Annotated in this window: 50 protein-coding genes (1 of these 50 running past the window's edge); 30 read left to right on the top strand and 20 right to left on the bottom strand. The window is 43.8% G+C overall.

Annotation, left to right across the window (positions count from 1 at the left end; genetic code table 11):
- Positions 1 to 305 carry the 5' end (the start) of a bifunctional [glutamate--ammonia ligase]-adenylyl-L-tyrosine phosphorylase/[glutamate--ammonia-ligase] adenylyltransferase gene (gene glnE / locus CXF62_RS02995; RefSeq protein WP_102092849.1) on the bottom strand. It extends 2,560 nt beyond the left edge of the window, so only the first 305 of its 2,865 coding nucleotides appear in the window; its start codon is at positions 303 to 305; its stop codon lies beyond the left edge, outside the window.
- A 399-nt stretch (positions 306 to 704) separates the two neighbouring features.
- Here glnE and tusD point away from each other — a divergent pair, with 399 nt between their 5' ends.
- The 4 genes from tusD to CXF62_RS02975 are packed head-to-tail and all read left to right on the top strand — an operon-like array spanning position 705 to position 2,284.
- Positions 705 to 1,169 (top strand): sulfurtransferase complex subunit TusD, encoded by a 465-nt coding sequence (gene tusD, locus CXF62_RS02990; protein WP_102092848.1) that lies wholly within the window; start codon positions 705 to 707, stop codon positions 1,167 to 1,169.
- 52 nt (positions 1,170 to 1,221) lie between these two features.
- On the top strand, positions 1,222 to 1,545 hold the full coding sequence (locus tag CXF62_RS02985) for a hypothetical protein (protein ID WP_075106164.1): 324 nt from the start codon (positions 1,222 to 1,224) through the stop codon (positions 1,543 to 1,545).
- Positions 1,546 to 1,598: 53 nt separating this feature from the next.
- A complete protein-coding gene (locus CXF62_RS02980; protein WP_102092847.1) occupies positions 1,599 to 1,928 on the top strand; it encodes a hypothetical protein in 330 nt (109 codons plus the stop codon).
- Positions 1,925 to 2,284, top strand: coding sequence for a TusE/DsrC/DsvC family sulfur relay protein (locus tag CXF62_RS02975; RefSeq protein WP_102092846.1), 360 nt, complete (start codon positions 1,925 to 1,927; stop codon positions 2,282 to 2,284). The genes CXF62_RS02980 and CXF62_RS02975 overlap by 4 nt, the downstream gene beginning before the upstream one ends.
- Positions 2,285 to 2,376: 92 nt before the next feature.
- Here the strand turns inward: CXF62_RS02975 and CXF62_RS02970 are convergent, their stop codons facing one another.
- On the bottom strand, positions 2,377 to 2,937 hold the full coding sequence (locus CXF62_RS02970) for a tRNA (cytidine(34)-2'-O)-methyltransferase (protein ID WP_102092845.1): 561 nt from the start codon (positions 2,935 to 2,937) through the stop codon (positions 2,377 to 2,379).
- A 257-nt stretch (positions 2,938 to 3,194) separates the two neighbouring features.
- Between CXF62_RS02970 and CXF62_RS02965 the strand changes: the two genes are divergently transcribed.
- Positions 3,195 to 3,335, top strand: a complete 141-nt coding sequence (locus CXF62_RS02965) for an entericidin A/B family lipoprotein (RefSeq protein ID WP_101204419.1) — start codon at positions 3,195 to 3,197, stop codon at positions 3,333 to 3,335.
- A gap of 101 nt (positions 3,336 to 3,436) precedes the next feature.
- Here CXF62_RS02965 and hemW read toward each other — a convergent pair whose 3' ends face one another.
- Positions 3,437 to 4,699 (bottom strand): radical SAM family heme chaperone HemW, encoded by a 1,263-nt coding sequence (gene hemW, locus CXF62_RS02960; protein ID WP_102092878.1) that lies wholly within the window; start codon positions 4,697 to 4,699, stop codon positions 3,437 to 3,439.
- Positions 4,700 to 5,218: 519 nt separating this feature from the next.
- Here hemW and CXF62_RS02955 point away from each other — a divergent pair.
- The 5 genes from CXF62_RS02955 to accC all read left to right on the top strand — a co-directional run bounded on the left by CXF62_RS02955 (position 5,219) and on the right by accC (position 9,638).
- Positions 5,219 to 5,707, top strand: a complete 489-nt coding sequence (locus CXF62_RS02955; RefSeq protein ID WP_102092844.1) for an EVE domain-containing protein — start codon at positions 5,219 to 5,221, stop codon at positions 5,705 to 5,707.
- On the top strand, positions 5,704 to 5,829 hold the full coding sequence (locus tag CXF62_RS14900) for a hypothetical protein (protein WP_265734907.1): 126 nt from the start codon (positions 5,704 to 5,706) through the stop codon (positions 5,827 to 5,829). The genes CXF62_RS02955 and CXF62_RS14900 overlap by 4 nt, the downstream gene beginning before the upstream one ends.
- Positions 5,830 to 6,111: 282 nt before the next feature.
- The gene (locus CXF62_RS02950) at positions 6,112 to 7,479 is read left to right on the top strand and encodes an MATE family efflux transporter (RefSeq protein WP_102092843.1); all 1,368 of its coding nucleotides are present in this window, start codon (positions 6,112 to 6,114) and stop codon (positions 7,477 to 7,479) included.
- 240 nt (positions 7,480 to 7,719) lie between these two features.
- Positions 7,720 to 8,151, top strand: a complete 432-nt coding sequence (gene accB, locus CXF62_RS02945; protein ID WP_102092842.1) for an acetyl-CoA carboxylase biotin carboxyl carrier protein — start codon at positions 7,720 to 7,722, stop codon at positions 8,149 to 8,151.
- A gap of 125 nt (positions 8,152 to 8,276) precedes the next feature.
- Positions 8,277 to 9,638: an acetyl-CoA carboxylase biotin carboxylase subunit gene (accC, locus tag CXF62_RS02940; protein ID WP_057759692.1), complete on the top strand. Its 1,362-nt coding sequence runs from the start codon at positions 8,277 to 8,279 to the stop codon at positions 9,636 to 9,638.
- A 129-nt stretch (positions 9,639 to 9,767) separates the two neighbouring features.
- On the opposite strand, the gene CXF62_RS02935 is transcribed toward accC, so the two are convergent.
- Together CXF62_RS02935 and leuA are read right to left on the bottom strand one after the other, a co-directional pair.
- Positions 9,768 to 10,403 (bottom strand): hypothetical protein, encoded by a 636-nt coding sequence (locus CXF62_RS02935; protein WP_102092841.1) that lies wholly within the window; start codon positions 10,401 to 10,403, stop codon positions 9,768 to 9,770.
- 217 nt (positions 10,404 to 10,620) lie between these two features.
- Positions 10,621 to 12,405, bottom strand: a complete 1,785-nt coding sequence (gene leuA, locus CXF62_RS02930; RefSeq protein WP_102092840.1) for a 2-isopropylmalate synthase — start codon at positions 12,403 to 12,405, stop codon at positions 10,621 to 10,623.
- 221 nt (positions 12,406 to 12,626) lie between these two features.
- Here leuA and CXF62_RS02925 point away from each other — a divergent pair, with 221 nt between their 5' ends.
- Entirely contained in the window at positions 12,627 to 13,115 is a 489-nt protein-coding gene (locus CXF62_RS02925; RefSeq protein WP_102092839.1) for an Lrp/AsnC family transcriptional regulator, read from the top strand.
- A gap of 5 nt (positions 13,116 to 13,120) precedes the next feature.
- On the opposite strand, the gene CXF62_RS02920 is transcribed toward CXF62_RS02925, so the two are convergent.
- The 5 genes from CXF62_RS02920 to CXF62_RS02900 form a co-directional block, all read right to left on the bottom strand.
- Positions 13,121 to 14,377 carry a YbfB/YjiJ family MFS transporter gene (locus CXF62_RS02920; protein WP_102092838.1) on the bottom strand — a complete coding sequence of 419 codons (1,257 nt, stop codon included), beginning with the start codon at positions 14,375 to 14,377 and terminating at the stop codon, positions 13,121 to 13,123.
- A 127-nt stretch (positions 14,378 to 14,504) separates the two neighbouring features.
- Positions 14,505 to 15,848 (bottom strand): ABC1 kinase family protein, encoded by a 1,344-nt coding sequence (locus tag CXF62_RS02915; protein WP_102092837.1) that lies wholly within the window; start codon positions 15,846 to 15,848, stop codon positions 14,505 to 14,507.
- A 170-nt stretch (positions 15,849 to 16,018) separates the two neighbouring features.
- On the bottom strand, positions 16,019 to 16,822 hold the full coding sequence (locus CXF62_RS02910; protein WP_416220483.1) for a HesA/MoeB/ThiF family protein: 804 nt from the start codon (positions 16,820 to 16,822) through the stop codon (positions 16,019 to 16,021).
- A 47-nt stretch (positions 16,823 to 16,869) separates the two neighbouring features.
- Entirely contained in the window at positions 16,870 to 17,742 is an 873-nt protein-coding gene (prmC, locus tag CXF62_RS02905; RefSeq protein WP_102092835.1) for a peptide chain release factor N(5)-glutamine methyltransferase, read from the bottom strand.
- A gap of 50 nt (positions 17,743 to 17,792) precedes the next feature.
- Entirely contained in the window at positions 17,793 to 19,709 is a 1,917-nt protein-coding gene (locus CXF62_RS02900) for an AmpG family muropeptide MFS transporter (protein ID WP_102092834.1), read from the bottom strand.
- Between the two features lie 783 nt (positions 19,710 to 20,492).
- Here CXF62_RS02900 and katG point away from each other — a divergent pair.
- From katG to CXF62_RS14670, 5 genes are all read left to right on the top strand, one after another.
- Positions 20,493 to 22,676, top strand: coding sequence for a catalase/peroxidase HPI (gene katG / locus CXF62_RS02895; protein WP_102092877.1), 2,184 nt, complete (start codon positions 20,493 to 20,495; stop codon positions 22,674 to 22,676).
- 379 nt (positions 22,677 to 23,055) lie between these two features.
- Positions 23,056 to 23,985, top strand: coding sequence for a LysR substrate-binding domain-containing protein (locus tag CXF62_RS02890; RefSeq protein ID WP_057759664.1), 930 nt, complete (start codon positions 23,056 to 23,058; stop codon positions 23,983 to 23,985).
- A 204-nt stretch (positions 23,986 to 24,189) separates the two neighbouring features.
- The gene (locus CXF62_RS02885) at positions 24,190 to 26,724 is read left to right on the top strand and encodes a membrane-bound PQQ-dependent dehydrogenase, glucose/quinate/shikimate family (RefSeq protein ID WP_102092833.1); all 2,535 of its coding nucleotides are present in this window, start codon (positions 24,190 to 24,192) and stop codon (positions 26,722 to 26,724) included.
- Between the two features lie 347 nt (positions 26,725 to 27,071).
- On the top strand, positions 27,072 to 28,073 hold the full coding sequence (locus CXF62_RS02880; protein ID WP_102092171.1) for an LLM class flavin-dependent oxidoreductase: 1,002 nt from the start codon (positions 27,072 to 27,074) through the stop codon (positions 28,071 to 28,073).
- A 48-nt stretch (positions 28,074 to 28,121) separates the two neighbouring features.
- Positions 28,122 to 28,286, top strand: a complete 165-nt coding sequence (locus CXF62_RS14670; protein WP_156410686.1) for a hypothetical protein — start codon at positions 28,122 to 28,124, stop codon at positions 28,284 to 28,286.
- 110 nt (positions 28,287 to 28,396) lie between these two features.
- Here CXF62_RS14670 and CXF62_RS02875 read toward each other — a convergent pair whose 3' ends face one another.
- The 5 genes from CXF62_RS02875 to ispF all read right to left on the bottom strand — a co-directional run bounded on the left by CXF62_RS02875 (position 28,397) and on the right by ispF (position 33,713).
- On the bottom strand, positions 28,397 to 29,356 hold the full coding sequence (locus tag CXF62_RS02875; protein ID WP_101204815.1) for an AEC family transporter: 960 nt from the start codon (positions 29,354 to 29,356) through the stop codon (positions 28,397 to 28,399).
- Positions 29,357 to 29,596: 240 nt separating this feature from the next.
- Positions 29,597 to 31,492 carry a tRNA uridine-5-carboxymethylaminomethyl(34) synthesis enzyme MnmG gene (gene mnmG, locus CXF62_RS02870; RefSeq protein ID WP_102092832.1) on the bottom strand — a complete coding sequence of 632 codons (1,896 nt, stop codon included), beginning with the start codon at positions 31,490 to 31,492 and terminating at the stop codon, positions 29,597 to 29,599.
- A 422-nt stretch (positions 31,493 to 31,914) separates the two neighbouring features.
- The gene (locus CXF62_RS02865; protein ID WP_102092831.1) at positions 31,915 to 32,475 is read right to left on the bottom strand and encodes a hypothetical protein; all 561 of its coding nucleotides are present in this window, start codon (positions 32,473 to 32,475) and stop codon (positions 31,915 to 31,917) included.
- Between the two features lie 266 nt (positions 32,476 to 32,741).
- Positions 32,742 to 33,092 (bottom strand): Grx4 family monothiol glutaredoxin, encoded by a 351-nt coding sequence (grxD, locus tag CXF62_RS02860; protein ID WP_057759647.1) that lies wholly within the window; start codon positions 33,090 to 33,092, stop codon positions 32,742 to 32,744.
- Between the two features lie 117 nt (positions 33,093 to 33,209).
- Positions 33,210 to 33,713 (bottom strand): 2-C-methyl-D-erythritol 2,4-cyclodiphosphate synthase, encoded by a 504-nt coding sequence (gene ispF, locus CXF62_RS02855; RefSeq protein WP_102092830.1) that lies wholly within the window; start codon positions 33,711 to 33,713, stop codon positions 33,210 to 33,212.
- A 260-nt stretch (positions 33,714 to 33,973) separates the two neighbouring features.
- Here ispF and mnmA point away from each other — a divergent pair, with 260 nt between their 5' ends.
- Positions 33,974 to 35,200 carry a tRNA 2-thiouridine(34) synthase MnmA gene (mnmA, locus tag CXF62_RS02850; RefSeq protein WP_102092829.1) on the top strand — a complete coding sequence of 409 codons (1,227 nt, stop codon included), beginning with the start codon at positions 33,974 to 33,976 and terminating at the stop codon, positions 35,198 to 35,200.
- A 212-nt stretch (positions 35,201 to 35,412) separates the two neighbouring features.
- Positions 35,413 to 36,804, top strand: a complete 1,392-nt coding sequence (purB, locus tag CXF62_RS02845; protein ID WP_102092828.1) for an adenylosuccinate lyase — start codon at positions 35,413 to 35,415, stop codon at positions 36,802 to 36,804.
- Between the two features lie 213 nt (positions 36,805 to 37,017).
- On the opposite strand, the gene CXF62_RS02840 is transcribed toward purB, so the two are convergent.
- Entirely contained in the window at positions 37,018 to 37,203 is a 186-nt protein-coding gene (locus CXF62_RS02840; RefSeq protein ID WP_057759633.1) for an NF038104 family lipoprotein, read from the bottom strand.
- Between the two features lie 190 nt (positions 37,204 to 37,393).
- Here CXF62_RS02840 and CXF62_RS02835 point away from each other — a divergent pair, with 190 nt between their 5' ends.
- Positions 37,394 to 38,566, top strand: coding sequence for a cupin domain-containing protein (locus CXF62_RS02835; RefSeq protein WP_102092827.1), 1,173 nt, complete (start codon positions 37,394 to 37,396; stop codon positions 38,564 to 38,566).
- Between the two features lie 193 nt (positions 38,567 to 38,759).
- On the opposite strand, the gene CXF62_RS02830 is transcribed toward CXF62_RS02835, so the two are convergent.
- The 3 genes from CXF62_RS02830 to CXF62_RS02820 all read right to left on the bottom strand — a co-directional run bounded on the left by CXF62_RS02830 (position 38,760) and on the right by CXF62_RS02820 (position 44,761).
- Positions 38,760 to 39,452 (bottom strand): 1-pyrroline-5-carboxylate dehydrogenase, encoded by a 693-nt coding sequence (locus tag CXF62_RS02830; RefSeq protein ID WP_102092826.1) that lies wholly within the window; start codon positions 39,450 to 39,452, stop codon positions 38,760 to 38,762.
- An 11-nt stretch (positions 39,453 to 39,463) separates the two neighbouring features.
- Positions 39,464 to 42,727 carry a bifunctional proline dehydrogenase/L-glutamate gamma-semialdehyde dehydrogenase PutA gene (putA, locus tag CXF62_RS02825; RefSeq protein WP_102092825.1) on the bottom strand — a complete coding sequence of 1,088 codons (3,264 nt, stop codon included), beginning with the start codon at positions 42,725 to 42,727 and terminating at the stop codon, positions 39,464 to 39,466.
- A gap of 738 nt (positions 42,728 to 43,465) precedes the next feature.
- Positions 43,466 to 44,761, bottom strand: coding sequence for an NCS2 family permease (locus CXF62_RS02820; protein ID WP_101204806.1), 1,296 nt, complete (start codon positions 44,759 to 44,761; stop codon positions 43,466 to 43,468).
- Between the two features lie 628 nt (positions 44,762 to 45,389).
- Here CXF62_RS02820 and tolQ point away from each other — a divergent pair.
- The 5 genes from tolQ (at position 45,390) to CXF62_RS02795 (ending at position 50,977) form a co-directional block, all read left to right on the top strand.
- A complete protein-coding gene (gene tolQ, locus CXF62_RS02815; RefSeq protein ID WP_102092824.1) occupies positions 45,390 to 46,112 on the top strand; it encodes a protein TolQ in 723 nt (240 codons plus the stop codon).
- The gene (gene tolR / locus CXF62_RS02810; RefSeq protein ID WP_101204804.1) at positions 46,109 to 46,567 is read left to right on the top strand and encodes a protein TolR; all 459 of its coding nucleotides are present in this window, start codon (positions 46,109 to 46,111) and stop codon (positions 46,565 to 46,567) included. The genes tolQ and tolR overlap by 4 nt, the downstream gene beginning before the upstream one ends.
- 73 nt (positions 46,568 to 46,640) lie before the next feature.
- Positions 46,641 to 47,663 carry a cell envelope integrity TolA family protein gene (locus tag CXF62_RS02805; protein WP_228153141.1) on the top strand — a complete coding sequence of 341 codons (1,023 nt, stop codon included), beginning with the start codon at positions 46,641 to 46,643 and terminating at the stop codon, positions 47,661 to 47,663.
- Positions 47,664 to 47,796: 133 nt separating this feature from the next.
- Entirely contained in the window at positions 47,797 to 49,089 is a 1,293-nt protein-coding gene (locus CXF62_RS02800) for a PD40 domain-containing protein (RefSeq protein WP_102092822.1), read from the top strand.
- A gap of 481 nt (positions 49,090 to 49,570) precedes the next feature.
- On the top strand, positions 49,571 to 50,977 hold the full coding sequence (locus CXF62_RS02795; protein WP_102092821.1) for a nucleobase:cation symporter-2 family protein: 1,407 nt from the start codon (positions 49,571 to 49,573) through the stop codon (positions 50,975 to 50,977).
- Between the two features lie 158 nt (positions 50,978 to 51,135).
- Here the strand turns inward: CXF62_RS02795 and CXF62_RS02790 are convergent, their stop codons facing one another.
- Positions 51,136 to 51,801, bottom strand: coding sequence for a TetR family transcriptional regulator C-terminal domain-containing protein (locus CXF62_RS02790; protein ID WP_102092158.1), 666 nt, complete (start codon positions 51,799 to 51,801; stop codon positions 51,136 to 51,138).
- Between the two features lie 523 nt (positions 51,802 to 52,324).
- Between CXF62_RS02790 and uraD the strand changes: the two genes are divergently transcribed.
- The 6 genes from uraD to CXF62_RS02760 all read left to right on the top strand — a co-directional run bounded on the left by uraD (position 52,325) and on the right by CXF62_RS02760 (position 57,599).
- Entirely contained in the window at positions 52,325 to 52,858 is a 534-nt protein-coding gene (gene uraD, locus CXF62_RS02785) for a 2-oxo-4-hydroxy-4-carboxy-5-ureidoimidazoline decarboxylase (RefSeq protein WP_102092820.1), read from the top strand.
- 65 nt (positions 52,859 to 52,923) lie between these two features.
- The gene (gene uraH / locus CXF62_RS02780) at positions 52,924 to 53,292 is read left to right on the top strand and encodes a hydroxyisourate hydrolase (protein WP_057759601.1); all 369 of its coding nucleotides are present in this window, start codon (positions 52,924 to 52,926) and stop codon (positions 53,290 to 53,292) included.
- A 111-nt stretch (positions 53,293 to 53,403) separates the two neighbouring features.
- Complete coding sequence (locus CXF62_RS02775) at positions 53,404 to 54,759, top strand: urate hydroxylase PuuD (RefSeq protein WP_102092819.1); 1,356 nt, start codon at positions 53,404 to 53,406, stop codon at positions 54,757 to 54,759.
- A gap of 81 nt (positions 54,760 to 54,840) precedes the next feature.
- The gene (gene puuE, locus CXF62_RS02770; RefSeq protein WP_102092818.1) at positions 54,841 to 55,821 is read left to right on the top strand and encodes an allantoinase PuuE; all 981 of its coding nucleotides are present in this window, start codon (positions 54,841 to 54,843) and stop codon (positions 55,819 to 55,821) included.
- A gap of 120 nt (positions 55,822 to 55,941) precedes the next feature.
- Positions 55,942 to 57,072, top strand: a complete 1,131-nt coding sequence (alc, locus tag CXF62_RS02765) for an allantoicase (RefSeq protein WP_416220482.1) — start codon at positions 55,942 to 55,944, stop codon at positions 57,070 to 57,072.
- The gene (locus CXF62_RS02760) at positions 57,072 to 57,599 is read left to right on the top strand and encodes an ureidoglycolate lyase (protein WP_102092817.1); all 528 of its coding nucleotides are present in this window, start codon (positions 57,072 to 57,074) and stop codon (positions 57,597 to 57,599) included. The genes alc and CXF62_RS02760 overlap by 1 nt, the downstream gene beginning before the upstream one ends.
- The last annotated feature ends 72 nt before the right edge of the window (positions 57,600 to 57,671 follow it).

Raw genomic sequence — 57,671 nt, 5'->3', positions numbered from 1 at the left:
GCATCTTGCCAAATCCAGCGCATCATTAGTAGCGTGCGCAAGTGACGCAGGCCACTCATGACTTTCGTTTCATCGGCGAGTTGATAGTTTTCATCTAGCGTATAATCTTGTATCAGATCATCGATTTGCTGACGAGTCAGCGTACTATTCAGTGGGTAGCTACGCAAAAACGTTTGGCAGGAAACCGTTCGGCTCTCCCAAATTTGATAAGCAAACTCACTGGCTGTTTGCAGTACTTGCAGTTGCTCTGCTGTCGGCTGATAATCTGTACCACTGTTCATACGTGAGGGCATAGCAGGTAACATAGTGACAAAAACTCCTTACATAGAATGGTAAGACTACGTGAACCCAGCTCATAAGTTTATTGTTTTTTCTTACGAGACAGTCACAGCATCAGATGAACATACTCAATATATCATTACAAAACATAAAGCCCTGTTTAGTAACAGTGACTCTATTTGCTTTGAGTCGCTTTATGGTAGCATAAACGTCTTTAATCAAAATGCTTTGAGATAGCTTCATTGCAGCGCACCTTTATACTCAATAAAAATAGCGTTTTGACTCAATGGTATTAAGAAATATTAAAGTTCGACTATAAATAGATTAGATTACTTTACAAAAAACATTTATAGCCTTTCAATAATATTGTCTCACCCTTATAACACTCTCTAAACGCTTATTTATAATATGTGATACTGTCCCCTATGACTACTACCCCGCTACTACTCATTACCGCTGATCCTAGTCACCCATTAGCGCATTTAGCATTACGTTATGCGCGCGCGTATCTTAAGAGCGCATCAGCTGATCATAATATCGATAGTAATGCAGACGATATCGTCAATAAAGAAGACATCGACAATCCTATCACCAAACGGCCATTGCTCAATGTCTTTTTTTATGGGGACTCGGCGCATCTGGCGAATCGGCTACGCTGGCAGTCCGCTGATCAAATGAATTTGACCAAAGAATGGCAAATGTTGGCTGAACAATATCAGTTGCCACTGCCTGTTTGTGTTAGCACAGCTCTTAGCCGCGGTGTGAGTGACACAGATAACAGTACCCGCCATCAGCTTGATGGTGACAATCTAGCGACAGGATTTACGTTGGTGGGACTCAGTGAGCTCGCTCTGATGATGCAGGATGGCTGCCGCTTAATACAGTTTTGATAGCGTATCCATTACGACATTAGCCTGCGATAAACATATTTAGGAATACATGATGAGATTATTAATCCAGCTGCATACACCCACCGAAGCAGCAAGCTATGAAGGTTGTGCGCTGGCACTGACATTAGCGACATTCGGTCATGAAGTGCAGCTGTACTTGGATGCACCTGTTTTTGGCTTATTGATGCAGCCTGAATCACGTTTGCACGGTATGATTCAGTCGCTTGATCTTTACGACATGCCAGCGGCTTGGCTACCTGATGATGTCTTTAGTGGTTGGGTGATTGGGATGATGCCAGTAGATCTGACTTCACAGCTCATGCTGGTGCCAGAAATGATCCGCTCGCAAGATTTTGAGCAGATTTTAACTTTTTAATTGGCAATATAATCAGACTTATAAAATAATAAAATACACACTTGGACACTGTTATGGCAACTTTATATCAATTACACAGCACGATGAATACCCTCAGGCGCAGTGCGGAAGAGATGTCTCGCACTTGGCGCACTGGCGACAGTATTATCTTACTTGGTACCACAGCCGCTTTTATCGACTGGCTCAATGCTTATTTGAATGATAGTGAAATAGATAGTATTGCAGGTATTTATGCATTAGCGGATGATATATCGCAGCTGACAGTTAACCCTGCTGGCAAGCTAAATTTAGAGAGCAAATTGACTGATATTTTAACGGATGAAGAATGGATTAGCCTATCTCAGGATAGCCAGTTTGATAAAGTGGTGACGATTGCCTTATGACGACTCATACCTCTACGACAACTCATACTGCCACAGCATCGACCGATATTGCATTAGATCAAGATGGGCATTTGTGTGACCATACGATTTGGACACCTGATATCGCACAACAACTAGCAGACACGCTAGATGTCAGCCTAACGAGTGAGCATTTGCAGATTTTGCAGCAAGTGCGCGCGTTTTTTGTCAAATTCAACCACGCGCCAGCGACACGCCCATTGATTAAATGGCTACAAAAAACTTTGCCTGAGCACGATATTAGCAATCAAAAACTACAACAGCTATTTAATACAGGATTGGTTGCGCGCCATGTCAACCGTCTAGCTGGACTACCCAAGCCGCCCAACTGCCTATAAAAATGTCTTTTTTAACTGTAGCTGCTTACCAAGTGAGCACTGATGAATGAGTCATATCATCGACTCATTTGGTACATCGCTACTTTGGATCGCTATTTCGGGTCATAGACTGTCAATGTCTCATAACCAACGCTACGACCTTCATCGCCTGTAAACCCTTGCTGTCGCCATATTTCGTACAAACAAATGGCTACGCTATTTGATAAGTTTAAACTACGCGAGTCAGCTAGCATAGGCAGTCTTAGCCAGTTATCAGCACCGATATCTTCGCGTATATCATCTGCTAGACCTGCTGTCTCAGAACCAAAGACTAGCGCAATATTGGGCATAGCTGCCTTATCAGATGCTTCAGAGTCCGAGTTTTTACCAAAGTCATAATCGTAAAACGGTTTGCTAAGCTTGGTTGTCAATGCGGTAACGACATTGCAATCAGCAGTTTTTAGAGCTTGTCTCGCAGCCGTCCAATCATCATGCACTTGCAAATGAGCATATTCATGATAATCAAGGCCTGCGCGGCGTAGCTTTTTATCATCAAGCTCAAACCCTAACGGTCTTACTAAATGCAGCTGTGCCCCGCTATTGGCACACAGTCGAATAATATTGCCAGTGTTACTTGGCATTTTTGGTGCTACTAGCACGATATGGATGGTCATTCTTACTCCAAAAATATTCAACGCTCTATTATTTAAATTTATGAGCGGTAGGTAATCGGAAGTTACAGTTTACTGCCAATAATTACATTTTGATACTGTGCAGCGTTTTTAACTTTCATTATGATGTCTGTAATGGATAGCGCGATAGCATTTATGTATGACTGTCTCATCCAATACCCCTTCAGTGAAACTTGAGCAAGATACTTAGCGTCACTGTTGTTATTTATAACCATTCATTTATCTTTGAGGATACTATTATGAAAAAAGTAATCATCGCATCTTTAACTGCTATGTTCGTTCTAACTGGTTGCAACACGTTTAAAGGCCTTGGCCAAGACGTATCAAGCGCCGGAAACGCTGTAACTGGCGGCGCACAAGACGTACAAGATAAAATCTAAGGTCTGCTTTTTTTAGATTTTTAAAAAGGCTTATCATTTATTTGATAAGCCTTTTTTGTGTTCTTACTTCGCTGCTGTTAAACAATCACTCAAGTACAATTTTATAAAAACGCGCGTAATATCTGATTGAGATAACGCTGACCTAATATAGTCGGTTGCAACTGCGTATCACTATTTACCAACAATCCTTGTTTAACCAGACTGTTCACTTGTTCAGCAATACTATCAAGCGTTAATCCAGTTCTCTCTTCAAACAGTGACCAAGCGACGCCGCCATGTAAGCGTAGTGCGTTTAGCATAAATTCGCTTACTAACTCCTCTTGATCAATCGCTTGCCAGCCAACCATTTTTGGTGTGATTTGGCGTATATCAGACTTCTCTGTGGTATCTGGATTTATTACTACATAATCTTTTGGCAAACGTGATTTACTAAAACGATAAATACCTGACGCTACTAATAAGCCCTCTTCCATTTTATCTTTTACGTCTGATGAATTGCTATCATCACGACCAATCGTCACCTTACCATGAGCTCCAGCGCCAATGGCTAAATAGTCGCCAAACTGCCAATAGTTGATATTATGACGACATGGTTTGTCTAACGCACCTGCCCATGCTGATACCTCATAATTGCTATAACCTAATTGCTGCAATAGCGACTGACCTGCTTGTTCAATATCTGCCAAATTGTCTTCATCGGGTAAAATAGGCTGGCTACGGTAAAACACGGTATTTGGCTCAATAGTCAGTTGATACCAAGAGATATGCGTTGCACCAGCATCATGCGCCATTTGGATATCTTCTAGCGCTTCATTCATGGTTTGCTGCGGTAGACCGTGCATCAGGTCGACGTTGACCCGTGCAAATCCAGCCGCTTTGGCAGCGCGAATTGCTGATAACGCTTGTACAGGATCATGGATACGCCCCAGTACCTTTAGCTTATCAGCGGCAAAGCTCTGTACGCCGATAGACAAACGATTGATACCAACCTCTAAATACTGAGCAAATGGTGCATGCTCAAGCGTGCCGGGATTGGCCTCCATCGTGACTTCGATGTCTTCTGCAAATTCAAAACATGTACGTAACCCAGTAAACAATCGCTGATACTGAGCAATGGGTAATAGAGACGGCGTACCACCACCGATAAATATCGAACCAATTTTTCGGTTCTGAGCTAAAGGTTGCTGCATCGCGGCATCTAACAGTAACGCATCGACGTATTCCTCATACATGGATAGCTCACTGTCCATCGGTAGCTCATGCGAATTAAAATCGCAATAAGGACACTTCTTCACACACCACGGAATGTGGATGTAAAGAGACAATGGAATGTCGTTCACGTCTACAACGCTAGTCTCTGTCATCTTTTCTGTGAGTTGTAACGTATCAAGGTTATTTGGCGAGCTATCAGCATTCATTTTGGACATAAATAAACTTATTGTGTAATGGGCAATAATGATCAGTATCAAAAGTATCGCTAGGATAACGGCTAGATGATATAAAGAAAAGCCTAACTAACGTAAAACTATTAACAAAGCCACGCATAAAGCCACGCACAAATTCCCTATTCACCATGGTAACTTGCAGGCAGTATATAAAGAGATATTACCAGTACAGCATCCAAAGCGCAGCGCTGTATTCAGAATATAGTCAATCCTAAATAAAACAGATACATTATATATCAAGGTGGAACTGGTCTAAATTTTCCTTGCGTGCTGTGCCTACGCAGACAGAGGCTGCGAAAAATTTATCCCAGTCCCACTGTATCGTTTTTATACTGAATTCACTATATAACCGTTACATTTGCGGCGCGCTTGAAAGCTGGTTAATAAAAAACCACCCTGATAATATTAAATTTAAACATGAAGCAAAGGATAAGACATATGGCTTATTGGCTAATGAAATCAAACCCAAAGTTTTTTGGTATTCACGATTTACAACGGCTCGGTACAGATAGCTGGGATGGTGTCCGTAACTACCGCGCTCGCAACTTTATGCGTGATGATATGAAAGTCGGTGATCAGGTATTCTTTTATCATTCTAGCGCCAAACCCTCTGGTGTGGCTGGTATTATGACGGTCAGTCAAGCAGGTTACCCTGACCCCACTCAATTCCACCCCGAGCATCGTCACTATGATCCTATTGCAACCGAAGAAGAACCACGCTGGTATATGGTGGATCTCACTTTTGAGCAAGCTTTTACAGAGGTGTTGCCGTTATCAGCGCTTAAATTTTTGCCAACTTTGGAAGACTCGTTATTATTGAGGAAAGGCTGTCAGCAATTAACAGTGATTCCATTAGAGCCCAAACATTGGCGATCGATTATGGATATGGCGGAGACACTTGAGTTGCTGCCGGAGCAGACTCATTGAATTGGCTATTGGCTATTGGCTATTGGCTATTGGCTATTGGCTATTGGCTATTGGCTATTGGCTATGAAATAGAGTACAAAAAACCTAAGATTAATGCCTGCATAGCGGCGCTAAAGCGTTGACATCATAGTGTGGCTTCTTTACCATCTTACTATGTATATGACCTGTCAATCCACTACTTGGATCGACGGGTTATTTTTATTTTAGTGTCTTTACTTTTATTTTCATACTCTGCCTATCTACTTATGCAACATTATAAGCTTGCTCATATTATTTATCGGAGTATTATCGTCGGCACTACTCTCTCCTTGCTGCGTCAATCTTAATCGATTGATAGCAGTGTTTGTTTATTAATAATAACTACCTTAATAACAATTACCGCAAAGAATAAAAAGTTGCTTACCATGGTTTTTCCATTGTCTTTCAAAGATTTTAAAAGCTACAGCTTACGTTTAGGCATACTTGCCCTCCCTATCTTAATTACTCAGTTTTGCCAAGCCGCACTTGGCGTGGTTGATGCCATCATGGCAGGTCAAGTTTCGGCGCTTGATTTGGCGGCGGTAGCCGTTGGCTCTGGTATTTGGCTACCATTGTTTTTATTGGCCACAGGTGTGCTTATCGCAACCACACCTCTAATTGGTGAAGCGATTGGTCAAGACCAGCACGGCCAAGTACCCCATATCACGCAGCAGTCCTTATGGACCGCAGGTGTCATTGGCATTATCGGTTTTATCATTGTTAATTTGGCTCCCCATGTTCTTGGCATTATGGGTGTCCCAGAAAACATTCAGCCGATAGCAACGCAATATTTACATGGTGTCTCATTTGGTTTCCCAGCGCTCGCTGTATATGCCGTCCTGCGCAGTTATTGTGAGGCATTGGGTCGTCCTGAGCCTGTGACTGTCATTAGTATCATTGGCCTACTCGCAGATATTCCTTTGAACTATATTTTTATTCATGGGTTATTTGGCATGCCAGAAATGGGCGGTGCAGGTTGCGGGGTGGCAACAGCATTGGTGTTATGGATAAATGTCCTATTGCTTGCGGCCTATACTAGCTTCACGAAACGTCGCGAATTTGTGAGCACGCGATTTTTTTATGGCTTCTCTAGCCCTAATCGTACACAGATAAAAAAGCTGTTAAAACTTGGCATCCCTATTGGCATCTCTATTTTCTTTGAAGCCAGTTTATTTAGCTTAGGCGCACTCGTTATCAGTCCATTGGGTGAGTTGGCAACAGCATCGCATCAAGTAGCACTGTCAGTGACCTCACAGCTATTTATGATACCGATATCTGTTGCCATGGCGCTCACTATCATGGTCTCCAATCGATTTGGTCAAAAAAACCTATTGGCACTGCGCCAAGTGCAAGCTACTGGACTGGTATGGACCGTATTGATCGCTTTGACCTGCATGCTTGGGATATGGCTATTCAGACCAGAACTGGCAGCAGCATTCACGGATAACCCAGAAGTTAGAGCACAGTCTATGCATTTGCTTATCTTTGCACTTGCTTATCAGTTGTTTGATGGCTGGCAAGTTAACGTCGCTGGTATATTGCGCGGTATGCAAGATACCACCATACCGATGTGGGTAACGCTCTTCTGCTATTGGTTAGTGGCCCTACCACTTGGCGTCTATCTGGTGCGTTTCACTGACGTTGGCGCACAAGGATTTTGGATGGCGTTGATTACAGGTTTGTTCTTATCATCTATTTTACTTACTTTGCGTCTACGCTATCAGCAAAAACGCTTAACTATACTATGGGGTTGAGCCAATTGCTTATGGATTGCATTTTATAATCATTGTTAGCGTTATTTGATCATACAGACTATGAAAAATCGTAGATATTTTCTTGCTAAAAAGATGGCTTACGTCAAAATATGTAAAAATTCTCAGTTAACAACTGTACATTGATTGCTCATTGCCCTGAATCTAGGTATCATTAGCAATTAATTAGACAATATTTAGTTACACTATTTCTCGAATTTAGTACAAGGCCAGATAAAAACTATGGATATTGAAAAAATACGCACCCTCATCGCCCTTATGGAAGAAAGTGAACTGGTTAATTTAGAAATCAGTTCTGACGACGAGCATATTAGCTTAACTCGTCACTATGACGCGCCTGCGCCAACTATGATGGCTGCCCCAGCTGCGAGCGCTGCTCCTGCTGCCGCTGTCGAAGGCAAACCTGCAGAAAAAGCGGGTAGCGTTGAGTCTTCACCAATGGTTGGTGTTTTCTATTCAGCACCAAGCCCTAATGACCCACCATTTGTGAAAGTCGGTCAAAAGGTTCAGGCAGGTGATACCTTAGGTATTATCGAAGCTATGAAAATCATGAACCCGCTTGAAGCGACTCAAAGTGGTATTGTTGACGAAATCTTGGTAGATAACTCTGAAGTCGTACAGTTCGGTCAACCTGTCATACGCTATAAAGCGTAACGATATTTGCCATACTTTATTTCATTATGGCTGACTTTTGGTATATATACCGCGTCAATGCTAAATAACATGATGCTATGTATCGAAACTCAGTCAATGACTGACGCTTCGACAAGGATGAACCCATGATAAAAAAATTGCTCATTGCCAACAGAGGTGAAATTGCCCTGCGCATCGTCCGCGCCTGTAAAGCGCTAGGTATCGAAACGGTAGGTGTCTACTCTACTGCTGATGCTAACTTGATGCACTTGCGCTTTGTTGATGAGGCAATTTGTATTGGCAAGCCTAATGCTAACCAAAGCTACCTTGATATCAATACCATCTTAACCGCTGCTGAAATCACTGGTGCAGATGCTATCCATCCCGGTTATGGCTTTTTGTCTGAGAATGCTGAATTTGCTGAACAAGTAGAAGAAGCAGGATTGACCTTCGTTGGTCCTAATGCTGATCATATTCGCCTCATGGGCAACAAAGTTTCTGCTATCAATGCTATGAAAAAAGCGGGCGTACCAACTGTACCTGGTTCAGTTGGCGCTGTGACCCTTCATAATGCTGAAGAGCAAGCACGTAATATTGGCTTCCCACTATTGATTAAAGCTGCTTCTGGCGGTGGTGGACGCGGTATGCGTGTGGTTGAACGCTTTGACGAACTAATTGGTCAAGTACAAGCTGCCAAACAAGAAGCTGAGCTCTGGTTCGGTGACGACACTGTCTATATGGAGCGCTATCTACAAAACCCGCGCCACGTAGAAGTACAGGTGTTGGGTGATGGTAATGGTAATGCTATCCATCTATATGACCGTGATTGCTCATTACAGCGTCGCCATCAAAAAGTGCTAGAAGAAGCACCTGCCCCAGATATCCCAGATGATGTACGTGAGCCAATTTTAAAAGCTTGCGTGAAAGCGTGTGAGCTTGTTAAGTATCGCGGTGCTGGTACGTTCGAATTCTTATTTGAAAATAACGAGTTTTTCTTTATTGAAATGAACACTCGTGTACAGGTTGAGCATCCAGTGACTGAGATGATTACTGGTATCGATGTTGTTGTCGAACAGCTCAAAATTGCTGCCGGTTACGGCCTATCTTATCGTCAGAGTGAAATTGAGATTCAAGGTCATGCGATCGAATGTCGTATCAATGCTGAAGATGCAGCGACCTTTGTACCTTGCCCAGGCACTATCAGCCAACTGTTCACGCCAAGTGGTTCCGGCATTCGCTTTGACTCTCATCTATACCCTGGCTATGAAATACCGACCTATTACGATTCATTGATTGGTAAGCTTATTTGTCACGGTCAAACTCGTCAGCAAGCCATTGCTAAAACAGTACATGCCCTTGATGAGCTGATTATCGAAGGTATCAAAACCAATATACCTTTGCATCGTGATGTAATTTTGGCGGATGATAACTTCACTCGTGAAGCGCAAAATATTCACTATCTCGAAAGAGAGCTGCTGACTGCGAATAAAGCCAAAAAAGACTCGTAGGCTGAAATACTTATAGAGTTCACTAAGTTTAATTAAAACAGCACATAAAAAAACCGCTATTAATATAGCGGTTTTTTTATGTCATCAATAAGCTGTCAATCATACGTAAAGTACAAAGAGCATCTCCGATTATGGCAACACTCTATTGAAGTTCATAAAGCATTCGTTACCATCAGGGTCAGCACACCATTGCATTTGGTTGCCATCATGATTGATAAATGCAATCAGCGCTTCATCAGTCTGGTCGATCTGATTGCCTGAGCAATCTACTTCATTATTATCATAAACAGTCTTGATTGCAATAACTGGCAGCCCTTCTTCACGGTGGGTGACTAGATAGCGGCCGTATGTCCACTCTTTGCCACTGACAGACCACATCTCATTATCCGCACTAAAGTTATATAGCTCACGGCACTGGTTAGACTTACCAACTGACGCAAGTAAGTTTTTACTAGTAGTTGGTTGAATATTTAGAACCCGCTCTTCACTTTGAGTCAGTACGCCGCCGTCCATGCCTGCCGTTACCTTAGGCTCTATACTGCTAGGCTGTTTCGCACTATCTAACGCCGACTGATTAGCTTCCGCTTCCTTGGTCATCATGGCGTGAGTAGAATAAGCGCTGCTGTCCAAGTCTATTTCCCACTGTCCGGCAATGGCTGGACTAATATGAGTGGTGATTGTCGGCTTGGTAATAGCCTCACCATTCGCAGGCAACGAAGCCAAAATAGATGCCAGCGTGAATGAAGCAAATGAGATAGGTTCCATAATTAACCTTTTATTTATAATATTTTAATATATACATTAGCGTAAGTCTTAGACACTAAAAACACAAGTAACATTATGCTATTGCTCATAAATCTATAGTCGGAATTTCATAGGTATTTATAGCAAAAAATAACGCCATCGCTTTACTTGTTAAAGACAAGAAGCGATAGCGTTATTAACATACAGAATTGTGCGTGATATCAATGACTACTTAACACTAAGCAGCTTCTGTATTTAGCGCTTGAGCAAAAGCTGATAACGCCCCTTTTAACATGGCTGATACCGTACTGCTACAAGTACCGATACCTGAATACACTTCGCCATCTACATTAAGCTGTATATAAGCGGCAGCATTGGCATTGGTTTTGTTATCACTATTGGTATCATCATCGATACCATTACCGCTGTTATGATGCGGATTAATCGCATGCTCTGCATAGTTAATAATATGCAAGGATTTGCCAGTATGCTGTGCAAGTCCGTCAATAAACGATGATAATGGGCCGTTACCCGTGCCATCAATATCAATGGTATCGCTATTCATCTGCACCTGACCACTAAAGTAAACCGCGCCGCCTTTATTGTTGACGCTATAGTCTAGCAGCTCAAACTTGCCCTGCTGCAAGTAAGTATCTTCAAAGGTCTGCAAGATTTCATCATTCTGCAACTCGCGTGCCGCCGCTTCAGCTTGCTTTTGTACCACACGGCTAAAGTCAATCTGCATCCAACGTGGTAAGTTGAAACCGTAGTTGCGCTGCAAGATATACGCGACGCCGCCTTTGCCCGACTGGCTATTGATACGTACCACATCTTGGTAGCTACGGCCAATATGCGCAGGATCAATGGGTAGATAAGCCACGTCCCAGACGTTATCCGTTTCGCTCTGATTGCTTTCATTGTAATCGAGAGATTTTTTGATAGCATCTTGATGTGAGCCACTAAAGGCCGTAAAGACCAACTCGCCTACATAAGGATGACGTGGGTGCAATGGTAAATTATTGCATTCGCTCACCACCTGTACGATTTCACTCATGTTGCTAAAATCAAGCTCAGGATCAATACCTTGGCTAAACAAGTTCATGGCCATGACCATGATGTCCATGTTACCTGTACGCTCACCATTACCAAGCAATGTGCCTTCGATACGATCCGCACCTGCAAGTACGCCCAATTCAGCTGCTGCTACCGCACAGCCACGGTCATTATGAGTATGCAAGCTCACAATCACATGCTCACGCTGCGCTAGATGACGGCAGAAGTACTCTACTTGATCAGCAAAGACATTGGGCATAGATGCTTCGACCGTCGCTGGCAAGTTAAAAATAACTTCCTGACCCTGCTGTGGTTGCCACACGTCACACACTGCATCGCAAACCTCTACAGCATATTCAGTCTCTGTCTGGCTAAAGCTCTCTGGCGAGTACTGAAACACCCAATCTGTCTCAGGGTACTTTGCTGCATATTCTTGCAATAGCTTAGCACCTGCAATAGCAATCTCTTTGATTTCAGCTTTATCTTTGCCATAGACTTTTTCACGTTGTACACGGCTGGTTGAGTTATAGACATGGACAACCGCACGTTTTGCGCCTTTTAATGATTCAAAAGTACGGGCAATCAAATGCTCGCGCGCTTGTACCAATACTTGTAGCGTTACATCTTCAGGTACGTGGTTTTCTTCGATAAGCTTACGCGCAAAGTCAAACTCTACCTGCGCCGCTGACGGAAAACCAATCTCAATCTCTTTAAAACCAACATCTACTAAGGTCTTAAAGAAGCGCATTTTTTGTTCAATGGTCATCGGATCAATCAGTGCTTGGTTACCGTCACGCAGATCCACACTTGCCCATATCGGTGACTTCTCAATCGTCTTGCTTGGCCAAGTACGATCTGGCAGCGATGGCGCAAATGCAAATGGACGGTATTTACGGAAGTCAAAAGCGGCACTTTTTGGTGTGATCTTTGCAGTCCCTGTGGCTGCGGTGTGCGTGGCTTGGTCAGACATAATCAATCCTTAGATGATATGGTTATTTATATATTTAGCTAGGCGATTAGCTGTTGATTAGATCAGTATTTATCATACGAGATAACTAGTGTTCATACCATAATAATATCAAAGTTTAGCAGAGAGAAACCTGCTTTCTTTTACTTTATTTTCTGTTATTTTAGTGGAAAAACACAATTTAGACATTATAATTGAATAAATTCACTATTAAGGCTTGAGAAATGCCAGACAATCATATTGATAGTACAGGAACTGCAGATATAGACGAGATAGATAGACATTTGCTACGCTTATTGCAAACACAGGCGCGTATGAGCATTACTGAACTCGCTGAGCGCGTCAACCTGTCTGCTACCCCTTGCGCACGTCGTATAAAGCGCTTAGAAGATGCGAACATAATTGCTGGCTACCACACCAAAACCGATGCACAAAAACTTGGCTATCCACTAGCCGTATTTATCGCTATTAGTATGGATCGTCATACAGCAGAACGTTTTGAGCAGTTTGAACGCAAAGTTCAAAGCTTTGAAGAAGTAATCAGCTGTAGTATTGTCACAGGTCGCACCGAAGACTATCTGATTAAGGTCAGAGTACGAGATATGACACATTACGAAGAGTTTTTATTACATCGCCTCAATCGTATCGAAGGCGTGGCCCAAGTTCATACCAGTTTTGAATTACGAGAAGTATTTAGCCGTAGCGTGGTTTAGACGATCTAAGCGGTCGTTGGTGACTGTCGACGAAACCATACCAATAGTACAAATCCGATCATTAATCCAATAGCAGCGACAAGTAAGCCTGCATTGAAATTACCATCCTGCCCTGCCAGCGCTACCGTGACCAAAGGCCCCAAAAACTGCCCTAACGCATAAGCCAACGTTGCCAAAGCAATCAGTAAATTAGAATAGGCAGGATTGATGTTTTTAAATAAAGTCAGTGTCATCGATACCATACCGACAAAGGTCAATCCTAAAATTGCAGCATTGCCATATAAGCCAAGTGCACCATCAAACCATATAGGCAAGCACATGCCAAATGCTTGCAATGCCGTCAGCCCCATCAAGGTTTTTAGCTCACCGATACGTTTGGCAAGCGCGCCCCATAGGGGGTTTGACAACATTGCAAAAATACCAACAACCAACCAAATCATGAGTCCAGCATACATCTGTGTTGTTAGACGTTGTGCTGCCATGACGGGCAAAAAAGTTGCTGAGCTAATATAACCAAACCCTGCCAGTACGTAGCTAACGAAAAGTAAAGTAAGCGCTTTATGGTGTCCAGAGATGGCTTCATATAAGGAGCGTTTGAAGTTTACATAGGTCTGATGCACTGATACGTGCTGTTTTGCATCAATCTTTTGCGAACCAACAGTCTCTACTTGTCTTGGTTTTACTGCATACAGCAGCCACACAAGCGGTAAACTGGTGACGCCTGCCACTAGCCAAATTACATCGAAGTGATAGTCTAACTTCAATAGCCACCACGTCACGATGGCAGAAGCACTAATGCCAACGCCAATACCTGCATAATGAACTGCTGATAATACAGAACGGCGCTCAGGGCTAAGGGTTTGAATGACAAACGATGAGCTTAGAATCATCGCCACGCCACTTGCAATGCCTGCGATTAAGCGAATGACATACCATAGCATGAGCGACATATTTGGTATGACGAGTAACATCGTGGTGACAACACTGATAATCGCCCACAGCGTCATCGCCTGCCATGTCGAGCGCTGAGGCACAAACATGGCGATAAGTGCACCGATAAAGTAGCCGATATAATTGATTGATGCCAGCCAGCCTGCAATGGTCGTTGATAGCGACAATTGCACCATAATATCCGGTAAGGTGGCAGTAAACAGAAAGCGTCCATAACCCATAACGACTGCCATGCAGTACATACCGATACAGGCAATGGCAGTTTCGTTGGTAATCGTCGGGACCATACGGCTTTTAAAAGCAGTCATCATGACAGCGCCATTTTTGCGGCAATTAGCACACAATCCTTTGTGTTAGACAGTCAAAAGCAGTAATAAATAAACACAGAAATAGAGAAGTTATTAAATATAGTAGGCAAGCATAAAGTATCCGAGAAAGCTATGATACGTCTAACGTTGGCGTCTCTACCGTATCTTGCCCTAGCATTTGTACCCGCTGATCGCTAAACATATCCATATCTGGAGCTAGCGTACGCATAAACCGATCAAAATACAACATCTGTTTGGTCAATAGAGCAAAGTCGCGTGGGAAATGGATACCATGACGTTTGCCAACTTCGACAATCTCCAGCATCATTTTATTAAGCTCATCGGCTTGCTCTTTACTATTGAAAGGTACACCGCTCGTAAAGGTCTTATCTTCTGCCATGATGGTTGTCATCATACGCTGCAAATCATTCCCCAATGCAGCCACATCGACTTTATTGCCACCATGTGTCATTTCCATATCAATCATATGGCGAGCCATGGCTTGATAGTCGCTGTCTTGCATGGCTTGCATCATGCCCATGCACGCACGCCAGCTCTCAGCTTTGAGTTTACCGACAATACCAAAATCCAAAAATCCAATACGACCATCAGTCAATAGCATCAAATTACCAGCGTGTAAATCCGCATGGAAACTATTGCATAACATGAGACTGGCAAACCATGTATTTAAAGTGTCTGCCATGACTTGTGCAGGATCAGCACAGTATTGGCGCATGAGCGACTCATCGACCATAGAGACGCCATATAGACGGCTCATCGTCAGTACACGCTTGGTGGTCAGATCCTCATAGACGGTTGGTGCAACGACACGAGTATTGCCTGATACCGCTAAGAACTGCTGAAAATCGCGGATGTTCTGTGCTTCGGCGATAAAGTCAGTCTCGGCAAGCATACGCAGGCGAATCTCATCAATAATCGGTGCAATACTCGCAAATTTCATCGATGGCATCAATATTTCAAGTAGCTTAGTTACGCCATGTAATACACCCAAATCGGTCTGCATGATGGTCTCGACGCCAGGCTTTTGTACCTTTAGCACTACTTCATCACCATTGTGCAACCGTGCTGCATGCACTTGAGCGATAGAAGCCGAGGCTAATGGCTCTGAGTCAATATGCGCAAACGTATCATCAAGCGTCATGCCATCAGTCGACAGCTCCTCTTTTAGCACTTGCTCGATATAAGCATAAGACAATGGCGTGGTCTGATCCAAGCAACTCTGGAAAGCCTTGACATAGTCACGCGGAAACAGTGACGGCGTACTGGCGATAAACTGACCGATTTTGATATAAGTCGTACCTAACTGCTCAAAGGTTTCTTTGAGTAGCATCGCGTCAGGCTTTTCACCTTTTGCCACTCTTAGCGCAGACAGACCTGCCACGCTCGCTGTTTGGCGAACACGATTAACGACATTAAAAGTATGTTTTAATAAATGCGGACGATGAATTTTCATAAAAAACAACTATGGTAATAAGAAGAATGTTTGAAGATAGGCAATACAATATAAAAATGCGTTAAAATCAGATTACTCAGTTATAGTAGGTTCAATATAATTTGGATACAAGGAAGGCGAGTGAAAGTACTACAAGTCGTAGACTAAGCAAGCCTGACACCGTATCCAATTTATAGAGAGTTGACTATAGGACTGCTACAGACAGGACACTGTGGGTCTTTTCGATAACCCATCAGCCGCTGCTGCATCTGACTACCATCCCATATGAGCAACTTGTTTGTCAGTAGATTTTTGGTTAATCCTAAATATTGCAGTGCAGTATTGGCTTGCAAATTGCCCATGACGGCAGTGGTACTGGCTAGCACACCAGAGTTGGCACACGTACGTTCGTCAGCGGCTTCGTCAAGCACCACTGAGCCAAACACGCAATGATAGCAACCAGTATCGAGCTGAGGTTCGAACAGTGCTAACTGCCCTTGCATCGCAATTGCTGAGGCAGATAATAGAGGGATTTGGTAGCGTACACTAATACGATTAATGATGTCGCGCGTGGCAAAATTATCCGTACAGTCTAAGAGTAAGTCAGGCTTGCTTGCTGCCATATCGAGCAATTCATAAGCGTTGTCTTCATCTAACCGTGCGACTATGCCGCGAGTCTTTATCAAAGGATTAATGCGCGCCAGCATCTGCGCTGCAGTCAATGCTTTGGACTGCCCAACGTCTTCTGGCAAGAACAGCGTTTGCCGTTGTAGATTGCTCGCCTCAATCTCGTCGTCATCGATCAGATGAGTATAACCCACTCCAGCACGTACCAGTGTCTCAGACGCAGGACAACCAAGGCCGCCTGCCCCTATTATGACCACACGTGCTGTCTTCAATCGCAGCTGAGCGTCCATATCCCAACCATCTAATAATACTTGCCGAGCATAACGGAGCAGCTCGTCATCTGATAGCTGTACCATCTCTTCTACCATATTCATCTACAACCTATAACCAAAGAAATCTACTATCAAAAAACCATCTACTGGACTTGCCCTAGCGTGACGCGATCATTACCACCGTAATCTTTTACGGTATGTACTGACTCAAAACCATTATCCAAAAACAACTTGCGAACAGCATCACCTTGATCATATCCATGCTCGATAGTTAATAGCCCACCTGTACGTAAATACATTGTTGCTTGCTGGACGATATGCTCGATATCAGCCAAACCCTGATTGGGTGCACTGAGCGCACTGATCGGTTCAGCTGTTAGTCCTGCCAAATGCTCGTCTGTCTCGTCAATATAAGGAGGGTTAGAGACGATGATATCAAACTGCCGCTCATCGTTAGTAGGTAACGTTTGATACCAACTGCTTTGGACAAACTCAACATTGGCAACGCTATTGCTCACGGCGTTATGCTGAGCAACTTTAAGCGCCTCTGACGATAAATCAACTGCCACGACCTGCCAATTAGCTTTCTTAAGTTCATGGGCAAGACTGATCGCGATACAACCTGACCCTGTGCCCAAATCTAACAATCGCTTATTACTGAGTTGTATTGGCTGAGCGTTTATCCAGTTCAATACCTGCTCAACCAATACCTCGGTATCAGGCCTAGGAATCAAGGTATGCTCGTTTACCCTAAAGTTAAGCGACCAAAACTCCTGCTGCCCAGTCAGGTACGCAAGCGGTATGCCTTGCTGCATTTTTACCACGCCGTCATTGAACCGTGCGACCTCACTATCAGTTAGCTGATAATCTTCATCAGTCATCAACGCTATCGCAGGCTTATCAATGACACACAACAACCAATCCGTTAGCCAAAATGACGGTAGCCGATTATTTGACTCACCATTCGTCAGTTGTTGAATCTGCTGCTTGATTTGACGAATGGTCGATATGGTCATAGATAGCTCTTAAATAACAGTGAATGAATAAAGGTAAAATACTGTTTAGCCTACTCTGATGCGCGTGGTGGCTCTTTGGTATCGGTCAGGTTAGGATTGGTTTTGCTTAGCTTGTCACCTACCCTATTGCCGCCGCTGCTATCATTATTGTCATCGCCATAAATATCATCGTTATCACCAATGACAATATGTCTATCAACAAAGTAAATCAGTGCCAGAATTGGAATACCAATAGCGAAGGTAAAGATAAAGAAAAACGGATAACCCATATTATCGACGATAGCACCAGAATAACCACCCATTACTTTGGGTATTAGCGTCATCAGTGAGGAAAAAATCGCATACTGTACCGCGGTAAAGCGAATCGAGGTTAGTGCTGATAAGAAAGCGATAAATACAGCGCTCGCAAGGCCCGCAGCCAAGTTATCAAATATCACTGCCATATACATGATCGGCAGGCTACCTGGGTTGTATGTCAATACCACAAACAACAGGTTGGTCGCACACGCTAAAATCGCACCAATCATCATGGCATGCATGATACGGAAACGCTGAGCCAAAATCCCGCCCAAGAAGCCACCTGCAATTGCCATAATCACACCGACCAGTTTTACGGCATTGGCGATATCTGTTTTGCTAAAGCCCATATCTTGATAAAAGACGTTGGAGATCACGCCTGCGACGATATCTGAGATACGGTATAGACCAATCAAGGCTAAGAGTAGCAGGGCTTTTTTGCCATAACGTCGGAAAAAATCTAAGACAGGCTCGATCCATGTTGCCATGGCCACTTCTTTTTTCACCAGTCCTACTTGTACTAGTGCATAACCTGCTGCCATTGCCGCGCCTAGGCTTACTAACAAGTGCAAGGTTTCTACAAAGAAACTAGAAAACGCGCCTTCGAACTCTGGTAAGGCTTGTCCCATCAATATATAAGCAGCGATAAAGGCAATCACTGAAAATACAAACAACGCTACCAGTCTGACGTAGTCTTCACGAGTTTCAGCGACCAACGGGGCTTTGTTAATGATTTTTGGTTGATTAATAATAAAGTACAGTAATAACAATGGCGCGCACGCGACCAATGCTAAAAAGTAAAATTTAATCGCTGGCATTACCATTAGTGGTATCAAGGCCACTGTGCTATCAAATACTGTATTGATCAAAATATTAATCAGGTAAATAACACCAAACAGCAGACCTGGGATAAGCAGTAACGCCGAATAAATTAGGAATACTTTTAAGTTACCCTTCTGCTTTTTACTTTGCAGGGTCTCAGCGGTTGGCTCATAACTAGCAAACGTCGTTAATACCCCTAACGTCATGACTCCTGCCATGATGTAATAGGTATTGCGCCATGCTTCATAACTATAAAACGTCTCATTTGAGCCGAAATAATCAGCCAAATATAACGCGCCTGCCCCTGCGACAATCATACCGATGCGGTAGCCTGACACATAGATAGAGGACAAGATAGACTGCATAGACGGCGGCGCAAGCTCAATACGGTACGCATCAATCACGATATCTTGCGTCGCAGAAGAGAACCCAAGCAGCACGGCCGCGCCTGCCATATAAAACAAGACATCTTCGCTAACAGGATTTACCCTTGCCATCAAAAAGATTGCCAGCACGATAAGCAGCTGTGATACCACCATCCAACTACGACGACGCCCTAGCCACTTGGTCAAAAACGGTACAGGGAGCGCATCAATCAATGGCGCCCAAATAAACTTGAACGAATACCCCAGTGCTGCCCAGCTGAACATAGTGACGACACTACGATCAATGCCTGCTTCTCTCAGCCATAGCGACAGACTTGAGAAAATCAGCAGAATAGGTATACCCGCTGAGAACCCCAAAAACAGCATAATAATGACACGAGGATCGAGATAAGCTTTTGTAGCCTCGCCCCATGACTTTTTGGCAATTGGTTGATTGGGCGGTACAGATTTGACAGCAGACATAATAACTCACCAACAATTCAGACAAAGAACACAACCGCGCACAATTTTTATCAATCTTTAGAATCAGTTATCGACAAAAGAATCGATAAAAATTGCTCTACGTTGCACCAATATTATGATTACAACAAAATCCAGTTATGGTACTTGAGAACCTTTATCTTGACTAGATGTTTTTGCATTAACTTAGCGATTGCAGGCCATGTACAATCGCTTATATTTCTTAATAGTAACGCAAAAAACCGCGGTGTTTTACCAAGGTTATCTTAGCTCTTTTTTTTATTGCTAATTTCTATTTTGAAAGATGTCTGACAATGACATTATCTATAGGTAATATAAAGGTAGTAGTAAAACTGACGCAGGCTTGATTGGTTAGGTGCACTCTATTGGTTTACTCTTAACTGGCGATGATAAGCAAGGGCGTTAATAATGATTGAGATAAACAAAACATCAAGCATTTTATGATTTGTAATTTAAAACTTATAATTCTTATATATTAGTTTTATAAATCCACTCAGCTTAGTTATGCTTTGTACATAAACAACGACTACCGAGATTCACGGTTTGTTCTTTCGATTATCATAGCCTAGGAGTTATACCATGTCCGACTCAACCAATAACACCACCGACAAAAACACTGCCCCAGATGCTGCTCGTTGTCCTGTAGATCACGAAAGCAACAATAATAATGCGCCTACTAATACAACCTATGATCAGGGTGATGGTCAAGGCCCAACGATCCATAGCGAAAACGTTGATAACTCGCACGAGGCTCAACGTCCTAGTATGGGTGGCTGCCCTGTTATGCATCAAGCGCACACTACCACTGCTTCTGCTGCGACAGATTGGTGGCCAAATGCTCTAAACTTAGACATATTGCATCAGCAAGACAAAAAGACTGACCCAATGGGTGAAGACTTTGACTATGCTAAAGCTTTTAAACAGCTAGATCTAGAAGCGGTCAAGACTGACTTAAAAAACCTAATGACTGAGTCGCAAGAATGGTGGCCAGCTGACTGGGGACACTATGGTGGTTTGATGATTCGTATGGCATGGCATTCAGCTGGTACGTATCGTCGTTCTGATGGTCGCGGCGGTTCTAATACTGGCAACCAACGCTTTGCACCATTGAACAGCTGGCCAGATAACGTCAACTTGGACAAAGCACGTCGTCTATTGTGGCCAATCAAGAAAAAATACGGCAATAAATTGTCTTGGGCTGATTTGATGATTTTGGCAGGTAACATGGCTTATGAGTCTATGGGTTTTAAAACTCTAGGTTTTGCTGGTGGTCGTGCTGATATCTGGCATCCAGAAAAAGACATCTATTGGGGTTCTGAGCGCGAATGGCTAGCTGCTACCAAAAACCGTTACGACAGTGATGAAGAGCGCGAATCATTAGAAAATCCTTTAGCTGCTGTGCAAATGGGTTTGATCTATGTCAACCCAGAAGGTGTTGATGGCAATCCTGACCCAATCAAAACCGCACAAGACATCCGTACTACGTTTGGTCGTATGTCGATGAATGACGAAGAGACCGTTGCTCTAACCGCTGGTGGTCACACGGTTGGTAAGTGTCACGGTAATGGTGATGCGACGATACTAGAAGATGAACCAGAAGCCGCTGACGTCAAAGAGCAAGGTCTAGGCTGGCGCAATCCTAAAGGTCGTGGTAATGCAGGTGATACCGTTTCAAGTGGTATCGAGGGCGCCTGGACCACGAATCCAACTGAGTGGAACTATGAGTACTTTGATTTGTTGTTCAACCATGAATGGGCGTTGACTAAGAGTCCAGCTGGTGCGTGGCAGTGGGAACCTGTCGACATTGAGGAAGAAGACCGTCCTTTAGATGCGCATGATCCAAGTGTACGCTGCAACCCAATCATGACTGATGCTGATATGGCGATGATTAAAGATCCTATCTATCGTGAGATTTCAGAGAAGTTCCATAACAACCCAGAGTACTTTGATGAAGTATTCGCTAGAGCGTGGTTCAAACTGACTCACCGTGATTTGGGACCGAAGTCTCGTTACTTAGGTGCCGACGTACCGAGCGAAGACTTTGTATGGCAAGACCCTATTCCTACAGGTAATACGGACTTGACTGCTGATGATATTGCAACGCTAAAAGCACAGATTTTAGACAGTGACATTAGTCGTCGTGAGTTGATCATTACAGCATGGGACAGCGCTCGTACATTCCGCGCTTCGGACTATCGCGGCGGTGCAAATGGTGCGCGCATCCGTTTAGCTCCACAAAAAGACTGGGCAGGCAACGAGCCAGAACAATTACAGCGTGTACTTGAGACATTGACCAGTATTCAGTCTGGTTTTGATAAGGACGTTAGCTTAGCAGACCTTATTGTATTGGCTGGTAACGCTGCGATTGAACAAGCAGCGAACGATGCAGGCGTAGATATTACTGTACCGTTTAATCCAGGTCGCGGCGATGCTGACGCTGAAATGACTGACGCCGAATCTTTCGCTGATTTAGAGCCGCTACATGATGGTTATCGTAACTGGATTCAAGGCGACTATGCGGTATCACCAGAAGAGATGCTACTTGATCGCACGCAGCTAATGGGATTGACAGCGCCTGAGATGGTCGTATTGCTTGGTGGTATGCGAGTGCTTGATACCAACCACGGTCAGAGCCAACATGGCGTCTTTACTGAACGTGCTGGCGTGCTTACCAACGACTTCTTTGTCAATTTAACAGACATGAACTACACATGGCACCCTGTAAAAGCAGCCGACAACACTGCTAATAGTTACGAAGTACGTGAGCGTGGTACAGGAAACGTCAAATGGCAAGCAAGCCGTGTAGACTTGGTATTTGGCTCTAACTCTATATTACGTGCTTATGCTGAGCTATACGCGCAGGATGATAACTTAGAGAAATTCGTTCGTGACTTCGTCCGCGCTTGGAACAAGGTTATGAATGCAGATCGCTTTGATATTGCCAAATAGGCTGAGTTTGAAATTGGTCAATACCGACTAATTAACAGTAATAAGTAACTTTATAATCAACGAACAGCTATCTTTTAGAAGGTAGCTGTTTTTTTATGCTTAGTTTTTTATGCTTAATAGTGACCGCTCTTTATAAGTTGTTAGGTCAAATGGCTTCTCTGGATAAACAACGCTTACTGACTAAACAACATTTACTGAACAAATAATTTTTTAGCATTGCAAAATACAAACTCTATATTCATAATTATCATAAATTGATAGCTATTTATTATATACAAGAATAATAGCTTTGTTTTACACTACTTTATTACTGTATGTTCAGACATTTTTACTTTCATATACAGACGAGGTTTGTATATTTATACAATAGGATTAAGTTATGGCAATCGACGTAGTGGTCAACCAACGGCATTTGCAGATTCAGCTCAAACAGCTAGAAACAGTATGGCATACGGTGATTAACGGTTATAACTTAAGCCAAGCGGCGACCGTGCTACATACCAGTCAATCAAGCTTATCAAAGCATATTGCTGCGTTAGAAAACCAGTTAAAGACGGAAGTATTTGTGCGCCAAGGCAAACGCCTGACGGGACTAACCACTATGGGCACAGCACTTATGCCGCATATCGAGTCTATCTTTGCTGAAATCCGCACCATTGAAAACCTAAGTTTAGACTTTAATAATCCTAATATCGGTACGTTGACGATTGCCACCACCCATACTCAAGCGCGTTATGTACTGCCGCAAGTGGTTAAAGAGTTCAAAGATCGTTTCCCTAAGGTAAATTTGATTTTACAACAGGCAGATCCTGAGACCATCGCTCAGATGGTCATCCGTGGTCAAGCCGATATCGGTATTGCCACTGAATCCTTATTACATAATAATTATCTTAGATGCTATCGTTACTATGACTGGACGCATCGCGTTATCGTACCAAGTGATCACGAACTGGCTAGCCAAGAGTCTATTGACCTGCCCACACTTGCCAGCTATCCGATTGTGACCTATCACGGTGGTTTTACAGGACGCGGCGCGATTGACAAGACGTTCGACGAAGCAGGGCTGGAGCCAGATATCGTATTAGCGGCGCTCGATGCCGATGTGATCAGCACCTATGTCGGTCTAGGCCTAGGTATTGGTATCATCGCAGAAATGGCATTTGAGCCAAGTCATTATCAAAACCTGACGGCCATCCCCGTCGATCATTTTGGTCGCTTTACCAGTTGGATGGCGGTACGTGATGATGCAGAAATCCGTCAATATGGACGTGCGTTCATGGAGCTATGCCAAAAGCAATTTGCAAATTAATGAGTATTTGTTAAATAAAGTATCTCAGACTTGCTCACCCTTACTAGACTGAGCTGTGGATGATAAAATAGATTCTAGAACGTTATTCAATGTTTCTTTTATATATTATTCACACTTGTATTGATATTTGGTCGAATGAAATTGATTTGCGACTAAATATCAATACATATTAACTTGCTCTTTTGTAAACAGGTGATACCGCTCATGGAAAAATTCGTAGCGATCATTATGGCAATTTTTGCCGCCCCTCTACTCATTGGCGGCGCTTATTTATTGTCCTTAGGCGGTAGTCCTTACTACCTCATTGCTGGCGTCATTATACTAACGACAGCTTTTTTATTGTTCAAAAAACACTGGAGTGCTTACGGGTTATATGCGCTATTTATCGTAGCGACCATGGCTTGGGCACTTTGGGAATCTGGGTTCTATTGGTGGGCGCTAGCACCTCGAGTTGGCTTCCCGCTTATATTTGGTTTGCTCATGCTATTGCCATGGGTATCCAACAAAATGCGTGGGCCTAAAACTCAAGTAGCTTCAAATAGCACACCAACTATAAACAACGTTAAGAAAAGCCCTCTGTATTATTGGGGACTGCTCGTAAGCGTAATCGTAGGTGCACTACTCTCTTTTGGTAGTCTAGCTAATAATGCCACTGACAAACTCGGTGAGCTTAACTTGACTGCTGCAAATGATGACGAGCAAAACGTCAGCTCAGATGAGACCTCAGCCAACCTTGGTGACCCGTTATCAAACGGTCAGCAAACGCCAGATGGCGAATGGAGCGCGTATGGTCGTACTGATTATGGTCAGCGCTACTCACCTCTAGATAAAATCAATACCGATAACGTCAAAGATTTAGAACTGGCATGGCAAATCCAAACAGGTGATGTCAAAGGTCCTAACGATGTCGGTGAGACCACTTATCAGGCAACACCATTAAAGATTGGCAACGGTTTATACTTATGTACCCCTCACAACTGGGTACTAGCGCTAGATGCCGACTCTGGTGAGACGCTGTGGAAGTTTGATCCTCAAGTAGAGGAAAACTTACAACGTCAGCACCAAACCTGTCGCGGCGTATCTTATTATGCGGGTCAAGCGACCAGTCCTGACCCTATCGCTACCGCTGCTAATAATTCAGCAGAGAATAGCAACAGTACAGCTAGCCCCGTGCAAGTACAGAAAATTGCTGGCAATACCTTTGAAAACGCATCTAAGCAATGTGATGCCAAGATATTTATCCCAACGTCTGATGCGAAACTATATGCACTCGATCCAAATACTGGGCAACGCTGCCAAGACTTTGGGGATGATGGTGCACTAGACTTGATGCATAACATGCCGTTTAATCAAGCAGGTTACTATTACTCGACGTCACCACCAGTCATCGCGGGTGATACCATCATCGTCGCTGGTGCTGTCAATGACAATTACGACGTCAACTCGCCTTCTGGTGTGATCCGTGCATATGATGTCAATACCGGTGAGCTTCTTTGGAACTGGGACTCAGGTGATCCTGACAATACAGCACCTTTCGATGTCAATGATCCAACCCAAACTTATAAGACCAGTTCGCCAAATTCATGGTCAGTCGCTACTGCCGATGAAGAGCTTGGATTGGCCTACTTCCCTATGGGTAACCGCACACCGGATCAGCTAGGTAGCTACCGAAATGCCGCTGAAGAAAAGTATGCAACGTCTGTTGTCGCTCTAGATATCGAGACTGGTGAAGCGCGCTGGGTTCAGCAGTTTGTCCATCATGACCTTTGGGACATGGACACGCCTGCGCAGCCAACCTTACTTGATCTAGATACGGCCGATGGTGTACAGCCTGCGCTAGTTGTACCAACCAAACAAGGTGATGTATACGTCTTGAACCGCGCAACGGGTGAGCCTATTGTACCGATTAAAGAACGTCCTGCACCGCAAGGCTATCTCATAGCGGGAGAGCACGCAGCGCCAACTCAGCCTTATTCTGGCTTGAGCTTTGAGCCTGAACCACTGACTGAAAAAGACATGTGGGGTGCCAGTCTTGTTGATCAAATGATGTGCCGTATTGAGTTCAATCAGCTCAACTATGATGGTCGCTATACCCCGCCATCAACAAATGGTAGCTTGGTCTATCCTGGTAACTTTGGTACCTTTAATTGGGGCGGTATTGCAGTCGATCCTGAGAATGGCGTGATGTTTGGTATGCCGACTTACTTGGCATTTACCTCAAAACTCATTCCTAGAGACACGTTGGGCGATGCAGAAACCAATAAAGGCGAGCAAGGCGTCAATGCCAATGAAGGTGCAGATTATGCAGTAGAATTGGGGCCCTTCTTGTCACCATTAGGCGTACCTTGTCAGCAGCCACCATGGGGCACGATCGCTGGTGCTGACCTAGCCACAGGTGATATCGCTTATCAACGCAAAAATGGTACGGTACAAGACTTGTCTCCTATTCCTATCAAACTGGAACTGGGCGTACCTGGTATCGGTGGACCTATCATCACTAAAGGCGGCGTCGCATTCTTGTCAGCGGCGACAGAAAACAACTTCCGAGCTTATGACTTAAAAAATGGCGACGTGCTATGGAATGTCCGTATTCCAGCAGGTGGTCAAGCCACGCCAATGACTTACTTAAACTCTAAAGGTGAGCAAATGGTCGTATTGGTTGCAGGTGGTCATGGTTCAGTTGGAACAACCATCGGTGATTATGTCTTAGCTTACAAACTTAGCGACCAAGATAAATAATGTTGCATTTGGTTCTTAAGATAATGATAAATTAAATAACCATTATATTATAATCTTATAATTAGAGAAGCAGGTAACTTAGGTTGCCTGCTTTTTTTAATGCCATCTTTTTTTAATGCCATAGTATAATGCTGCTAAATCCTTTTATTACCTTACTTATGGTTTATTTATCGCTTATTTTGACAAACGACAACCTTTATAAATACACCTTAATAATTGTTAAGCAAGCTTAAAAACAGAATTAACTGAATTTGTTATGATTCATTAACAGTGACTAGCGGCACTTGAAACTACCACTGTCTATAAGCATATCAGTAGAAAATAATTTACACACTACTGGAACATTTATGAGTAATAAAATCCCTTTATCTTTTTTAGATCTTGCGCCTGTACCTCAAGGCAAAACCATCGCTGAAGGCATCGCCCAAACAGTGGAAACCGCGCAGCAAGCAGAAAAATCAGGCTTAAACCGCTACTGGATGGCAGAGCATCACAATATGCCGGGCATCGCCAGTGCAGCCACCTCAGTACTACTATCGCATATCGGTAGTAAAACCGACCGTATCCGTATTGGTGCTGGCGGCGTTATGCTACCGAACCATGCCCCTCTCGTGATTGCTGAGCAGTTTGGTACTTTGCAGGCATTATATGGTGACCGTGTGGACCTAGGCCTAGGCCGTGCACCTGGTACTGATGGTGCGACGTTTCAGGCACTTCGTCGACAAATGAAAGATGCCGAACGCTTTCCACAAGATGTGCAAGAGCTGATGTATTTCTTAGGTAATGATACAGATGGCAGCCCTGTACAGGCATTCCCTGGCGCAAAATCAGGCATACCGATTTGGATATTAGGCTCTTCTCTATTTGGTGCGACTTTGGCTGCACATTTGGGACTACCTTATGTGTTTGCCTCTCACTTTGCCCCGCAAATGCTTGGGCAAGCAATTGAGGCTTACCGTGAACAGTTTAAACCGTCTGTCTATCTAGATAAGCCTTATGTGATGCTAGCTGCAAACTTATTGCTGGCTGATGATGATGCGACCGCCGAGTATCATTTTACTTCAGCACAGCAGAGTTTTGTACGTCTGCGTCGTGGCGAAACAGGTCAAATGCCTAAGCCTACCCACGATATGGACAGTATCTGGAGTCAAGCAGAGAAAATGATGGTAGACAATGCATTGTCAGTATCATTCATTGGCTCTGTCGACACGGTCAAACCAAGACTCGCTGCGTTTTTGGCAACCTATCAGCCAGATGAGCTGATTGTGACGGCCAATATATATGACCAAGCTGCCCGTATCCGTTCACTTGAACTTACACCGGAGCTAAACTTATTTACTTTACAATGAAATGAGACACTTGCATAATTATTGATGAACCTTAACTGGATTTTTGACATGGAAGCAACTCCCATTATCGGTGCATCGCTCATGATTGGCTCGTCGATATTTATGTATATCGTCGCCTTTCTTGCCGTTATGGCTATCGGTGGTTATCTGACCTATCGTACTAGCCCAAAGCGCAAGCAGCGCCGTGAAGACAAGCGTAATAGCGAACGCTAGATTAATACCAAAAGCCCTCTTTTCTTATTTGAAAAGAGGGCTTTTTTAAGACTATCAAAATTAGATAAAGCGAAAGTACTTGCTTATTTAAAGATAGTATAAAATCTGCATTACATCAATCCAAGCGCACGTAACGTCGCTGCCCCAATCGCCATACCAAACATGCCAACAACAGTGGTAAATGCCAAAATATTAGCCGCCAATACATCATTACCACCCATTGCTTTTGCCATGACATAGCTGGCTGCAGCTGTGGGCGATGCGACCATCAAGAATAACACACCCATATGCACGCCTGATAGTCCAAATCCGAGCCCAACAGCGATCGCAATCAATGGTGCAATGACAATTCGCCCAATACTCGCCTGCATGGATAAGCCCGAAGGATGCAACATAGACTTTAGGTTAATACTAGCACCTGCACAGATCAGTGCTAGCGGCAGAGCCACCGCTGCCAGTAAGTCACCAGTGGTATGAATTACCCCAGTAAGCGGTGGTAACGGCAATGCTTTGTAGACGAATGCCCCAACCAATGCCAAAATTAGAGGATTGGTTAGCAATTTTTTTACGATCATCGTACCGCGACTAATCCATGTGTCATCTACACTTTTGGATACGCGGCTCAAGGTAATGACTGCCAAGATATTAAACAGTATCGTTACCACGCCCATATAGACAGCACCGATACTTAACCCTTGTGCGCCGTAAGCGTTGGCCACGGTTGCAAGGCCAATGATGGCCATGTTGCTACGGAATACGCCTTGTACAAACACACCTTGGTCTTCAGGACGCTTGACGAAGCGTTTGGCATAAAACTCTGCGCCAATAAATAATATAAACGTCACCAAGATACCAACAAGAATAAGCGTAATTTGCTTACCATAATCGACGTCGCTATCGACCACGCTAAAAAACAATAAACACGGCAAGCAATAATTAAAGACAAAACTTGATGCCTGATCGATAAAAGTTTGGCTTGCCTCACCGCGTCGTTGCATAAAAAAACCCAACCACATTAAGGCAAGGTTGGGTAAGACAATGGTAATAGCAAAAACAATAGCATCAATCATAAGTAGACTCAGTTCGGTGACAAGCCCATAAATATATGGACATCAGCGAGACAAATTAACAAGTAGTAAGAAAATTCACTGACCTAGTATAGAGACAAAGTAGCAAGTAGGACAAGGCTACATATGATTTTCTTTCAAAATCGATCTTTTTTTTTGATAAACAAAAGCCCGTAACGAAACATCGTTACGGGCTATTTATACTATAAGTGCTTTATTATAAAAGGCTTTATTGCATAGCTATTATGAGTCCAATGCAGCTTTTGCTTTTTTATGCTTTTTAACCGTCATCGCCAATAACTGAATGGCGGCAGGTGTAACCCCACTCACTCGTCCGGCTTGGGCTAAAGTCGAAGGACGGACTTGCGTGAGTTTCTGTACAATCTCATTTGATAGTCCAGATACGACGCTATAGTCAAAGTCCATCGGTAGTGCGGTATTCTCGAGACGTTTCATCTGATCGATGTCTTCTTGCTGGCGATCGATATAGCCTGCATATTTAACAGAAATCTCTATCTGCTCACCTACTTGTGTATCAACAGTTGAGTCCGTGATAGCCGCGATATCAGCAAAATGTATTTGCGGACGCTTTAGCAAATCGAAGGCGGTCGACTCTTTAGACAGCACTTCACCTGTTTGCTCGGCTACTTGCTTACCTAAAGCATTAGCAGGCGTGGCCCACATATCTTTTAGGCGTGAAGTTTCTGTCGCGATAGCTTCCATTTTTTCTTGATAGGCCTGCCAGCGTACATCGTCTACTAGACCTAGCTTACGACCAGTCTCTGTCAAACGCTGATCTGCATTGTCTTCACGCAGCAATAAACGATACTCTGCGCGGCTCGTAAACATACGGTATGGCTCGGTAGTACCATGGGTAATCAAGTCATCGACAAGCACCCCAAGATACGCTTCATCGCGGCGCGGTGTCCACGTGTCAAATTCGCTATTGTTAGTAGTGACAAATGCCGCATTGGTACCTGCGAGCAAACCTTGTACGCCCGCTTCTTCATAGCCTGTCGTACCGTTGATCTGACCCGCAAAGTACAGACGATCAATCGACTTGGTTTCAAGCGTAGGCTTTAGGTTTTGTGGATCAAAGTAATCATACTCAATCGCATAACCGGGACGAGTAATATGCGCATTTTCTAAGCCTTTCATGCTATGGATAAAGTCTAATTGTACATCGAATGGCAAACTGGTCGAAATACCATTCGGATATAGCTCATGCGTGGTCAGACCTTCTGGCTCGATGAAAATCTGATGGCTGTCTTTATCCGCAAAGCGATGAATTTTATCTTCGATAGATGGGCAATAACGCGGGCCTACGCCTTCGATTTTGCCAGAGAACATTGGTGAACGGTCAAGGTTTTCACGAATAATGTCATGAGTACGCGCATTGGTATGGGTTATATAACAATTGACCTGCTCAGGATGCATAGAGACGTCACCCATATAGCTCATCACTGGCAACGGCGTATCACCCGGCTGTACAGTCATCACGCTGAAATCAACACTACGCGCATCGATACGTGCCGGCGTACCTGTCTTCAGACGACCAACTGGCAGCTTAAGCTCACGTAAACGATCTGCCAATTTGATAGAAGGCTGATCCCCTGCGCGGCCACCCTTTGAGTTCTCCAAACCGATATGGATAACGCCGCCTAAGAAAGTCCCTGAAGTCAATACCACTGTTTCGGTCTTAAAGACAATACCTGTAGAAGTCACGACTGCCGTCGCACGGCCGTTTTCGACCAAGATATCATCAGCAGCTTGTTGAAATATATCCAGATTTGGCTGATTTTCTAACGTATGACGGATAGCTGCTTTATACAAGATACGGTCTGCTTGCGCACGCGTGGCACGAACGGCAGCCCCTTTACGACTGTTTAGTACGCGAAACTGGATACCTGCTTTATCTGTCGCCAGCGCCATTGCGCCGCCTAACGCATCAATCTCACGTACCAGATGCGATTTACCGATACCACCAATCGCAGGGTTACAACTCATCTGCCCGAGCGTCTCAATATTATGCGTCAACAATAAGGTCTGTGCGCCCATACGTGCAGCTGCCAGAGCAGCTTCTGTACCAGCATGACCACCGCCGATCACTATCACGTCGTAATGTTTTGGGTATTGCATGTGTGCCTCACTTGACTCATAACGCTGCTGATTGCCATATCCTATGTTCAAATAAGAAAACAATCAGCAAATAAACGTCAGTCGAATTTATAAGAAGATAACGACTCAGATAAGTCGTTCATAATTGGTTAGGGCGTGTTCTTATTTTGAAAATGGTGATAAGAATGAGGTAAATTGCAGACAAACAAGGAAAATAGCGCAGATAATATCAGGATATTAACCAGCTATTTGACATAGTTTGGCAATATTTAACCATTTTTAGTCCATTCAGATGCTTTTGTTCAGATTAAGGACACGCCCTGAATAACCCATAATTATAACAATTTTTTGATACTTAAAAAACGTTAGAACAAAAACTATTAAAATTAAGCGAAAATTTCTCTACTCTAGTTACTGTCTTGCTAGTGCTAGTTGTTGCCTTACTAATTACTGTTTTGATTATCATTTTGGTTATTGTTGCCAGGGCTAAGCGGTACGATCTGATCCGATTGACCGCTAGACAGCATATGATGGCTACCATACCCTTCTGGGTTTATCTGTAGATACGCATTCATTTGACCAATCGCCTCACCATCATCACTCGCTAAAATCTGCGCTTTGATGAGCTCAACTGGCGGTAATGGTAAGTTTTTGAGCAAGGCCAAGCGCTGATGGTTATCACCCTTGTTGACTATTAATTCGATAAGTTGACGAGCATCGATTGGCAAATCTGGCGTGTTTTGAGCCAACAACGCCAAGTGATAAGCACCTGCTGGATCTTGGTCCACAACAATGCGCTGTTCAATAGCGATATAGGTCGCTTCAGTTGCACCGCCCGCCACACTAAGCTGATGAATACACTTCAGTGCTGAGTATGACTCATTATTAGCAATCTCAATGATCCGCGTAGATTCGTTTTTTAAACGCTCACGACGTTTTTCAATCACCGCCTGCTCAGCCGCTTCTCTTTGCTCGTTTAACTGTTCGCTGGTTTGGTTATTCATAAAGCTCTCTTACTCACCTGTTAATTATTATTTATATCGCTGATATCTTGGACACTATATGGGGGTAAATCCTATAAAAACAACGAATCCTAATGATATAGGCGCGTGAAAATACTAATGGGAACAAGAATAGATACGCTACTAACAACACTAATAGCGACAATAAAAAACCCAAATAGCCATTAAATGACTATTTGGGTTTTCTGTGCTCATATCTTACAAAGGCTAATTAGACATCAAAGACATCTAACCAACACTCTCAAGTATTAAGCAGCAGGGCTGTTTGCTTCAACCAATGGCTTTAGCTCGCCTGATTGATACATTTGCAGGATGATGTCTGATCCACCCATCAACTCGCCATCAATCCATAATTGCGGGAAAGTTGGCCAGTTAGCAATTTTTGGCAACGTTGCACGGATTTCTGGGTTTTCTAAAATGTTTACAAACGCAAATGGACGACCAATCTGAGTCAACACTTCGATAGAGCGCGCTGAAAAGCCACACTGTGGAAATTGCGGTGTACCTTTCATGTAGATAATAACTTTATTGTCACGGATTTGATCACGGATCAATTGTTCAACGTCGTTTGCAGCAGTGTTTGGGGTTTGCTCACTCATAAAAGCTCCTATTGATAAAGCGGTTCATTAAAATGATTATTTATATAAAATAATTGTGTAAAGACGTGGCTGATACATGGGGCGACTGCCGCTATATTACAAGCACGAATTTTCGATCTATGTAGGTTCGATAGCATTAGGGACTAATAATACCACGGCATTGGCCATGATGCCCTCTTGACGACCCGTAAATCCCAATTTTTCAGTCGTGGTCGCTTTCACACTGATATTGCTAATATCCGTTTGCAGGTCACTAGCGATATTGGTACGCATTGCTAGATTATGCGGCGCTAACTTTGGACGCTCACACATCACCGTAATATCAGCATTGCCTAGGCTGTAACCAGCCTCTTGCACTTTACTATAAACATAACGCAGCAGTACTCGTGAATCCAATCCAGCATGTGCCGCATCGGTATCGGGAAAATGCTGCCCGATATCACCAAGTGCTAAGGCACCAAGCAGCGCATCAGCCAATGCATGTAACACCACATCCCCATCAGAGTGTGCGAGCAAACTGTGAGTATGCTCAATAGGCACGCCCGCTAGAATGACATATTGTTGCTGCTGACCATTATTATGAAAAGCATGAACGTCGATACCTTGACCAATTTTTATCATTATTATTCCAAGATGAGTTAAAGGTGATTAAAATAATTCAAAACCACTATCTGAATTTTCAAAGTGGTTTTACTAGTAGCCAGACACCATCGGTCGCCACCAGTTTCAATTAACTGGTATAATATGACGTTTATTTTATCATAATACCAGATCCAAAAGACAAGCTGACGTTGTTGTGCTGAGACTACGTATTGTAGTGATTGCATAACACTTGGCGTCGGCATGTAATTTGGATAACGTATAAATAGTTGAGCCGTTTTATGTCAGCCATACAAAATACCTCAAGCACAACCGTTTCTGAGTCTTTTAATGCTCATCACCCTTTAACACTTGCTGATGTCGAAAATCCTAGCACCAAGCATGTGATTGTCGGTATGTCAGGTGGGGTCGATTCTTCTGTATCAGCCGTATTACTTCAACAGGCAGGCTTCAAGGTCGAAGGCTTGTTTATGAAGAACTGGGAAGAAGATGACGGTACCGAATACTGTACGGCGATGGATGATCTAGCAGACGCGCAAGCCGTATGTGACAAAATCGGTATGAAGCTGCACACGGCCAATTTTGCTATGGAATATTGGGATCGCGTATTCGAGCACTTTTTGGCAGAATATAAAGCAGGACGCACCCCAAACCCTGATATCTTGTGCAACAAAGAAATCAAGTTTAAGGCGTTTTTGGACTATGCGTTGACCCTTGGTGCAGATTATATCGCTACAGGTCACTATACGCGCCGCAGTGTGAATTACAAAAATAATGACGGCACTGAGGTTGCTCAGCTCTTACGCGGTCTTGATAATAACAAAGATCAAAGCTATTTCTTACATGCGGTTGGCGGTGACAAAATCGCCAAAACGCTATTCCCAGTTGGTGAGCTTGAAAAGCCAGTAGTACGTCAGATCGCTGAAGAGTATGACCTAGCGACGGCTAAAAAGAAAGATTCTACAGGCATTTGCTTTATTGGTGAACGCCGTTTTAAAGACTTCTTACAGCAATACTTACCTGCCCAAAAAGGAGAGATACTTACTGATGATAATAAAGTCATCGGCACTCATGACGGCCTCATGTATTACACACTGGGTCAACGCGGCGGCATCGGCATTGGCGGGGTTAAAGACCGTGTAGAGGCACCGTGGTTTGTATTGGCAAAAGACTTAGAGAAAAACCGTTTAATCGTCGGTCAAGGGCATGAACATCCCATGCTAATGAGCAACGAGCTAAAAGCCTATAAGCTTGATTGGATTGATGGTTTACCACCTGCGGATGTGTTTAGCGACGAAGGCCTAGCCTGTATGGAAAAGTCTCGCTATCGCCAGCCAGATCAAGCGTGTCGCGTATTTGCGACCAATGCTGATGGCAGCGAAGTGCGCGTGGTATTTGATGAGCCACAGCGCGCTGTCACTCCTGGACAATCAGCGGTATTTTATATCGATGAAGTATGTCTAGGCGGTGGCGTGATTGAATCTATCGATGCACCTTGCGGATTCTAATTGACTCCTAATACCCAACCTAAAGCACAGATGTTGATGCAGTAAATAACATAATTTTAACGAGCGTCAACATCGCTTTATTTGCATAGACCGCTTTTTTAATATCATATTTCTGCTATATTACGCGCAACGATTTCGACGTCGTTTTTTATATGGTAATTTTTTATCTAGACTCTTGCAGTTTTTTATTTCATAACTACTGAGGCATAACCATGACCCCACTTACCGCTCTCTCTCCAATTGATGGCCGTTACGCATCAAAGGCTGACAGCTTACGTCCTTATTTATCTGAATTTGGTCTAATCAAAGCTCGCGTTACGGTAGAGATTCGCTGGTTGCAGTCTTTAGCTGACAACAGCGCAATTGGTGAATTAGCAGCATTTGATGACCAGACCAACGCTTTTTTGAATGCAATCGTTGATGATTTTAGCGAAGCAGATGCTCAAGCTATCAAAGACATCGAAGCGACGACCAATCATGATGTAAAAGCGGTTGAGTACTTTATCAAAGACAAGTTCCGTGGTCAGGATGCCTTAATCGATTCACTTGAATTCATTCACTTTGCCTGTACCAGTGAAGACATCAATAACCTATCGTATGCATTGATGCTAAAAGACAGCCGTGAGCTCGTCGTTGCCAAAATGCAGCAAGTGACTGATAGTATCGTTGACTTATCTATTGCTCATGCTGACCAACCAATGCTATCACGTACGCATGGTCAGACAGCCAGTCCAACAACGCTTGGTAAAGAGATGGCAAACGTGGCCTATCGCCTAGCTCGTCAAATCAAGCAAATCGGTCAAGTAGAGTTGTTAGGTAAGATTAACGGCGCCGTTGGTAACTACAATGCCCATTTTTCAGCATACCCTGATGTTGACTGGCAGACTCACGCTGAAGCGTTTATAAATCAGCGTCTAGAGCTAACGTTTAACCCTTACACCACTCAAATCGAGCCACACGACTATATCGCTGAATTGTTTGATGCTGTTAAGCGCTTCAATACAATCCTGATCGATTTCAACCGTGATATTTGGCAATATATTAGCTTAGGCTATTTTAAACAGCGCCTAAAAGACGGTGAAGTTGGCTCTTCTACCATGCCGCATAAAGTTAATCCAATTGACTTTGAAAACTCTGAAGGTAACTTAGGCGTTGCCAATGCGATGCTAGCCCATTTGGGTGAGAAGCTGCCTATCTCACGTATGCAGCGTGACCTATCGGACTCAACCGTATTGCGTAATATCGGTGTTGGTCTAGCACAGAGCATGATTGCGTTTGATGCTTGTCTAAAAGGCGTGGGTAAACTTGAGCTAAATGCACAGCGTTTAAATGATGACTTGAATCAAGCGCAAGAAGTGTTGGCAGAACCAATTCAAACAGTCATGCGTCGCTATCGTGTTGAAAACCCGTACGAGAAACTAAAAGCCTTGACTCGTGGTAATGCCATGACTCGTGAAGCCATGCTAACGTTTGTCGAAAGCGATGAGCTATCGGCAGTTAGTGATGCGGATAAAGAACGCCTACGTGCATTGACGCCTGCTACTTATATCGGTAATGCCGCTGAGCAAGCACGCGCTATTAAAGAATGGATTGCCAAGCTTTAATAGCTAATAAGAGCATACTGATAATGGAATCAGTCTAGAAAGGTAGGAGCGCCTAGTATTATTTACTCGCTCCTATCTTGATAGTAATTTTATCTTATTCACTTATTATCTTAATAGCTATTATCTGAATAAATAATAACCTTACTTTGAACGCTATGATTGGTTTTGATTCGATTGCTTTTGATTCAAAACTCATAGTCGATAAGTAAGGTTTTATTTTTTATCATCATCGTCATCACTGTCGCCTGGTATGATGGCTTTACCCACAGCAACGGTTCCTTTGACCACGCCTTTGGTAGTTTTATAAGCGATTTTTGCGGGTACTGTGACGATTTTATGGACACAGGCTTGTAGCAAAAACACGCTAGCGATGATGACAACAAAATGCAGCTTTTTCATAACGTTCCTACGATTGAGTGGATGCTCTGATGACAGCTATTATTTTGATAATCGTTATTGCTTACATGTACTATATAAACGTCACCAAAATAATAGACACCAAGTAGATGACAATCTTAAACTATTAAAACCCTCCTATAAAGCATCCCTTATTATTAATCTTGTACACCGCCAAAATATGGATTTATCAATGACTTCTATTCCTCTTTGTTTACCCGACTCTATCACGCCTAAGCAATTCCTGACTGAATACTGGCAAAAGAAGCCACTGCTTATTAAGCAAGGGTTGCCGCAGCTAGTTGATATGTTTGAGCCAGATGACATGATTGGTCTTGCACTTGAAGAAGATGCTAGCGCAAGACTGCTGACTCAAGCAGCCAGTAAAAAAGAAGGTCAGGCACAGTGGCAACTTAAAAAAAGCCCACTGAATGAGACTGATTTTGAAAACCTACCAGAGCAATGGACCGTATTGGTACAGAACCTTGAGCAATGGTCGCCAGAGCTTGGTCAGTTGTGGCAAGCATTTGACTTTATTCCGCAATGGCAGCGCGATGACATCATGGTCTCTTATGCGCCAGCAGGTGGTTCGGTCGGTAAGCATTATGACGACTACGATGTGTTTTTGGCACAAGGCTATGGCTCTAGACGTTGGCAGTTAGGCAAATTCTGTGATGACCAGACAGAATTTGTTGCTGATGAGCCGCTTCGTTTATTTGACGACATGGGCGAGCTTATTTTTGATGAGATACTAGAAGCGGGTGATGTGCTTTATGTACCGCCGAAATTATCACATTTCGGTGTAGCACAAAATGACTGTTTGACTTTCTCGTTTGGTTGCCGCCGTCCAAACCTGATGCAAATCATCGATAGTGTGGCCGATATTGCGACTAACGACAGCAAGCTATTTATCCCGATGCTACTACCGCAAGCGCTACAAGCGTCAGGTGAATTGCAAGCAGATAGTATTGCCGCTATCAAGGCGCAATTACTAGAGATGCTACAATCTGATCGCGGTGATGATATGATTCGCCAAGCAGTTTCTGAAGTAGTTAGTAAACGCCAATATGATGCGCTGATGCCAGAAGAGACGTTAGATACCGATGAGCTAATACAGGCCCTATCAGAAGGGGCCACATTGCAGGCGGACTATAGCAACCGCCTACTCTATAGCCAGACCGATGATGGCACTGTACTGTATGCTAATGGTCAACGTATCGATGGGCTTGATGAATCGGCGATAGCAGTACTAGTACGCTTGGCCAATGGTGAAGCATTACAACATAGCGACGTCACCGATGTTGATGCAGATGATTTGAGCGAATGGCTAGAGAACGGCTGGGTATGGGTTGATATTGCTGAATAACATCCTGTCATCAGGCTTCAGTTAAACAGCATAAACAAAAAAAAACCGCTATCTGATAATTACTCAGATAGCGGTTTTTTCTTATACATCTTATGCAATCACTAGTTTGGTAGTTATAGCGCTACCAAACACCGCTTAGCCTTTATAAAAGTTGATATAAAAGCGAAGCGGATTCGTAATTAATGCAGTGATTCTACTCTGTACCAAGCTCAAGCAAGCTCGCGTTACCACCGATTGCTGTGGTATTGATAGTCTTGACTCGCTCAGTGACAAAACGATGTAGGTAGTCAGGCGTTAGCATTTCTGACAAGCCTTCCATATCAGTAACACTAATAACCTGCGTCAAAATACCGTCTGTATTAGCAAGCTCTTGACTGACGGCTTGCACTTCGCTGCGGCTACCAGAGACAGCCACTTGTGCTAGACGATCGATATATAAAAGCGTGACTGTTTGCGAATCGTTAGCCACACTCAATACATCTTCGCTGATACCTGTGTCGTGCAGTATCTTAGCAGCTTCATTACACATCTCATCTTGGCTTGGGCAATGCAATATAACTTCATTACCTGTTAGGAGTGCCGCGATGAGCTGACCTAATACTGCCATGGCTCTAGCAGTTTCGCTACCGATGACCATCGTCTTACCACGACCAGTCACATACAAGTCATTGGACTCGCCTGTTGCCCCTGTCATACGATGCATCTCATCCAAGCTAGGCGCAGCGCTCAACAAATGGTTGAATAAACGCTTTGCTTTATTGGCATCACCAGTGAGCAATGCCAGTTTTGGAACGGCTGCTTGTAGATACGTTGCGCGATTCACTGCGCCGAGTAATCGCCAAGATTCACAAACCTGGGCATGATTTTTTTTGAATTCAGTCGCCATTTTGCTACTCCTTATGCGAGTTCTGTTTGAGTGGTAGTTTGGGTTTCGGTCGCTGTCATATGAGCAGCTGACTGTTCAGCGTTGACTGCTTCTGAGCTAAGTTGCATGAGACGCGCGACATAGTGCGGGCCACCAGCTTTAGGACCAGTACCTGATAGACCACAACCACCAAATGGCTGTACGTTTACGACCGCGCCGATTTGGTTACGGTTGATGTAAGTGTTGCCGACAAATGCGCGGCGCTCAATGTGCTCAACAGTATTTTCGATACGACTATGGATACCTAACGTCAAACCAAAGCCTGTGTTGTTGATGGCATCAATCAGCTTATTCAAATCACGCGCTTGATAACGAAGTACGTGTAGAATTGGGCCAAAGTGTTCACCACCGATCACATCAATGCTCTTCACTTCAATTGCGGTCGGCAATACAAAGGTAGACTTCTCTTGACTGACGACTGAGCTTGAGCTCATGGGCGTCTGTGCCAAAATAGTAGCAGTCGGCTCAGCACTCATACGTTCGATGTGCGCCTCTAAACCATGCTTAGCATCCGCATCAATTACTGGACCTACATCTGTCGCAGCATATAGAGGATTACCTACAGACAGCTCAGCCATATTACCTTGCAATAGCTCAATTAAATCATCGGCCATCTCTTCTTGTACACACAATATGCGACAAGCTGAACAACGCTGACCTGCTGAACCAAATGCTGATAGTACCGCATCTCTAACGACTTGCTCTGGCAGTGCCGTTGAGTCAACGATCATCGCATTTTGACCGCCAGTCTCAGCGATAAAGACAGGCAACTCACCGCTAGCTTGTGCATGGTCGTTTAGGCTTTGGTTGATACGTTGGGCTGTTTGAGTAGAGCCTGTAAATATCACCCCTGCGATATTGTCAGCCGCCGTCAAAGCACCACCTACGTCGCCTGCACCAATGACCAATTGCAATGCTTCTGCTGGTATACCCGCTTGATACATCAACTGTGCACCAAAGTGAGCTACCAAACTGGTTTGTTCAGCAGGTTTTGCTACTACGGTGTTACCTGCAGCAAGTGCAGCTACAATCTGTCCCGTATAGATAGCCAATGGGAAGTTCCATGGACTGATACAAACGAAAGTACCGCGTGCTTTATACACTTGACGAGACTGCTTGCCAGCCAAGTCTGTAAACTCATGCACGACGTCATCTAGACGCTCTGCTTCGTCAGCATAGAAACGACAGAAATCAACGGCTTCTTTGATTTCATCGATACCATCCTGCATGGTCTTGCCCGCTTCAACTTGGCATAGTGCCATTAGTTCAGCGTAGTTCTCTTCGTATAGCTCAGCAATCTTACGTAATATCTCAGCACGTTTGGCTACTGTCACGTTCTGCCACGTACTTTGACCAGCGACAGCGACATCAATCGCTTGACGAGCCAGTTCTGCATTGGCATATTTGACTTCACCAGCGCTTACGTCATGATTCCAAGGCGCAAGTACAGGCTGAGCATCAAGCTGATGGGTGACGCCATCTAATTCATATTCACTAATTGCTTGGCCGTTGATGATAGGTGTCGCTGACCATTTTTTATTGAGATGGCTATCAATAGCTGCTTTAAACGGCAACCACTGTGACTCTACAAATATATTAGGGCCAAAACTTGCACGTCGCGAACCATAAATCTCTAGTGGTAGCGGGATATCTGGGTTGTGCAATGTTGGGTTGGCAAGTAGCTTGTCATATGGATGCACAGTTAGTTTTTCAATCGGATACGACTTGTCTAATAACTGATGAACAAACGAGCTGTTGGCACCGTTCTCTAACAAACGACGTACCAAATATGGTAGCAAGTCTTTGTGCGCGCCAACTGGTGCATAGATACGTACAGGTATCTCATAAGCTTGCAAGATATGGTCATAAAGTGCATCACCCATACCGTGCAAACGCTGGAATTCAAACTCTTTGTGCTGACTCATGGTCATGATTGAAGACAGTGTATGCGCATTGTGCGTCGCAAACTGTGGCCAGATAAGACCGCGCAGATGGTCTGATAATAAGAAACGCGCACTAGCAAGATATGCAGTATCTGTACCTTCTTTGCGTGTCCAAACTGGATAGCCTGATAGACCTTTTTGCTGAGCAAGTTTGATCTCAGTATCCCAATAAGCCCCTTTTACGAGACGTACCGGAATGCGATCGCCTACTTCAGAAGACAAACGAGCAAGCCAAGCCAATACAGCGATAGCACGTTTAGAATAACCTTGTACAACGATACCTAGGCCATCCCAGCCAGCTGTTGAGTTATCACGGTATAGAGACTCAAACAGTTTTAAAGAAATCTCAAGACGATCGGCTTCTTCGGCATCAATACTAAGATCAACATTGACTTCGCGTGCCGCTTCAATAAGAAGCAAGCAGCGTTGACGCAATAGACCCATAACTTGAGCTTCTTGTGTCGCTTCATAGCGAGGATGCAGCGCAGACAATTTAATAGATACTGATGGCTTTGGCATACCTTCTTTGACTTTGACGTTGGCCGTCGCTTTGATCGCATGCAAGTAGTCATTGAAGTATTTTTCAGCATCTCTATGCGTGATAGCCGCTTCACCTAGCATATCGAATGAATAGGTATAACCTTTATTACGGTATGGCTGGCTGTTTTTATTGGCGTCTTCAATGGTTTCGCCCAATACAAACTGGTGACCCATGATACGCATGGCTTTTTGCATGGCACTACGAATGACAGGCTCACCCATCTTCTTAGTCATGCGATCCAAGAAACCTGATGCAGTGGTACTGCTGTCAATACTGACAACGCGACCAGTCATCATCATGCCCCAAGTAGAGGCATTGACCATAAAGCCATTGTCATTTTTGATGTGCTTTTTCCAGTCAGCCACACTCATTTTGTCATGAATCAACGCATCAGCCGTATAGTTGTCTGGTACACGAATCAAGGCTTCTGCTAAGCTCATTAGCAAGATACCTTCTTGGGTATCAAGGCTATACTCGAGCAATAATGAGTCAACCATCTTGACGGCTTTACCATCATTACGCACGTGCTCGACCAGTTTGCGCGTTTGCTCAGCAGCAGCATCGCGTTCTTCTATACTGGGTTTGGCAAGTGGCAATAACTCAGACAACCAACGTTCTTCATCGGCGCTATATAGCGGTGAGATACGCTTATTTAGCTCTTCTGCTGACTGGGCGAGATACTCAGGCGACAGCATATCAACAGGATTAAACAAGATCGGCTCTTGCGGGGTAAACTGGTCTACTGGGTTCATAACAACTCCATAACTATCGTTTAAAAACCATAATAAATGGTGCTTTAGGAAGTCTGATCGTCCTGTATAACTGCTCATAACCGCTATCAAAAAATAGTGGTTACTGACGGATATTCACAGCAATAATCAAAAGACCAAACGGCGCCATCACAAAACTAAAAATCCAGCATAGGCTGGAGACGGTTAAGTAGGTCGTTCGACTGTTAAACGGGCTACGTTAACAATACAAAGGCAACAACGAAAAGCTAAGCGGCATTAGTGCCTTCTTCTTGTTAGTAGTGAAAGGAGTGTGATGACCAAATATCGCCTTATTGAACCGAAAAATCGCTCTAATAATTACAAATCTGTCATCTTTGATGATGCTAATTCACTGTAAGAAAAACCTCTACGGCGTTGATTGAGGTGATGCGCTTAACTCGGCTATAATATCACGAAAGTTTTTTTCAAACTAACGAAATTTATTATTTTCATAAATTAATATATATCTAAATAACAATAACTTACAAGCATTTTATTGGCCATGACGCTTTGGTTACGTTTTTTTGTTTACTATTGCCCATAGTTTGGCATCACCCTACTTAATACTGGTATCAGAAATACTAAACATTAACCATAAGAATATCGGGATTAAATTAAGACGATAGTCTTATAATGCTGACAAAAAAAACCCTCCTTATCATCAGCTGATAAGGAGGGTTTCTTGTTTAAGACACTATTAATGTCTTACTACACTTTGCATTATAAGAAAATAATCTTGAACAATAATATAGCAGTCAAAATCCAGACAGCGATACTGATATCTGCAAACTTGCCTGCAATTGCTTTTACAGCCGTAAAGGTAATAAAACCAAGTGCGATACCGTCAGCGATAGAGTATGTAAGCGGTGTGAATAGCAATACCACGACCACTGGTGCTGCTTCTGTTAAGTCGCTCCAATTAATGTCCTTTAGGGTACCCATCATAAGTACGGCTACATAAAAGATAGCGCCAGCCGTTGCATAAGCTGGAATCATACCTGCTAATGGCGAGAAGAAGATACTGAACAGGAATAGCACACCTACCGTAACAGCCATTAAGCCTGTACGGCCACCTGAGGCGATACCAGAGATACTCTCAATATAACTGGTTGTCGATGAAGTGCCCAGTAAAGAACCCGCTACTGTCGCGGTTGAATCAGCGAGTAGTGCCTTGCCCATATTCGGGATATTGCCATCTTTGTCCGTTAGCTTTGCTTGGCTAGTGGTAGCAATCAAAGTACCAGCAGTATCAAACAAATCGACAAATAAGAAAGCAAATATAACACTGATCATGCCCACATCAAATGCACCAGCAATATCTAACTGCATAAGCGTCGGTGCAATAGAAGGCGGTGAAGAGATGATACCTGTGAACTGTGTATAGCCCATTAATAAGCTAATCAGTGCAACCAATAAAATACCAATGGTTACCGCACCTGGGACTCTCTTGTAAGACAGGCCAATGATAACAACAAAACCTAGTGAAGCCATGACAGGACCGAATGATGTCATGTCACCAAGACCAACTAAAGTTGCATCATGATTGACGATGATGCCTGCGCTTTGCAATGCAATAAACGCCAAGAACGCACCAATACCAGCAACTACGCCGTTCTTGAGGGATGTTGGAATAGCATTAATAATTGCTTCACGAATCTTAAATAGACTCAATAGTACAAAGATACAACCAGACAAGAACACCGCACCTAGCGCTGTCTGCCATGCGTAGCCCATACCAAGCACCACACCATAGGTAAAGAAGGCATTAAGACCCATACCTGGTGCGAGCGCAACTGGTAGTCGGGCGTAGATACCCATGATGAAACAACCTACTGCTGCTGCTATACAGGTCGCTACAAATACGGCCCCTTTATCCATACCTGCATCGGCTAAGACGTTAGGGTTGACAAAGATAATATAAGCCATCGTCAAGAACGTGGTTATACCAGCGATGATTTCTGTTTTGATCGTGGTATTTTCACCATTAATCCCAAAATAGCGTTCAATTGCATTCATAAGTGTCGCCCCCGACTGGATAATAAAAAGTCATCATTACCTAAAATTAAACATGACCTCAGCGAAAAAATAACGATGCCACAATAAGAATAATGTAGTAACAAAGCGTAACATATTAGACCAGTTATCTTACAAACTCAATCGTTGATGATGTCTATCTCGTACAAAATAGGATTTTGAAAGACTTCAAGACTATCGGTCAGAAAAGCCACATGAAAAGCTATATATAGTCATGCTGCCCTACGCTATTCGAAAAACTACTTTCTATTCGCTGTTAATTTAACATTCGGTTTGAGTCATGAGTTTTAGGTAATAAGTATTTGCTCGGTCATTATCCATGTTATTCAACTAGCTATTGAATGAATCAATAGCAGCCCACCTAAATAGTCGTTTAACACATTAATAATGACCTTTCTCTCATTTAGAAGTAAACTAGGGGGTTATTATACCGATACCTAAATCGCGATACTTACTGTTGCAGCATTTTTCTAAGCACAGTTACAAATTTTTAGTAAAGAAACGTGCTGCGTGTTAAATAATAAAAAGTAAATAGTGTTTGTTTAGGGGTTGTCTGGTTCGGATACCACTATTCCAGCCAGCTGTTATCAATTATTCGTGAGTCCATTACATGCCTGAATCATTAAATATTGTCGATCTTATTACCCAAGCCAGTCTATTGGTGCAGATTGTGATGGCACTATTGTTATTAGCTTCTTTGCTCAGCTGGGTTATTATCTTTCGCATGAGTGCTCGACTTGGTACAGCCAAAAACTTTGATCAACAATTTGAGACTTGGTTTTGGTCAGGCGAAGACTTGGCCAAACTATATCAAGGCATTCAAGGCTCTCCTGATCGTCAGGGACTTGAGCAGATTTTTTATGTGGGCTTTTCAGAATACCTAAGAATGCATAAAAAGCGTCAACCTAAAGACGACATTATCGATGGTGTTGAACGCAAGCTACGCGTCGGCCTAGGTCGCCAGCAGCAATTGCTAGAGTCGGGACTGACGACGCTAGCCAGCATTGGCTCCGTTGCTCCGTACATCGGATTGTTCGGTACAGTGTGGGGCATTATGAATGCCTTTTTGGGACTGTCTCAAACTGAGCAAGCTACCCTCGCCTCTGTCGCTCCCGGTATCGCCGAAGCACTGATTGCCACAGCCATGGGTTTGTTTGCCGCTATCCCTGCGGTATTGGCATACAACCACTTCACAGCAAAATCGAGCCAACTATATGACTCGCGTGCCTTATTTTGTGATGAGATGACGGGCATGCTGCAGCGTGAGACCAGCGTACAAGCACCTATTAGCAAAGAAACCCAAGTTAATGCAGGTCAGGTGACAGGGCTATGAAACCAAACCCCTACGGCCGTGAAAAAAAAGCTCTTAATGCAGAAATGAACGTCGTACCTTACATTGACGTCATGCTGGTGCTACTGGTGATCTTTATGGTGACAGCGCCGATGCTGATTACAGGCGTCGATGTTGATTTGCCAAAAGAACAAACCAATACCATGAGTCAAAGCCAATTACCTGTGATTGTCTCGTTGACTGACAAGGGTGATATTTTTATCAGTTATGAAAGCAATGTTGACGTGCCTGTAAGTGAGCCTGAGCTGATTAATACATTATCTAACCTACAGTCTCAGAGCGATAATAGTAATGCTGAGCCAGTACAGGTGATGATCAATGCCGATCAAAACAATCAGTATGGTGCCATCATGACGCTCATGGCAACTTTGCAGCAAGCAGGTATCGAAAAAGTTGGATTACTGACCGGTGCGCCTCTACCCACGCCTTCTTTATAGTGATAAATATCCTTTAGTAAACGTTTCATATCATAATAGCTAATCCTAGTAATCAATCTGACAAATCACGTTCATGAGTATCCTTACCATGCATAATGCTCCTGCCGTCTATGTACCTACCGAACCAGAAAGCAACGGCCTAACATTGCCTACGTTGCTAAGCTTACTGGCGCATGGCCTTGTCATTGGCATACTGGTTTATAACTATCAAACCACTGAAGTTGAGATTGCTGGTAGTATTGAGACGGTCATGGTATCCCCTGAGCAACTTGCTGAAATGCAAGGACAAATACTGGCCAACCGTGCAGCAGCTAGCGCAATGCAGATGGATAGTAGCACTAGCGACTCGTCTAGTAGTGCCCAGCCAGAAATATCTGGTAGTAGCGTCAGTGCGCAAAATTCAAGTCAGTCAAGCTCTCAGCGCGTGCCTGTATTTACACGATCTGAGGAGCCAGCTGGTCAACCCATACTGATGAGCGAAGACCATCAACAACGTCTGCTTGAGCAAAATCAAGAGTATGAGCGCAAAATGGCTGAGTGGGCAGCACAACTAGACGAATCCGCTATGGAAGAGCTTGACCAAGTCGATCAAAGCAAACGCGACCAGCTCATAGAAGAACAAAAAAGACTGGGAGAGTTTCGTCAAAAGCAGAACAATCCACCAAAGATAAAACGTCCCACTGCTAGCGATCGCAATATTGAGATTGATACTGCCGGCTCTGGCAATGCAGGGAAAACCTTTAGCCTATCAGATGGGCAGTCTACTATGTCTGGTGATACGTCAACCTCTAGTACGTCCAAGGGCAGTAGTCGCTCTGCATCCAGTGGCAGTCGCGGTGCCAGCAACAGCGAAATCATCAACTTAATTAAGCGCAACTATACGCCGCCTACCGCCGCGCGAGGCTCTACCCAACGTGCCACCCTGACCATCACTGTCAATGCAAATGGCGATGTAATCAATGTGACCGCCTCTGGACCTGATAGCACGGTCAATGAAGCGGCAAGACAAGCGGTACTCAATACTGGCAGTCTCCCAATTGATGCTGATGACCCTAAATACCCGACTTTTACCATACAATTTAAAGGCAGCAATTAATCAGTTGCTAGCGTCTTGTATTATTGATAACGTGATGTTAAGCGGCTTTTATCGCATCGTTTTTTCATCTAAATACTTGCCTCATCGACTATAAAAATGACTATCATATTAATTTTAGGAGCGCCATTGACCCATGTATACTCATAAAAAACTACTAGCCTCTTTACTTGCGGGTAGTTCAGCATTGCTTATCTCGCAAAACGTGCTCGCAGCCCCTGTCGTATTAGAATTGGACTATGAGATTCCTGTCCAACAAAACCAAGTCGCGTTTGTACTATTCGCAGGCGATTCTGTTTTGTCCCCTATTATTTTAAATGATTTGAATAATACAGAACTAAAAGTCACCAGCCAAAACCTACCGCAGCAGCCACGCAGCAGTAGCGAGCTGGCAGGCACACTGCCAGTATGGCAAAGTATGGGCATACCTTATTTGGTCGTCGGCAGCACTCGTACCAATCGCGGCAAAATCGTCACCGATTATGAGGTCATCGATGTCAAATCTGGTCGCGTGATAGAAGGCAAGCAAAGCCTAACCGCTGACAATAACAGAGAAAGCATGCGCTACGCCGGTCACGTCATCGCAGATAAAGTCTATGAGCTGATTACTGGCATTCCAGGGGATTTCTCAGGGCGTATTGCTTATATAGAAGAAACAGGCACTGGCAAACAAAAAGTCTCTCGTCTAAAAGTGATGGATGCTGATGGTGAAAACGCCAAAACCATCACTGAGGTAGCAGGCTCTATCTTCTCACCAGCATGGTCACCTGATGGCAACCGTATCGCCTACTCGGTACAACGTGAGAAATCATATCCTGTTATCTACGTGCAAAACGTCAGTGGCGGCGGTGCAACTGCTCTGACGCCTTTTTCAGGTAGTAACCTAAGCCCCTCGTTCTCTCCTGATGGTAGCAAGATATTATTCTCTAGTAGTTTTGAAGGTAGCGCTGATATCTATGAGATGAGTGCCAGCGGCGGTACACCTAGAAGGCTTACCAATTTACCAAGCAGTGAAGTACAACCAAGCTATGCACCAGACGGCAAATCTTTCGTTTTTGTCAGTGATAAAACTGGCTTTAACAAGCCGCAAGTCTATCGCTACGAGTTTGCCACGGGACAAACCATTAAAGTTTCAAATGGAGGTTATGCGACCAGTCCACAGTTTAGCAGTGACGGTACACAAATTGCCTTTTTGAGTGGACGCTCAGCGGCTATTATGAATAGCAATGGTGCTATCACTACCAATCTTGGCAATACAGGTATCGACGAAGCACCAAGCTTCTCACCAAACGGTAAACGCGTGGTCTACGCCTCGACCCAAGGCGGCAAAGGGGTGCTGACCATCAAATCTCTCAATGGTGGCGAAGCGTTTGGTAAATCAGGGCAAGGCGTTATCCGCTCACCCGTATGGTCATCAAGCCCAAAGTAGCAATTTTGGTTATAGTGGAATAAATATTAAGCAAGCAAAATTGAAATGCCCCAATCATAGTCGTTATGGTTGGGGCTTTTTTTGATTAAAAAAACAGTAATAGAGAGGCCGATAGGTCTTAGTACTTATTCGTTCTCAATGGTCAGCACCCCTCTTCTTTGATCTGCTTTCCAATGTTACCTAACCCTCCCTCCTTCGTAACAAACCTGTAAACGCACTAGTATCAAAAAAAACATTGCAATGATTTGTATTTTACCTATACCCTAAATAGACCTGACTAATTGGTCAGGTTGTTCAAATATTAGCCAACATATATTAGTTATTTCTATTAATTATCTTACAGACGGATGCGTACACTATTGTTTACATCGATAAAAAACAAGTCAAGGATTGGGTTAAGACTTTGATCTCGTGATCTACCACATTGTCTGATATCTACAGTTAAGCGGGTGCTAAGCAGTTATTTTAGGAGGAAACCACCATGAGTGAAAACGTTCCAGCGAATACCGATTTACTGTATAGACTGCACGACCGCCCCAACCCTATCAAAGCATTCTTAGGTGCCATACAGCACGTACTTGCTGCTTTCGTTGGTATTATTACCCCTTCATTAATCATCGGTGGCACTTTAGGTCTAGGGGAACATATTCCTTATCTTCTTAGCATGTCGTTGATCGTATCTGGGGTAGCGACTTTTATTCAAACTCGAAAAATCGGTCCCATCGGCTCTGGCCTTATGGCACTGCAAGGCACCAGCTTTGGATTTTTGGCAGCGGTACTGACGGCAGGATTTGTGGTAAAAAACCGCGGCGGTGGTCCAGAAGAGATTTTATCCGTTATTTTTGGTGTTTCATTTCTCGGTGCATTTGTTGAGATATTTTTGAGTCAATTTATCACCAAACTCAAATCATTTATGAGCCCTATTGTTACTGGCTGTGTGATTGTCACGATTGGTTTGTCCCTAACAAAGGTAGGTCTCACTGATTTGGCAGGTGGGTTTGGTGCTGAGGATTTCGGTAGTATTCCAAACCTACTCTTAGGTGGTGGCGTACTCGTCAGTGTGGTGCTCATTAGCATTATTAACAATAAGGTTATTCGCTCAAGTGCTATCTTTATCGGTCTGATGTTAGGCTTGCTCGCTGCCGTATTTATGGGGCGCATTGATTTTTCATTGGTGTCTGAAGCGGATTTTTTCACCGTTCCCATTCCCTTCAAATATGGTTTTGGTTTTGATTGGCAGGCATTTATTCCCATTGCCTTTATGTACATCATTACCAGTATTGAGACCTCGGGTGATTTGACCGCTACCTCAATGATATCAGGTGAACCGATCAAAGGCCCTCTCTATGAGAAACGCATCAAAGGCGGTGTACTAGGAGATGGTGTTAACTCTCTGATTGCGGCGATATTCAATACCTTCCCTGTGACAACCTTTAGCCAAAACAACGGTGTGATCCAGATGACGGGTATTGCCAGTCGGTATGTGGGTTTCTATGTGGGCGGTATTCTATGCCTGATGGGGCTATTCCCCGTCCTTGGTGCTATTTTTACCCAATTACCGAAGCCTGTTGTTGGCGGCGTCACGCTACTGATGTTTGCGACGGTAGCGACTGCTGGTATTCGTATCTTATCTACCGTGCAATTCACGCATCGTAATGTCTTAATCATTGCCACCTCACTGGGTCTGGCAACGGGTATCGCCTTTGTCCCTGATGTACTGTCACAAACGCCCCAGTTCTTTCAGAATATCTTTGGCTCAGCGGTAACGATGGCAGGGATTGTGGCCATCACCCTTGATATGATTTTACCTCAAAACTATGGCATCGAGTTTGATACCAAAGCACAGCATGCAAAAGACAAATTAGAACCAACGCAAGAAGTCGCTTAATGCTAAACACAAGCTAGGGCTGAACATATCGAAGTGTTTCGCCGTAAACGAGGTGCACAGAAAAATAGAAACAATCTGTGCACTTCGCTGATTAAGCACCTGACTTATTAAATAGGCACCCTGTCAAATAGGCACCTTTTCAAATAGCCATCTTGTCATCATTCAAGGCCACAGCCTTTTAAAATAAAAGGCACCAGAAAGTCTGCCGCACGTGCTTCATCTGCTGCGTCATACGCCGTCTTATCCATTAATCCAACGATTTCAATCTCGAATTCAGCATAACGTTGGGTAGTCGCCCAAATCAAAATCAGTAGTTGTAGAGGATCAGTAATCCCAATTTTGCCTTGCTTGTGCCACTCTTTCATTACCTGTGCTTTATCGTGTACCCACTCCTTCATCGTAGTGGACATAAATTCATGCAAATGCGGTGCACCGCCGATAACTTCAATCGCAAACAATTTATGGCGACTTGGATTGACAAAGGCTTGATGTAGCTTGGTACGGACGAATTTTTCGATGACTGTTTTTGGGTCGCTATCTACTGTAATGGTTACCAAACCTTCGTTCCATTCTTGAATGATCGAACGCAGCACTGCCATGTAGAGATTCTTTTTGTTTTTAAAGTAGTAGTGAACATTGGCTTTAGGCAAGCCTGCTCTATCGGCAATACCCTGCATCGTAGCGCCGCGATAGCTTTGGAGCACAAACTCTTCTTCAGCTGCCGCTAAGATAAGCGCTTGGTTCTGTGCGCGAATGGCTTGTTGGCTACGGTGCGAGGGCGTATCAGTCACTGAGGTTTCTTCCTTTTGATTATTTTGAGTCATAGCAGTGGTATCTCACTTTAAGAGACAGGTTCGACAAAATAGTCGCTATATTTTGCTGTGTATTCTTGTATAAATACATAGATTTGATCAGCATAACCTGTTAAATAAAAATATTTCGCATAAAACAGTTGACCAATTAGTCAGGTTTTAGCAAAATGGGAACTGTAAATCAATTACGCCGTCATTAATCACTTCTTGCCATACGTTTTGGACGGCTAAAATATCAGTGTTTCCTTAGCAAATCTGTTTCATATTGTCAGTTCACTATAACTTGAAATTATGCAAAGCGTATATAAGCGCTAAAGGTCTGACTACGAACACATAGATTACTGGCTTTTGTTTTCAAGCCAATTAATAGCTGCTAGCTTAATCAAATCATCTATGAAGCTGAAGCAACCGCTACTTATCAAAATTACTGCTTGTACCTATAAGTTTATGCAAATAATCATAAGGTATAAACCTCTATCAAACATTTATCGCCCAATACAGATAACGGGCTACCCTATTAGAAAAGGATGTCATCGTGAGCTTAACCTTAGCGCAATTCAACGACCTATCACAAGAAGTCGCCATCGCTCAGCTATTGACTTGCTGCACCAGTAAAAGCTGGGCCTATAAACTTGCAGTCGCCCGCCCTTTTGCAGACTTTGATGTACTGTTAGCAAGTAGCGACGCTATCTGGGACAAAGTACAAAACGATGAGGCTAGCCTATTAGAAGCGTTTGATGGGCATCCGCAAATCGGTAACGTGGCATCTCTAAAAGAAAAATACCGCAACACACAAAGTAGCGCTGCACACGAACAATCAGGCGCTAACGATGCAGCAGATGAGGTGCTCAAAGCACTTGCCAAAGGCAATCGAGACTATCTCGATAAATTTGGTTTTATTTTTATTGTCTTTGCGACGGGTAAAAGCGCGCAGCAAATGCTGGATCTGTTATTAGCGCGCCTGCCTAATGATCGTGCCACTGAACTGCTCAATGCAGCCGCTGAGCAAAATAAAATTACGCGTCTACGTTTAAATAAATTGCTAGGTAATGCTTCGACAACCAAATAGTAGTCGCAGAGTTAGGCTAGTATTTTAACCCGATTTATATTTCTCACAAATTTAAAGGAAGCATTATGTCTGCCACCCTATCATCACATATCTTAGACACTCATCTTGGCAAACCTGCGGCTGATGTCGCCGTTACCTTACACCGCGTACAAGACAATGGTGTCGCCACATTACTAGCGCATGGTACAACCAATAGTGATGGCCGTGTCACACCAGACGCTTGGCAGTTTGATACAGCCATCGATAGCACAGAGCGTCAGCTAAATATTGGCCGCTATACCGTAACGTTCGATACTCAGTCTTATTTTGATGCTCAGCAGCTAACAGCATTTTACCCGCAAGTGGTTATCGACTTTGTAGTAAACGATGCCAGTCATTATCACGTGCCGCTTCTGCTTAGTGCGCACGGTTATAGCACTTATCGCGGATCGTAGCTTTGGTGCTGTTTAGCTCTCTGCTTTGTTTTTAGCTTGCAAGAAATACTATCAAAAGAAATTACCAAGACATTTTATTAAGACACTGTCATATTAAAGGACATTTATTACATGGGCGCCTATCTTCTCGAATGGTTGAGTTTATTTTTCCGCTGGTTTCATGTTATCGCTGGGGTCGCATGGATTGGTGCATCGTTTTATTTTGTGTGGCTAGATCTAAGCCTACGCAAACCGCCACAGTGGAAAACAGACAAAGGCATTTCAGGTGATCTTTGGGCTGTCCATGGCGGCGGGTTTTATGAAATTGCCAAATACAAACTCGAACCAGAAAAGATGCCAAAGACGCTACATTGGTTTAAACGGGAAGCTTATACCACTTGGCTGACGGGTGCGGCGATGATGTCTATCGTCTATTATGCCAATGCAACTGCCTACCTAATCGACCCAAGCAAAGTACCTTTTACTAGTATCGGTGCCATTGCTACCAGCTTGCTTTTCTTATTTGGTAGTTACTTCATTTATGAAGTAATCGTGCGCAGTCATTTGGGTAAAAACGCGTTTATCTTTAGTACGCTAATTTTTATCTTACTGGTCATCGCGAGCTGGGGCTCTTATCAGCTTTTTAGTGATCGCGCCTCATTTATACATATTGGTGCTATCTTGGGCACGGTGATGGTAGGTAACGTATTCTTCGGTATTATGCCAGCTCAGCGCGCACTCGTTGACTGTGTGCGGCGCGGCGAAAAGCCTGGTAAAGAAGTGGCTGAATTGGCATTACAAGCCAAAAATCGCTCACTGATGAATAACTATTTTACCCTACCGCTTATCTTTACCATGATCAGCAACCATTACCCAATGATGTATGCTCATGAGAAAGGTTGGTTGGTATTGGTCTTCGTCGGTATCATTACCGCGACTGCCCGTCATTACTTTAACCAAAAGCACTTAGGTCATAAAAAACCACGCTATTTGGTCATTCCAGCTGTATTAACTGTATTATTAATTATCTGGATGCGACCTGAGCCGATTGATCCAGCGCCTGCAATGCCTGCTACTGCCTCAGTAGCACCTACGACAACTGATAGCATCCCCACAGCTACAAGCACGACTACTGACTCAGGCACTGATACCGTTGCTAATGCTCATACCAGTTCTAATAGTAGTGCTAATAACAGTGTTATCACTGATGCAGCTACTGCTGAAGCCGTACCAGTGAGCGCGTCAGCAGATGACGCCATGATGGATGTCGTGCATACGCGCTGTAGCACCTGTCATGCGGTACAACCGACACAGCAAGGCTTTGCCGCGCCGCCAGCAGGAATCATTTTGCAAACACCAGAAGACTTAAAAATTCATAAAGCGAAAATCGTCACTGCGGTACAGACTGGCTATATGCCGCTTGGTAATATTACTCAGCTGACGGATGCCGAGCGCCAACAGCTCGTGGCCTATGCCTCATCACTTTAATTTTTTATAAAAAATAACTGTCCTTTACGAGCAATATTTTAATAAATATCTAAGGCTCTAAGCGATATAGGAATATAGATAATGAGCAAAAAAATTACCAGTGACTTTGATATCAGTACGTATCCCCGCGACCTAAAAGGCTATGCTGGCAACCCACCAAAAGCGAACTGGCCAGGTGGCGCAAAAATCGCCGTACAGTTTGTATTAAACATCGAAGAAGGTGCAGAAAATAGCGTCATCCATGGCGATGGTCAATCAGAGCGTTTTTTGTCTGATATTTTAGGCACACCAGAATTTAACAACCGTCACCAGTCTATTGAATCTGCATTCGAATACGGTAGCCGTGTCGGCGTATGGCGTGTGCTAGATGTCTTTAAAGATTATGGTATTCCTATCACCACGTTTACCTGTGCCGCCGCTGCTGAAAAGACCCCTCATATTATCGAGCGTGTATTAGAAGACGGTCATGAGATTGCCAGTCATGGTCTACGTTGGATTACTTATCAGGATATGTACCGTGAGACGGAGCGTGAACACATTCGCTGCGCCACCCAGATATTTAAACGTATGCTAGGCGGACAACCTCTCGGCTGGTATACAGGACGCGATAGTCCAAATACTCGTGAACTGGTCGCCGAGCAAGGCGGCTATACCTATGACTCTGACTCGTACGGTGATGAGTTACCGTATTGGCTCAATGTAAAGGTCCAAGATGGCAATCTGATCACGCGCAAGCCGCACTTGGTCATACCTTATAGCCTCGAGACCAATGACATGCGTTTTTCTTCTAGCCCAGGATTCACTCATGCCGAACCATTTTATCAATATCTAAAAGACAGCTTTGACACCTTATACGAAGAAGGCGCACATACCCCTAAAATGCTGACCATTGGCTTGCATTGCCGCATTATTGGGCGTGCAGGACGCATCAAAGCACTAAAGCAGTTTTTGCAATATATCACCAATAAGCCCGACGTATGGATATGCCGCCGTGATGATATCGCTAAACACTGGTACGAAAACCATCCTGCTACGTCAGACAACACTGCTAACTGGATGTAAGCTTAGGCTATCGTCCTAGTACTCGTTCTGCTTAGCTGAGCGAGTGCGAATTGGCATAGATTAATATATAAAATAAGCCATACGTTATTAATAAACACCATTATTAAAAAAGGAATCATTGTGAGTCAACACACTTCAGAAGTTGGACAAATTATCTCCGCAAATAATCTACCTGATACCCTGCCAGCATTTACCAAAAAATCAAACGTCGCTGACAGTCGCTTGGGGGCAAAATCACTGTTCGCCACCGATGATTTCTTTGCGGATAAAAGCCGTATTCTAAATCCTGATGCGCCTATCTTTGTCGTGGGTAAGTTCGATGACAACGGTAAGTGGATGGACGGCTGGGAAACTCGTCGCAAGCGCCACTTGGGTTACGATTATTTAGTTATCCAGCTTGCGCGCCCAACCAAAGTGACTGGTCTCGATATTGATACCAGTCACTTTACAGGTAATTTCCCATCTTCCGCCAGTGTCGATGCCTTGTACGCGCCAGAGCTACTGCAGCAAGATGAAACTGAACTTACCAGTCTAAGCAAAGAAGATTGGGATGGTAAAAAATGGCAGGCGCTAGTGGGTATGACTCCACTACAAGGTCACAATCATGAGCTTATCGAGATTGATCATGGACAAACGGTAACCCATATTCGTTTGAATATTTATCCAGATGGTGGCGTTGCCCGACTACGGGTTTATGGTGATATTCAACTTGACGCTAGTCTGAACAAACAGAGCGAAATGCTCGATTTGGCAGGTGCGCTAAATGGTGGTCGTGCTATTGCCAGTAACGACGCGCATTTTGGTGCTGCTAGTAATTTACTATTGCCGACTAAAGCGCCTAATATGGGAGATGGCTGGGAGACTCGTCGTCGCCGTGAACCAGGTAACGATTGGAGTATCATTGCGCTAGGCCAAGCAGGTATCGTTGATTCTATCGAGATAGATACTGCTCATTTTAAAGGCAATTATCCTGATAAAGTCTCGATTCAAGCCGTCTACTCACCAAATACACCAGAGCAAACCTTAGTGACTCAAAGCATGTTTTGGGATACCTTGCTTGAACCACAAAAAACCAGTGCTGACGACGTTCATCACTTTGGCAAAGACAAGCTTCAACTTGATACACCCATTACTCATATTCGGGTCAACATCTTCCCAGATGGTGGCATTAGCCGTGTTCGCGTGTATGGCAAAATTGCTGAGGCTAATATTGATACTGGTACTGATGTTGATAGTAAAGAGGCAAAATAATGAGTGTCACTCTGACAGCCAAGCCTTTGACCAAGGCAAATTTTGCACCTTACGGCTCGGTCATTGAGCGCTATAGTATTGATGAACAAACCGCTGACAATACTTATGAGATCAATAATGGCTATGCGGTTCGTCATCATGCACTTGCCGAAAGCAAGCTTGATGGTGGTTCAGTTGGCATGAGTATCTTTCGAGCCAAGAAACGTGAGAACCCTATTGCGCTCTCGGTCATGGAATATCATCCGCTTGGAACACAGGCATTTGTATCCATGGAAGGCCAAGACTATATAGTCGTCGTTGCTAAAGCTGGTGTGCCGCCGCAGTCTGCTGACGATCTGGCCGTGTTTTATGCGAAATCTCACCAAGGTGTACAGTACGATGCTAATGTCTGGCATCATCCTCTACTCGCGCTTGGGCGTGACAGTGATTTCTTAGTTATTGATCGTATCAATGGCGAGGGTAATAACTGTTATGAGATTGATATCACGGATTGGCATGTGTCTATTGAATTAGAAAACGTCAGTTAGAAAATGAACACCGCCAAGCTATCCCATAAGCACAAATCAAACCAATAAAAGCCCCGTTTATGTTTAACATAA

This window comes from Psychrobacter sp. MES7-P7E (assembly GCF_002863645.1).
In the GTDB taxonomy this organism is placed as follows: Bacteria; Pseudomonadota; Gammaproteobacteria; order Pseudomonadales; family Moraxellaceae; genus Psychrobacter.
This window is presented reverse-complemented; position numbering and strand designations above follow the sequence as displayed.

What these genes read in the sequence shown, in the direction of transcription:
- CXF62_RS02900 (WP_102092834.1), bottom strand. Translation starts at nt 19,709, where the DNA reads ATGTCTGCTGTCAAATCTGTACCGCCCAATCAACCAATTGCCAAAAAG.
- CXF62_RS02915 (WP_102092837.1), bottom strand. Translation starts at nt 15,848, where the DNA reads ATGAAAATTCATCGTCCGCATTTATTAAAACATACTTTTAATGTCGTT.
- CXF62_RS02885 (WP_102092833.1), top strand. Translation starts at nt 24,190, where the DNA reads ATGGAAAAATTCGTAGCGATCATTATGGCAATTTTTGCCGCCCCTCTA.
- CXF62_RS02875 (WP_101204815.1), bottom strand. Translation starts at nt 29,356, where the DNA reads ATGATTGATGCTATTGTTTTTGCTATTACCATTGTCTTACCCAACCTT.
- grxD (WP_057759647.1), bottom strand. Translation starts at nt 33,092, where the DNA reads ATGAGTGAGCAAACCCCAAACACTGCTGCAAACGACGTTGAACAATTG.
- putA (WP_102092825.1), bottom strand. Translation starts at nt 42,727, where the DNA reads ATGAACCCAGTAGACCAGTTTACCCCGCAAGAGCCGATCTTGTTTAAT.
- CXF62_RS02980 (WP_102092847.1), top strand. Translation starts at nt 1,599, where the DNA reads ATGGCAACTTTATATCAATTACACAGCACGATGAATACCCTCAGGCGC.
- CXF62_RS02795 (WP_102092821.1), top strand. Translation starts at nt 49,571, where the DNA reads ATGAGTGAAAACGTTCCAGCGAATACCGATTTACTGTATAGACTGCAC.
- puuE (WP_102092818.1), top strand. Translation starts at nt 54,841, where the DNA reads ATGAGCAAAAAAATTACCAGTGACTTTGATATCAGTACGTATCCCCGC.
- CXF62_RS02865 (WP_102092831.1), bottom strand. Translation starts at nt 32,475, where the DNA reads ATGAATAACCAAACCAGCGAACAGTTAAACGAGCAAAGAGAAGCGGCT.
- CXF62_RS02805 (WP_228153141.1), top strand. Translation starts at nt 46,641, where the DNA reads ATGAGTATCCTTACCATGCATAATGCTCCTGCCGTCTATGTACCTACC.
- CXF62_RS02970 (WP_102092845.1), bottom strand. Translation starts at nt 2,937, where the DNA reads ATGACCATCCATATCGTGCTAGTAGCACCAAAAATGCCAAGTAACACT.
- CXF62_RS02790 (WP_102092158.1), bottom strand. Translation starts at nt 51,801, where the DNA reads ATGACTCAAAATAATCAAAAGGAAGAAACCTCAGTGACTGATACGCCC.
- CXF62_RS14670 (WP_156410686.1), top strand. Translation starts at nt 28,122, where the DNA reads ATGGAAGCAACTCCCATTATCGGTGCATCGCTCATGATTGGCTCGTCG.
- CXF62_RS02910 (WP_416220483.1), bottom strand. Translation starts at nt 16,822, where the DNA reads ATGGTAGAAGAGATGGTACAGCTATCAGATGACGAGCTGCTCCGTTAT.
- CXF62_RS02890 (WP_057759664.1), top strand. Translation starts at nt 23,056, where the DNA reads ATGGCAATCGACGTAGTGGTCAACCAACGGCATTTGCAGATTCAGCTC.
- ispF (WP_102092830.1), bottom strand. Translation starts at nt 33,713, where the DNA reads ATGATAAAAATTGGTCAAGGTATCGACGTTCATGCTTTTCATAATAAT.
- katG (WP_102092877.1), top strand. Translation starts at nt 20,493, where the DNA reads ATGGGTGGCTGCCCTGTTATGCATCAAGCGCACACTACCACTGCTTCT.
- CXF62_RS02880 (WP_102092171.1), top strand. Translation starts at nt 27,072, where the DNA reads ATGAGTAATAAAATCCCTTTATCTTTTTTAGATCTTGCGCCTGTACCT.
- CXF62_RS02955 (WP_102092844.1), top strand. Translation starts at nt 5,219, where the DNA reads ATGGCTTATTGGCTAATGAAATCAAACCCAAAGTTTTTTGGTATTCAC.
- CXF62_RS02975 (WP_102092846.1), top strand. Translation starts at nt 1,925, where the DNA reads ATGACGACTCATACCTCTACGACAACTCATACTGCCACAGCATCGACC.
- CXF62_RS02840 (WP_057759633.1), bottom strand. Translation starts at nt 37,203, where the DNA reads ATGAAAAAGCTGCATTTTGTTGTCATCATCGCTAGCGTGTTTTTGCTA.
- mnmG (WP_102092832.1), bottom strand. Translation starts at nt 31,492, where the DNA reads ATGCAATACCCAAAACATTACGACGTGATAGTGATCGGCGGTGGTCAT.
- uraH (WP_057759601.1), top strand. Translation starts at nt 52,924, where the DNA reads ATGTCTGCCACCCTATCATCACATATCTTAGACACTCATCTTGGCAAA.
- tolQ (WP_102092824.1), top strand. Translation starts at nt 45,390, where the DNA reads ATGCCTGAATCATTAAATATTGTCGATCTTATTACCCAAGCCAGTCTA.
- CXF62_RS02920 (WP_102092838.1), bottom strand. Translation starts at nt 14,377, where the DNA reads ATGATGACTGCTTTTAAAAGCCGTATGGTCCCGACGATTACCAACGAA.
- CXF62_RS02965 (WP_101204419.1), top strand. Translation starts at nt 3,195, where the DNA reads ATGAAAAAAGTAATCATCGCATCTTTAACTGCTATGTTCGTTCTAACT.
- CXF62_RS02800 (WP_102092822.1), top strand. Translation starts at nt 47,797, where the DNA reads ATGTATACTCATAAAAAACTACTAGCCTCTTTACTTGCGGGTAGTTCA.
- leuA (WP_102092840.1), bottom strand. Translation starts at nt 12,405, where the DNA reads ATGTCTGACCAAGCCACGCACACCGCAGCCACAGGGACTGCAAAGATC.
- CXF62_RS02820 (WP_101204806.1), bottom strand. Translation starts at nt 44,761, where the DNA reads ATGAATGCAATTGAACGCTATTTTGGGATTAATGGTGAAAATACCACG.
- CXF62_RS02935 (WP_102092841.1), bottom strand. Translation starts at nt 10,403, where the DNA reads ATGGAACCTATCTCATTTGCTTCATTCACGCTGGCATCTATTTTGGCT.
- CXF62_RS02950 (WP_102092843.1), top strand. Translation starts at nt 6,112, where the DNA reads ATGGTTTTTCCATTGTCTTTCAAAGATTTTAAAAGCTACAGCTTACGT.
- accC (WP_057759692.1), top strand. Translation starts at nt 8,277, where the DNA reads ATGATAAAAAAATTGCTCATTGCCAACAGAGGTGAAATTGCCCTGCGC.
- tolR (WP_101204804.1), top strand. Translation starts at nt 46,109, where the DNA reads ATGAAACCAAACCCCTACGGCCGTGAAAAAAAAGCTCTTAATGCAGAA.
- purB (WP_102092828.1), top strand. Translation starts at nt 35,413, where the DNA reads ATGACCCCACTTACCGCTCTCTCTCCAATTGATGGCCGTTACGCATCA.
- CXF62_RS02925 (WP_102092839.1), top strand. Translation starts at nt 12,627, where the DNA reads ATGCCAGACAATCATATTGATAGTACAGGAACTGCAGATATAGACGAG.
- tusD (WP_102092848.1), top strand. Translation starts at nt 705, where the DNA reads ATGACTACTACCCCGCTACTACTCATTACCGCTGATCCTAGTCACCCA.
- hemW (WP_102092878.1), bottom strand. Translation starts at nt 4,699, where the DNA reads ATGACAGAGACTAGCGTTGTAGACGTGAACGACATTCCATTGTCTCTT.
- prmC (WP_102092835.1), bottom strand. Translation starts at nt 17,742, where the DNA reads ATGACCATATCGACCATTCGTCAAATCAAGCAGCAGATTCAACAACTG.
- CXF62_RS02775 (WP_102092819.1), top strand. Translation starts at nt 53,404, where the DNA reads ATGGGCGCCTATCTTCTCGAATGGTTGAGTTTATTTTTCCGCTGGTTT.
- accB (WP_102092842.1), top strand. Translation starts at nt 7,720, where the DNA reads ATGGATATTGAAAAAATACGCACCCTCATCGCCCTTATGGAAGAAAGT.
- CXF62_RS02985 (WP_075106164.1), top strand. Translation starts at nt 1,222, where the DNA reads ATGAGATTATTAATCCAGCTGCATACACCCACCGAAGCAGCAAGCTAT.
- CXF62_RS02830 (WP_102092826.1), bottom strand. Translation starts at nt 39,452, where the DNA reads ATGGCGACTGAATTCAAAAAAAATCATGCCCAGGTTTGTGAATCTTGG.
- CXF62_RS02835 (WP_102092827.1), top strand. Translation starts at nt 37,394, where the DNA reads ATGACTTCTATTCCTCTTTGTTTACCCGACTCTATCACGCCTAAGCAA.
- CXF62_RS02760 (WP_102092817.1), top strand. Translation starts at nt 57,072, where the DNA reads ATGAGTGTCACTCTGACAGCCAAGCCTTTGACCAAGGCAAATTTTGCA.
- mnmA (WP_102092829.1), top strand. Translation starts at nt 33,974, where the DNA reads ATGTCAGCCATACAAAATACCTCAAGCACAACCGTTTCTGAGTCTTTT.